Below are 47,305 nucleotides of genomic sequence, written 5' to 3' on the forward strand. Positions count from 1 at the left end.
TTCGCAAGAGATGCGATGGATGTCTGGTGATTTGTAGTCATAAATTTTAGTCCCCACTTGTTTTTAAGTGGGGACTAAATTAAGGCTTATAGGATGAATTCATAAGGTGTGTTCAGCGGACGCTTACTGTTAAGGACTGAATCACGTATGATTTCTTTTTCATTGCCGATCTCAGAATTTAAGCACTCGTCTGATCAATATACCGAATCGCTAAGCCTTCATCTTTAAGGCTTCCAAACAAATGAGGGTAGTGCGCTGATGTACATATTTGATTAGGTCGCCACAGTTTGAAACTGTCATTAAACACATGGCTTCATTTTGATATTGTGCTTATTTTAAAGCTGGAGGATTATTTTTGATAGTTTCAAGACATATTTCCCCATCTTGGTTTTGAATGAGTTTTAATAATCATCCATCTCTTTTGATTCTATACAAACTGTCTGCATAAGAAATTAGATCATAAACACTGCTATTCATGCGTGCTCTAATTTAGATTCCAAACAATATCTAAAAAAACATTTTGTGAGTAATTTGATAAAAATATTTTGTGGTAAGAATCACAAAAATTAAGCGCGACAACTGAAATGCCACAATAATTGGCACCGATAGACCTAATACTTTTGCCATTAAGGACATTTCAGCAATCCCCCCCGGAGACAGTCCAAGTAATAGAACTTTTTCATCCACTGAAGCCCATTGAATGAGTCCAAAAACAAATATAATTGAGAGCATCAATGCCAATAAATTAAAAAGAATCGTGAGCAATAAAAAACGTTTACTGTCTTTTAGAAAGCCAAATGGAAATTTACTGCCCAATGACCAACCGATACAGAGTTGTCCAAATGCAATCAACCAATTAGGCAAACTATGCTGAAGCATACCGATGTAAGACAGCAAACCAATAATTAAAATCGGGCCTAATATCCAAGCATTCAGCACATTGAAATGCTCAAATAATTTTGCGATACCTAAAGCCAATAAAAAAATCAAAATGGTGGAGCCCACATCAAAATACTGCACGGTCATCACTGTTGTATGCCAATCAACTTCCAAATAAAGGCTCATAAAAATGGGTAATAACACAACTAGAATCACAATTCTTAAACTATGTGCGGCCACTACTTTATCGACTTGCGCATGGTAACATTCTGCAATATTGACCATTTCACTGGCGCTACCAATTGCGGAAGAAAACCATGCAGTCGCCCAGCCCACCCTATTGAGCCGATATTGCAAAGTAGCCAGAAGCGTTCCGAGCAGTAAGGACCAGACGATCCCCAACAAGATAAATCCCCAATAAAAGGTAATCGCTTGCATGAGAGCTGGTGTGAAATATAACCCGAGCGCCATTCCAATAATGACTTGTCCAGTCTTACGCCAACAGGGATGACATACCAAAGGATGTCCAACACTGCCCAGCAGCAAGACAGCCAGTAATGGTCCCAACAGCCAAGGCAAGGGAATATGCAGATATTTAGCGATAATTGCCCCGAGCAGGGCAGTCGCCAATCCTTTGGCATTCGATGTTATTGTTTTCATAGATCCAAATAATAATGGCCAGCGAACACTGACCATTATTGAAGCTCCAATCAAGCTTTTTGTTTTTTAATGAACAAATATTTACGTACAATCGGCAAGATCAGTAATAAAGCTGACATAACCCAAAGACCAATGCTGATACCACTACTCCACAAGATACTGAGTTCACCTTGAGAAATCGATAATGCACGACGCAAATTCGATTCCATCAATTCACCCAATACGAAACCTAAGATGAGTGGTGCAAGTGGGAAATCAAACTTACGTAAGATATAACCAATGATCCCTAGACCCATGCACAGCAATAAGTCAAAGATCGTGCTATGAATCGCATACACACCAACAAAACTCACCGTTGCGATGATTGGAATCAAAATATAGCTTGGAATACTGAGTAATCTTGCAAAAAAGCCCACCAATGGCAAGTTCAATACCAATAGAATGATGTTACCCACCATCAGTGATGCAATCAGTGCCCAAACCAATGTTGGCTGTTCAGCAAACAGTTGTGGTCCTGGTGTAATGTTATACATGGTTAAGGCACCCATCATGACAGCAGTCGTACCCGAACCTGGAACTCCAAGGGTTAACATTGGCACAAAAGAACCACACGCTGCAGCATTGTTAGCGCTTTCTGGGGCTGCCAATCCACGTAGGTCGCCTTTACCAAATTTGCTACCATCTTTTGCCATTTTACGTTCAGTGGTATACGCCATTGCACTCGCAACACTCGCACCTGCACCTGGTAAAATTCCTGAAAAGAAGCCCAAGAGTGAGCCACGGATCATCGTCGCAAGAGTACTTAAGAATTCTTTGAGGTTGAATAAAGACCGTTTACCTTGTTCTAAAACCACTTTGCCTAAAGTCGTACGCTCAAGTAACAGTAAGATTTCACTAATACTAAATAAACCGATCACGACTGTAGTAAAGGCAATACCATCACTTAAACCCACGCTATCGAAGGTAAAGCGATAAACCCCAGTAATCGCATCCATACCTACAGTTGAAAGCGCTAATCCCATCAAAGCCATAATCAGGGTTTTAAACGGTTGCGTACTGACTAGCCCTGTAAGACACACAATCGCAAAGACCATTAACGCAAAGTATTCTGCAGGACCAAATGACACTGCCCAACGTGCAAGGATGGGTGCAAATAATACGATCCCAATAAATGCGATGGTACTTCCGATAAAGGAACTGATTGAGGATAAGGAGAGTGCAATACCCGCTTTACCTTGTTGTGCCAACGGATAACCATCTAAAGTGGTCATAATTGCACCTGCGTCTCCAGGTACATTCAGCAAAATTGCGGAGATACGACCACCATACTCGCAGCCTAAATATACTGCAGCCAATAATATCAATGCACTATCTACAGGTAAACCTAAGGCATAAGCAAATGGTAACAGGATAGCAACACCATTAATTGGACCTAGACCTGGTAAAAGACCGACCACCGTTCCAATAAACGCACCAATAAAGGCAATTAATAAGTTTTGGGGTTGTAGTGCAACCTCAAAACCCATCATGAGAAAATTTAATACATCCATGTGTTGTTATCCTTAACCGAAGAATCCAAGTGGTAATGGAACATCAAGTACGCGATCAAAGAGATAATAAGTATTTGTACTCAGAACTACCCCTGTGATCACTGTTGGAAGTGTTTTCCCGCCAAATAATTTACCCAGCGCAATGGTCATGAGCAGTGTTGCAATGACAAAACCAAAGAACTCAAAAATCATCGCGTAAATGGTGAGTGCGACAGCACATAGTACTAATTTACCGAGCAAATGTTTGGTCCAGCCCAGCTCTACAGGCTCAAACATAATGGCTGGACGAACGGTTAGATAAACAGCACTAAAAGTGATCAAACCCATTAAAAGGATTGGAAAGGCTTTCGGCCCAACAGGATCATAAGAAATCGGTGCTTCAAAATTGCAGGCGTAGATCAATAATCCCAATCCAAAAACTGAAATGATGGCTGTAAGAATGCGTTCAGATTTCATCATCTTCCCTCTAAACAAAAACCGAGTTAGAACCTATGACCTAACTCAGTTTGCTTGTTATTTTGATAATTTGTATTCTTCCGATAATTGACGCATTTCATCTGTTTGTTTATAGACATAGGCTTGGATTTCCTCGCCTGTCATTTCAAATGGGAGTAAATCTTGGTTTTCACGTACGGCATCGAATTTCTGATCTGCCATCATCTTGTCAAATGCCTTTTTCCACCAACCATAGGCTTCATCACTGACTTTAGGTCCCATATAGAAACCGCGGATCACAGGCCACTCCAAATCATAACCTTGCTCAATAGCCGTAGGTAGGTGTGCAAATTTCCCTTCTAGACGATCTTTCGCAAAGACTGCCAGTACACGAATCGAGCCTGCTTGTAAGTGTGAACCAACTTCACTGACGTTGCCCACACCCACCTGAATATGTTGCCCTAGTAAAGAGGTTAAAACTTCTCCGCCCCCTTCAAGTGCCACAAAACTCATATCGGCAGCATTAATACCTGCCTGTTTTGCTAGAATTGCCGTTTGCATCCAATCTTGACCGCCAACACTGCCTGCTCCACCGAAACTCAATTTCTTGGGATTTTCACGCAGTGCTTTCATCAAATCATCAAGATTTTTCAAAGGTGAATCTTTATGAACTGCCACTAAACCATAATCAACGGCAACCCCTGAGAGCCACTTCACGTCTTTTTCTGTGAAATTACCAAACTTTCCTTGGGCTAAGTTCAACAGCGACCCCGTAGAAAATGCTACAACAGCATTGTTATTTGCAGGATCGTTGTTGACGATTTTGTTATATGCCACTGCACCTACACCGCCTGGCATATAAGTCACTCGCATTGGGTCAGTCATTACCCCAGTTTCTTTAAAACCAGATTGTATTAATTTACAGGTCATATCGAATCCACCCCCCGGCTTAGCGGGTGCAATACATTCTGCACGCTTAGGCTGACCCGGTTCTTTGGAAGCATTTCCTGTACCACAGCCCACTAACACAGCGCCCGTACACGCCAATGCTAACCATTTCATTTTTTTCATAGCAAAATATCCTTATTGCTGAATTATTAATTGATACATGTCCATCTCTACCTACCACCAGCGCTGACCATATAAGTCATCTTCTGGCTTGGGGTTTTACTTCGCTTTTGATTTATGTTTAGCAATTCGCTCCTCGACTGCAAATTTCAACAAGGCCGCACTACGGTAAAAACCATGCGCAAACTTGCCAAAAGGAATGGTCAGGAAGAAAGTCATGACTGTTGCAAGATGAATAATCAAGAGCAATGCCATTGCTGAGGTATCACGGAAGGCCAAGAGCAATAAGCCCGTAACACTGATAAGTAAAAGTAAGAAGATAAAGCCACGATCCATTGGCTTTTGTTTCACATCGCCATGTAAAGGGTGACGTTTAATGTTGAGATATAACAATCCTACTGGGCCAATGATTAAGCCAATCCCACCCAACGTACCTAAAATTACGGGTAAACTGCTGTAGGCATATGGTGCTTGAAGACCAAGAAAATAGTGATAGAACGTTGCAACGCTTGTTGCTGCAAAACAGAGTAAAAAGCCATACATCGTGAAGTGATGATAAACACGACGGATTTGTGTATATCGATCATCTTCTTCATTACAACCTTTGCCATGCCCACCATCTAAATATTTGAGCGTCAGAACATTTTTAGATGCTTGTAGAATATCTGGCTGCGCCACGCCTTCAGGAATAATTTTAGAGGTTTGCTTCCAGAATTTTGCAATGCCTAAACCCAATAGCACAAACGCTAAAATAAACACTGAACCAAACAGCACTGCTAAGAAATTGTGAGGAAAAATGGCGTAGAAATCACCTTGGTAGCGACCAAATAGATCGGTGCCATTCATCCAAACACCTGCCAACATTAGTAAGAAAAATAGTACTGACATTGCAGAAACCAGTGGAATGCCTGTTTTTTGATAGATTGATCCAAATGCAGTTGGGACTGCAAATTCTTGATAAGTCTCTAATCTAACTTGTGCCATGGCTTGCGGAATATTGACGCCAAATTCATGCGGTGGCGCATATTGGCAAGCATGTAAACACGCGCCACAGTTATGACAAAGATTAGCCATATAGTGGATATCCGCCTGCGTAAACTCAAGACGTTTGGTCATGGCAGGGAAAACCGCACAAAATGTTTCACAGTAACGACAAGCATTACAAATCTGTAAGGCTTGTTTGACTTGCTCCTCGTTCTGACTCAACTGCACGACAGGAATTAAATTTTTTGCATTGGCATTCATAATCAAACTCCCAACTTCAGTGCAGCTTTGGCCGCATTTTTTCCTGCGATACGACCAAATGTCGTTCCAATCGACATTCCCACTCCTGCGGTATAACCCTGACCTAACACGTTGCCAGCCATCATTTCACCTGCAACGAATAAATTTGGGCTTGGGCAATTATTGAAACGAACGGCCGCATCATCCTCCACTTTTAAACCTAGATAAGTAAAAGTGATGCCCGGACGCAGTGCGTATGCATAAAAAGGGGGTTGATTCAGCGGAACAGCCCAATGGGTTTTTGCAGGGCTTAAATTTTCAGTATGACAATTATCAAGCACAGTATGATTAAACTCACCAACAACACAGGCTTGGTTAAACTCATTCACCGTTTTCGAGAGGGTCGCTACATCTAAATTGAGCTTTGTTGCTAACTCTTCGATGCTGTCTGCTTTAGTGCCTTCAAATACGGGTGGCATGAAGCGTCCAACTGATTTTGAATCAATAATCGAATACGCAATTTGATTCGGTTGCTTGGCAACTAAACGCCCCCAAATCGCATAGCGTTTAGGCCAGAAATCTTCACCTTCATCATAAAAACGCTCTGCATCTTTGTTGACGACAATCCCTAAAGATACACAGTCAATACGGGTACAAATTCCACCATCATATAAAGGAGCACGTGCATCGACAGCGACACAATGCGATTGAGATGGATCGCCAATGATATCGGCTCCTTGATCCATCATAAATTTAAGCAAGTTGCCTTGGTTAAAACGTGTACCACGAATAATAAAATTATCTGCTGGCCACTCACCATTTTCGTTTTGTCCCCAAGCTTCTTTGAGCCATGCGATGTTAGATTCAAAACCACCTGCAGCAAGAACACAAGCTGCTCCTTCAAAGCGTGTACCATCTTCAGCAATAGCAGCTTTGAAAGTATTATCTTCTATGTCTAAGTCAACAATTTTAGTGTTATAGCGAACCTCGACACCTAAATCTTGTGCACTTCTAAAATAGGCATTAACTAAAGCTTTTCCACCGCCCATAAAAAAAGCATTGGTACGTGCGACATGCAGTGCCCCTGACAGCGGTGGTTGAAAATTTACCCCATGCTTACGCATCCAATCTCGACAAGTTGCTGTACTTCGAATCACCAAGCGTGCCAAATGTTCATTGGTCTTACCCGCGGTGACTTTTAATAAATCCTGCCAGTACTCTTCCTCAGGATAAGCGTCCACCAAAACATCTTGTGGTGCGTCATGCATACAACGTAAATTACGAGTGTGTTGAGAGTTCCCCCCACGCCACTCTTTGGGTGCAGCTTCCAATAATAAGACAGATGCGCCTTGTTCTCTTGCTGTCAGTGCAGCACACAATGCGGCATTCCCACCGCCAATCACAATTACATCATGCATTCGATGTCTTCCCTCTCGAATTTGATGTAATTTAAGACTAAAAGTGCGAATTAACGTGATAGGCAGAATTTAAATAGGTGTTTAATAAAATTAAATAGGTTAAAAGTCTAATAACTCAGCACTTGGCCATAGTCCTTTCTGAATCAAGCTTTTAACTGTGCTTTTAATCGCCACTTTAGTTGCTAGGCTCGCGGGTGAAAGCTCTTCTTCAGCCAAACTAATTAAATAATTAATTCGATCAAGTTCTGGTTCAACCACTTTTAATAAACAAATATCCGACTTTAGATAATCAAAATGTGCACTGACAGGTTGAATGGTTGCCATGTTTAAATTGCAAACACAATTCATCAGAAGATGTAGACCATCTACTTCATAGTCAACATCTAATAATTCAACTTTTTGATCAAGAAATTTACGCAAACCATGTCTCTGACTTGGCAATACAAGTGGTAAGCGATTCACTTTTTCTAAATCAATTTTTCCTTCTAAAATACATTGTTCATAGCCATGCTCTTTTAACAAAGCACAATTGGCCATCATGAACATTTGCTCTTTCAATAAAGGTTGAACAGCCCAATTACTATCCACATCTTGGGTAAATATAATCGCAATATCTAACTGCCTTGCATTGACCAAATTGGTGAGATTACCAGATAGGCTCTCGACTAAATGAATTTTTATATCGGGATAACGCTCCGACATTAGTTGCATGAAGGGAATGCCGAGTACTGATGCAATACTGGGTGAAAATCCCACACTCACATGACCTGTCAAGCGTGACGAATGCGCCGCTTCTATTGCATATTGCGCATGACGAAGTGAAAGTTGTGCCTGTTTTAAAAACGCTAAACCTGCAGGTGTTGGGGTCACACCTGTTGAGTTACGTTGCAATAACCGTGTACACAACTCATCTTCTAACTTTGCAATTTGCTGGCTAAGTGCTGATGTGCCCACATCTAACTTCTGCGCAGCTTTACCTAAACTTCCGGACTCAACAATCGTAATAAAGTATCTAAGTTGCTTCAGTTCCATATGCCTCCCCCTACCCATACGAATATTAAATAAGCATCGTACTTTTTCGTTTTATCAGTTTTAATTAGCAATAAAAAAGCCACTTAAAATAAGTGGCTTTTTTATTGCAAGAATTTTGGTGGAGATGGCGGGAGTCGAACCCGCGTCCGCAAGCACTACACTCGAGATTACTACATGCTTAGATATCGTCTATTGTTTTAACCCTCAAAGACCCGACGAACAGGGTTAAGAGAGCGATCCTTTAAGTTTAGTACAACACCCCAAGGCTTGATGTTATACGGACTTGTGTGCGTGCGCTTCAGTCGGGATCTCTAACCACAAGTATTCAGAGATGCGGACAAGCTGCCCTTAGGCAGCTAGAGCGTAAGATTCGTCGTTTGCGACTATTTAAAATGCAAATTTTATTTACGAGAGAAAATGCGCTCTCGGCATGCATCTATGAGTTTCATCACCAGCGTCGAAGCCAGGAACATCCCCAAAGTACAACGCAATCATAGCATAAAAGTTTGAAAATACGACCTCTAATTTCACAACAATTAAACATACACATGCGCTTATTCCAATAATTGAGATAAAATCTCTTTTTTCAAGTTCAAAATTGCATATTTTATGAGTTATTTACTTGCACTAGATCAAGGGACGACGTCAAGTCGTGCGATCATTTTTGATGAACATGGAAACGTTCATGCAACAGCTCAAAGAGAAACTAAAATACGAACACCAAAGTCAGGCTGGGTAGAGCAAAATGCACAAGAGATTTGGAGTTCACAAATCGCAGTAGTGCAGCAAGCAATTGCTGATGCGCGATTACTGCCTAAAGATATCAAAGCTTTAGGCCTAACCAATCAACGCGAAACGACAGTGATTTGGGATAAAAAAACTGGTGAACCTCTAGCCCCTGCAATTATTTGGCAAGATCGCAGAGCAAGTGATTGGTGTAATTCCCTCATTCACCAAGACTTACAAACCAAGATAAATTACACCACAGGACTCCGCATTGATCCTTATTTCAGTGCTGGAAAATTAGTGTGGTTACTTGAAAATATTGTTGGTTTAAGAGCTCATGCGGAACAAGGCGAAGTGGCTTTTGGCACCATTGATAGCTGGTTAGTTTGGAATCTCACTCAAGGTGCTGAACACGTAATTGAGGTCTCTAATGCTTCAAGAACCATGTTAATGAATTTGCATACCCAGCAATGGGACGACGAGTTACTCGCACTATTTAACATCCCAAAAGCAATATTACCCAAAATCGTGGCTTCTGATTGCCATATTGCCAATACAGCAAAAGGTCTCTTAGGTGCAGAAATTCCAATTACAGGGATTCTAGGTGATCAACAATCAGCGTTATTTGGTCAATCATGTTTTGACGTAGGCTCAGCTAAAAACACCTATGGTACTGGCTGCTTTATGTTATTCAATACAGGTGATCAAATTCAACTGAGTCAAAATCAACTCCTCTCCACTTTAGCTTGGCAATGCAAAGAACACACCTCGTATGCGCTTGAAGGTAGTGTTTTTATGGCTGGTGCAATTGTGCAATGGTTACGTGATGGGCTTGGAATTATTCAAAGTAGCCAAGAAGTTGAACAATTGGCGTGTCAAGTTAATAGTACCGATGGTGTCGTACTTGTTCCTGCCTTTACAGGCTTAGGAGCACCTCATTGGGATACGGATGCCCGCGCATTATTATGTGGTATGTCTAGAGGGACAAATAAAGCACATATTGCGCGAGCAGCTCTCGAAGCAATCGCATTTCAAGTCGTTGACGTATTAAATGCCATGCAATCTGATATTCAAAATCCTTTAAAAGAATTACGTGTAGATGGTGGTGCGAGTCAAAATGATATGTTGATGCAGTTTCAAGCCGACTTACTGAATGTTCCTGTGTTAAGACCGCAACTTTTGGAGTCAACGGCTTGGGGAGCTGCGGCAATGGCGGGTTTAACTGCAGGTGTATTTAAAAATCCGTCTGATATTGCAGCATCATGGAAATTGGAAAGAGCTTTTGAGCCAACAATGTCTGAAGATCAACGTCAATTCCATTTACATCAATGGAATAGTGCTTTAAAACGTTCAAGATCAGATATTTAGTATAAAAAACCGCCTACAAGGGCGGTTTTTTTATAAGAGATACATAGATTTTTCAATATGCGTATGAAGCAATACCTGTTGCAATTGCTTTACCTTCATCATTCACCATATTCATACGCATCGTACAACCTTTGCGACCCATGCGTAGCACTTCAGCAGTGGCAATAAAATACTTTCCGCGCCCTGGTGATAAATAATCCACTCGCATATCTACTGTTGCTAAACGTGAAACTTTCTTTAAAGTTTCAGGCAACATATCAGGTTCTGCACGCTTGTAAAGCTCCCCCATTGCAACAATCCCGCCAATACTATCGAGTAATGTTGCTGCTACACCACCATGCAAAATTTGGAAAGAAATATTACCAATGAGATTAGGTTTCATCTCAATATAACCTTGGATTTCACCTTCTACGACACGCATTTGCATTTCGTTGTAAGCGAAATAAGGAGAGGTATTAAATACTTGAGTGAGTTGATTTAATACCACTTCAAGATCAGGTTTAGCACCTAAATGGAGGTTACCCATCCATTTTTTTTGGGAATCGTTCATACAAAACTCAAATTAACATCATGAGAAAAAACCATCAGCATTTTCCCAAAAACCGCCTTAAGGGGGCTACAATTAGACCCAAGTAAAATACCAAACATCGAGATTGTGATGACTTATACGTTTAATCGCCCTGCTTTTCCTGCAACACGCATGCGCCGTATTCGAAAAAATGACAAACTCAGAGCGATGGTGAGAGAAACACATCTTTCTGCTGAACATCTCATTTATCCAGTATTTGTTCTACCAGGTCAAAATCAAACCCAAGAAATACCTAGTATGCCAAATATTCACCGTCTTTCAGCTGATTTGTTGTTAAACAAAGCTGAAAAACTTTTAGAATTAGGTGTATCTAAATTAGCTTTATTCCCAGTTACCCCACAAGAAGACAAAAGTTTAACTGCTGAAGCAGCATGGAGAGATGATGGTTTAGTTCAAAGCACTGTCCGTCTTCTAAAAAAAGAATTACCAGAAATGGTACTCATCACTGATGGCGCTTTAGACCCTTATACAACACATGGTCAGGATGGCATCATCGATGAAACAGGTTATGTACTGAATGATGAAACTGTTGAGTGTCTGATTAAACAAGGTTTAAGCCATGCAGAAGCAGGAGCCGATGTTTTCGCACCGAGTGATATGATGGATGGTCGTATTGCTGCGATTCGTCAAGCATTTGAAGCAAATGGTCATATTTATACCAATATCATGGCTTATTCTGCCAAATATGCATCAAGCTTCTATGGTCCTTTCCGTGATGCAGTGGGTTCAGCGTCTAATTTAAAAGGTGGTAATAAGTATAACTACCAAATGGATGTAGGAAACCGAGCTGAAGCTCTTCACGAAATTGCACTAGATATTCAAGAAGGTGCAGACATGGTAATCGTAAAACCAGGGATGCCATATCTAGATATTGTACGTGAAGTTAAAGACACATTTGGCATTCCAACATTTGTTTATCAAGTGAGTGGTGAATATGCCATGTTGGCAGCAGCAATCCAAAACGGCTGGCTTTCTGAAAGTGTGATTTTAGAATCATTGATGAGCTGTCGTCGTGCTGGTGCAGATGGAATTTGGACCTATTTTGCTGAAGATGCTGCAAAAATGCTTAAAGATCTGTAATACACTATTGAATCAAAAGCGCTTTTCCATAAAGCGCTTTTTTTCTACTAAAATCATCATCATTGTATTCGAGACCCAACTTTTAACTCACTCATTTAACATCTTACATCTCATCGATCTCTTTACATCATTGAGATTATTTGCACGATTAGAGCTTGAATATGGTCTAATACACCCCGTCATTTTGAAGGTGGATAAAAATGCACGTTGCCATCATTGGATGTGGAATTAGCGGCTTACTAACAGCGCTTGAATTACTCGAACAAGGTTGTGAAATTACCCTCATTGATCAAAAACAAGCAGCTAAAGCTGCATCTTGGGCAGGTGGTGGTATTTTGTCACCTATGTATCCTTGGCGTTATCCCAAAGCAGTCAATCAATTGGCACAACATGGTAAATCGTTATATCAATCTTGGAATCAAAAAATTCAACCATTGAGTGGCATTGATTTCGAAATTCACGATTCAGGCATGTTAATTTTTGATGAAGATGATTTTGAGATTGGACTCAGTTATAAAGCGCAGTATAACGAGCCGATGCAGCATTGCGATTTACTCGACGAGACTCAATTAAGAAATCTGAATCCACGAGTTTCTAATACTTTCAAGCAGGCTTTGCATTTTCCACAATTATCTAATGTTCGTAATCCTCGTCTTTTAAAGTCTATTCTGACTTATCTTAAATCACATTCAAAAGTAAAGATTATCGAGCATAAGTGGGTAGAAAAATTACTGATTCAAAATCAGCAAGTTCAATCCATTGTTCTGCATGATCAACATCAAATTAAAGCTGATCAGTATGTTATCGCTACTGGAGCTTGGTCGGCACATTGGGCATCACAACTCGATTTCAATATCCCTGTTCAACCTGTTCAGGGGCAGATGATCCTATTCAAAACCCCTGAAAACTGGCTACCCACGATGTGTATGTACAAGGTCATGTATATGATTCCACGTCGAGATGGCCATATCGTCTGTGGTTCCAGTATGGCGGAATTAGGTTTTGAACATCGCCCAAATTTGAAAACACAACAATCCATTTACCAAGCATGCATTCAACTCATACCTGAACTTAAAAATTTCCCGATTGTGCAACAATGGGCAGGCTTGAGACCTAGCTCACCTGATGGAATTCCATATATTGGTTTAATGCCTGAAATGAAAAACTTATGGGCGAATTTTGGTCATTTTAGAAATGGTTTATGCATGGGGCCAGCTGCAGCGCAGTTACTACGACAACTCATGCTGAATCAGACCACCCTCGTTGATCCTAGACCCTATGACCCATCTTTGAGGTTTCAAGTTTAATGTGATGGAAGTAGTTGCTCCAACGCCATTTTGAGTTCTGGATACTGAAATGTATAACCTGCTTGAATAAGTGCTTCTGGTATAACGTATTGTCCATTTAAAACCAATTGAGACTGCTCACCCAACATGATTTTAAACAATGAATCAGGCAGACTTAAAAGCGGTTTCTTGTTTAAAATTTTTGCTGCGGTGCGAACAAAATACACCTGATTCGTTTGTTCAGGAGCAACGAAATTAAAAACTTCGTTTGGAGTGTCATTCAACATCAGAAATTCAATCGCCTGAATCACATCCTGAATATGAATCCATGCTAAGGGCTGCTGACCTGAACCAATTTTACCTACCAGATTAAATCGAATCGGTAAGAGTAATTGTTGTAAAATTCCTCCGCCATGCCCAAACACCACGCCTAAACGAATGACCTTAATATCAAACTGATTTTTGTGTTGGAGAGCCGACCTCTCCCACTCTTGGCAAAGTTCGGACATAAAGATCGGTTGAGATGATCCCTGCTCATTGTTTTTTTCTAACCATCCTTGATCAGGATCAATACCATAATATCCTACAGCAGAACCAGAAATAATTCGCTTGGGATGTTGCTGATGGGTCAGCAGATAATGTAATAATGCATCGGTCGTATTCACTCGGCTGTCGATGAGTTTTTGTTTTCGCCTTTGCGTCCAGCGACCATCACCAATACTTTCACCCGCTAAGTTAATAACATAGTCAATTTGAGCGTGTTGGATATCATCGAAAGATTGAACCCATGTCAAACGTGGATGCTTCATTTTTGGATTGGACTGTCGGCTTAAACCAATCACTTGATAATCTTGATCTAGCAAATATGCAACCAAATAAGATCCAATAAAACCTGTTGCACCAGTAACCAAAACGCAAGGATGATACATAGAAATACTCTTATGATCTGATCCCTCTATCATGGTGAAAGATGCCTTTGAGCTCAATTCATGATTACTTATTTACCACCAATTTATTCGCCATGCGCTTCGCTTGTGGACCATAAAACCAAAAGGTAATTAAATATAATGGGATCGCCAGCATCAAAATCATAATTGCACTGAGACTTAAGAAACTGGAATTTTGGACATAGAGTAAAAAGTTCTGCCAAATTTCAGGGTCTTTTCTCGAGAAAAATAAAATACTTAAAAAAACACCAAGAAAGTTATAGCACCAAAAAATCAATGTAAAGCCTAATGTGAATTTTTTACGTTCTTGATCCGAAGGTGCACGTTGTTGTTGATAAATAAATTTATATAAAACAACAATCATCGCTATTAAATATGGAAGTGCAGTGACTATTCCTGCAATTGCCGAAGGCAATAACGCTGCCAATATACCTGCAACCAGCGTTAATCCTAAGCAAAGTAAAAAGAACCATAAAAAATATTTTCTTAAAGAAACCATAACTCTCAGACGCAATAAATTCCTGTCACAAAGCATAACCGAAAATAAATCAAATATTTTTAATTTTCTTGTCAACCGAATCACAACCTTATGCGTTATATAAGGTACAAGGTCAGTAGCAACCGCGTAGTCATTGCACCGGCATCCGCAATGATACACGGTGACCTTATACCCCAATGAGACCTATAAATCATGCTTCTTGCAGAAAAATTTAGTTTAGCAGCCTAAATTTGAATGACTGAAGTATTTTGGCCGACGATTTCACATCACTCGAATCGTCGGCTTTATTTTTGAACTTAATAAATTTTCTAAATATACTTTTATCCATAAAGATGAGATAACAATCAGAATAAATCCTAGTCGCAATGTATAAAGAAAAAATTAAACATAAAATTAGTCTAAAAAAACGTCTAAATTTTAAATCAGACTTTTGGGATGTATTGAATTATCCATTCACTCGCTTTCTTATCAGTATCGTATTAGTTTGCTATTGCTTTGTTTTTATTAAAGCATTTATTAATCATCAATTTCACATACCGCTTACAATCATCAGTTTACTCTGTGGTGTTTTTTATCAAAGTTATCAAATCATTAGAAACAAAGAAAAAATCTTAATTTATTCAATTTTAAGTCTATTTCTGAGTGCACTTTCATTTATTTCTATACAGAGTTCTAGCTCGAATCCATTAATAATTTGGGTCTATTTCTATCTTGGTGCTTACTTAATGATTTTTTCTGTAGAGCATCATCAGAGTTTAACCACACCTTTTGGTGAAGGGCTTAGTTTTTTATTCGCACTTGGAATTTGCTATTGGTTTTTCGAAAAACAGATGCTTGGTGTTGATACAGTATTATCGACATTCATCACAATAATCTTGTTAATATTTTTACTCTATTCGATTGTACATGCCTTTTTTGAAATTAAGCATCATCATTTAAGCCGTTTTCTACTGAGTTTCTTTACTTGTTGTTCAATTTTAATTTTGTCTATTGATCAAATTATAGAACTTTATTCACAGGGCGATATTACATCTGAGCATCGTTGGGTTGAGCGTTTAATTTTATTATTTCGATATTTTTTACTCGGTTTATCGTCTTTATATCTTTTTCAAAACTTAATGCTGCTTCTCAGCTATTTTCCCAATAAATACACGCGTTCTTATTTTTCAGATGTCAAACAAAATACGCTGATCCATATCAAACGTTTTTCAGAAGATCAAATTTCTAAAACAGAAGCTTGGTTTGCACTCATTTTTACGGTTTCAGTCTATTCTTTAAATTATATCTATCAAATAATTCCCATCAATATGAGTATTTGGCTAAGCATTCTATTGGTACCCTTAGTCATCCAGTCTTTTTTTCATCATAAAATAGATCAATCGTTAACAGTAGCTAAACTGCATGCATCCTCTTCTCATAAGCAAATCTCGATCAACTCGAGAATCAAAAATAGAAACAAGAGAAAAAGACGAAAAAAGAGTAATTCGAATAAAAAATAGCGATTAAAAGCTGTCTTATAGAGATGTTAAAAATTTCGATGTTTTAAAGTCCGATATTGGATAAGATGACAATTGAGATGTTTTGGGGTTCAGTAATGGCGGTTCGTTTTTTTCACACTTCAGATTGGCATTTGGGACAATTCTTTCACAATCATGATCGCGATTATGAACACACGCAATTTTTAACGTGGTTACTCGAACAAATCAAACAAAAACAACCGCATGCCCTTCTGATCGCTGGTGATATTTTTGATGTCATTAACCCAGCTTCTTCCGCTCAAAAACAGTTATATCAATTTTTAACAGATGCACATGCAATCGCACCGCACATGCAAACACTGATGATTGCGGGTAATCATGATTCAGGCTATCGCGTTGAACAAGTTGAGCCTTTATTAGAAAAATATAATGCCAAAGCTGTGGGGGTCATTGCTTGGAATGAAGATAAAACCCTCAATATTGAGCGTTTATTACAGCCGATTTATAACGAAGACAAAAACATTGTTGCTTGGTGCTTGACCTTACCCTTTTTACGTTCAGCAGAAATTACTGGATTCAATGACCAAACGACCAATAGTCAAAATGCGATTGCCTATTTGCATCAAAAACTTATTGCCGAAGCCAAATCACGAAAACAACCTGACCAAGCCCTTATTTTAATGTCACATGCACATCTGCAAGGTGGAGAAACGTCTGATTCTGAACGTCCCATCATCATTGGCAATGAAGAAGCGCTTTCAACGTCTTTATATGATGATGTGATCGATTACGTGGCTTTAGGTCATTTACATAAACCACAAAAAGTAGGACAACCCCATATTCGTTATAGTGGCTCACCTATTCCATTATCTTTTAGTGAAATTCGCTACAAACATCAAGTGGTTGAAGTTGAAATCAACCCAAATTCTAGCGATGAAAATCGTTTTAAATTTCAAGCTTTAGAAATACCACGTAGTGTACAACTTCATAAAATATCAGGTGAATTACAACATGTGTTTGAACAATTAAAAGCATTGCCATCTGGTGAAATTGAAGCCATTAATCAACGTGAATATGTCGATATTGAATATCATACTCAAACGCCACCCCAGCCTAATTTACGCCAACAATTTGAAGATGCTTTACCCCCTCATCGTTATCGTTTAGTCCGCATTTCACGTAAATATTTAAATCAACAAGGTGATCATGATCCTCAAAATAAAATCAGCCTAGAACCACCTACTCCTGAAAAGCTCTTTCAACAAATATGGGAGAAACAAGGGTATCACTCAGATGATGCCGTGTTTAAAGATTTTTTAAGCTTGGTCGATGAAGCTCAAAAATCACTTGAAGATGACCTCAGCGCTTAAGGATATGCCATGAAAATTTTATCGATTCATATGAAAAACTTGGCATCTTTAGCGGGTGAACATTTAATTGATTTTGAAAGTGAGCCTTTAGCCAGTGCGGGCTTAGTGGCAATCGTTGGCAGAACAGGTGCAGGGAAATCTACCATTTTAGATGCCATGTGTTTGGCACTGTTTAATCGTGTTCCCCGCTTAAAAGATAGCGATGGCAAATTGATTGATGTTGATGGCTCAGAGCTTTTAACCAACTCACCTCAAACGATTTTAAGACGTGGTACGGGTCATGGATTTGCAGAACTTAAATTTATCGCACAAGATCAAAAAGTATATTTAGCACGTTGGGAGATTAAACGTGCCCGTGAAAATCCAAATGGTAAATTACAAAGTGTTCAACGCTCGTTAAAAAGCTTAACCGATGGCAACGTTGTCGCTGATAAAACCAAAGCAGTTGACGACAGTATTAAAAGAATTACACAACTGAGCTTTGAACAATTTACTCGTGCAGTTTTACTGGCACAGTCAGAAGTTACCGCTTTCTTAAAAGCACGAGATAATGAGCGTGGTGAACTTTTAGAATATTTAACAAACTCAAGTATTTTTGGAAAAATTGGTCAATTGGCATATGAAAAAACCAAGCAATTTTCTATCCAACGAAAGACCTTAGAAGAACGTTTAGGAGATATAGATATATTATCTCCACAGGAACTTGCTGAGACACAACTTTGTTTACATCAAACCGAAAATGAATTTGCTCAATTTGAGTCTGAAAAACAACACCTTTTAAAACAACAGCAATGGTTTGAACAAAAGCAAAAACTCGAAGCAGATGTACAAACACGTCAACAATATTTACAAGTCCAACAACAAAAATTAGAAGCTCTAGCTGCACAGAAACATCAACTCCAACAGCTAGAAACATTTGCAACAATTCGACCAGACGTCAATCATCAAAACGCGTTAACTGTTGAACTTTCACAGTTGCAACCTCAGCTTGACCGCGCTGAACAACAATTCACGGCGATTGAACAGCAATTTAATGCAGAAAAAATCACCTTTGAAAAAATCGATAATGAACTTCAACAACAACAAAAATTTGAAATTGAACATCAAGTACAGATCGATGTGGTACGCAGCCGCATTGCAGATCGACGCGTTTTAGGTCAGCAACTGATACAAAGCAAAGAAGAACTGAAAACACTTCAGGCTCAACAACAGCCTTTACTAAATGATGCACAACACGCGAAACATGAAGTTGAACAACTCAAGCAAAACATTACCCAGTGTACAGATCAACTAAATGAGTCAGCACAATTTACGGCTTTAGATGATGGACTCTCTGCTCATCTCAATCAATTACAACGCTTTATTCAAAGCTACACACAGTTTGAACAGCATTATGGCGATGTACATACAGCCCATGAACAAGTCACACTGAAACAACAACAGCTTGAGCAACTCACTCAACAGTATGGACAAGATGAAGCTTTAAATCAGAATATCTCATCGTTGCGTCAAAACCGTGAACAACTTCTGCATCAGCTGAATCAGCTCAATATTTTAGAAACACAATGGCGTAGTTTCCAAAGTATCTATTCGGAAAATATCCAATTAAGTACCGTACAAAACAGCTTAAAACAGCACATTGAAGACAGCCAAGCTCAATTAAAAAGCGCTGAACAAGCATACCAAACGCAGAAAAATTTACGTGAACAATTGCAACTCTTGTTGCAACAACAACGTCTATTACATACTGAGAACATAGAAAATTTAAGAGCAAATTTAATTGAAGGTGAAGCCTGTTTAGTTTGTGGAAGTACACACCACCCTTATGTTGAAAATAAAGAGTCTCTTTCGAAGGAGTTAATCAAACTTCAAGAGCAGCAAGAACGACAAGAACTTGAAAAAGAACAGCAGGCTTTCAGTACTTGGCAGCATGTGCAAAATACACATACTCAACATGTCGCGGCTTTAGAAGCAAATCGTAAACAGCTTGAAAATGTGACAACACAACGTCAACACGCTCAGGCTCAACTTGAACAGCAATTTAATCATTTAAATATCGCAGTCGACTTTTCAATTGATCATGCACAATTAACTCAAGCCATCACTTCTCGAATTGCCGATACTCAGCAAACACAAAAGCAAATTGAAGATTCGCTCAATACATTGGAACAGACACAGAAAACACGCCATGAACTTATACAATTTATTCAACAACGCTCACAGCATTTATCCTTAGTACAACAAGCTGAAGGCAATATTCAGGATATTGTGAGTCTACTTAACCCACAGCAACAACAAGATTGGGCTCAAAACACATTGAACTGCGCTCAAGCCATACTTGTGAAGCTTCAACATCGTCTGAACACGCTCAAACAGTTCAATGACTTGAACAATGTATTGAATAAAAAAGCGCAGTATTTAGAGCAGATCACTCAGTCACTTCAATTTAGTCAGGAAAAAATTAAAACAACAGAAACACGAATCGAAAAATTAGTAAGTGATGGTCAACAAAACAGCGAAATAGCGATTCAAGCAATTTATGAAATGACACATCGTCATGTGGAAAAACCACATGAATGGTTAGCGACATTTGAACAGAATCGTCAAAATTTAAATACTCAATTTAACGAAACTCGCCAGCGTTTTAATGAGATACGTCAAGTCTTCGACACCACCCAAATATCATTCAACCAATTAAAAACTCAATACCATCAACTTGAATCACAGATCGTGACTTTAAAAAGCAAAATTCAAGATTGGCTTAGTCAACACACTGACTTCGACGAAGCCCAACTTCAACAACTTTCACAGATTTCCCATCAGCAAGAACAGCATATCAAGCTCACTTTGCAAACGGCTGAACAACTTGTTGCCGATGCAAAATCAGCAACTAAAACCGTGCAAGAGCAACTCGAACAGCATTTAGTTCATTTGCCTGAAATTGAATTTGAAACACTTAAAGAACACTTATCGACCCTTAGCCATCAAATAGAAAAAATCACTGAACAACGTGATGACGTGAAGCTAAAACTCGAAGTTCATCAACGCAATCAGGCGAAGCAACAGCAATTTGCAGAGCAAATCCAAAAAATCCAGACAGAGGAACATCGTTGGAATAAAATATCGAGCTTAATGGGAGATGCGACTGGTAAAAAATTCCGTGATTATGCTCAGCAGTATAATTTGGATATTTTGATTGAATACGCCAATCAGCAACTGAGTATGCTCTCGCAACGTTATACCTTAAAACGCTTGGAAAACTCACTCAGCCTTGCCATTGTCGATCATGATATGGATGGAGAAACACGATCCGTTTCCTCACTTTCTGGCGGAGAATCCTTCTTAACAGCCCTGGCTTTATCTTTAGCCATTGCCAATATGGCTTCAGGCTCAATGAAAATTGAGTCACTGTTTATTGATGAAGGTTTTGGTACTTTAGATGCATCCTCATTGCATATGGTAATGAATGCCTTAGACCAATTACAAAGCCAAGGTCGCAAAGTGGTGCTGATTTCGCACATTCAAGAAATGCACGAGCGAATTCCTGTACAAATTCAAGTCAAGCCTTTAGGCTCTGGCGCAAGTACCATCAACATTGTCGGTTAATGGTTAATGATTAAAAATTAAAGCCGTCAAATGACGGCTTTAATCTAAGCTAGTTTTCTTAAAGTTAAAATTTGCTCAGCTCGTCCAAAAGGTCCGTTCAGATCATGAAGAATAGATGAAGTTAACCCGATACCGTCATCACCATATTGTTGTACTGTTTCCAGACCTAGCCACTTACCTATTGGCATACGATAGAGATGTATCTGTAAATCTAAATTTGGAAAAGTATAGTTAAACGGCCAACCTTGTCGTGTCACAATTCCATTCGCTGTATCGACCATTCCCATCAACTTCACAAAGTCTGAATGTGTTTGTCCTTCAACCATGTCATAAGGATTGGTTAACCATACAACGCCCTTTCCTGCACGTCGATCTAGACGGCGTGCCTCAAGTGATTGAATATAGCCTCCAGGCCAATTTCTAATTTCTTCCCATAAGATCCCCTCGTCAGGATCAGCAACTTTTTGATCTTCTAATCCTGCGACTGCCTGAGTATCACTCATCATCATTCGCCAAGTACGTGCCTGAATGCAGCTTTTACCATGTGCAGACATGGTCGACTCGATCAACTCAATGGTTTTTCCAGGTCGAATAATTCGAGTTTCAATTTGAAACTCCCCAGCGGGTATCAGGCCCAAAATATCCAAACTTATACGTCCAATCCTTAGGTCAGACCGAGCGGAAAAGTGATCCAACTCTGCACAAATAATCCCTGTTGCGGGCGCCATATGCTGTTCGTGCGCATTCCATGCACCTTGAGCATGTATAGTCGACTTATACTTAGCCAGTACTGATCCATCATCACACAATTTTCGTTCTAAAAGCTGATAATACGAACTCATCCAATTCTTCCCTGTTTTATGATTATGTGAAATATATTGGTTTATTTTTATACATAAAAAGTTGTATTTACAATAACAGTCACTGAACCCGAAAGTTCAGTGCAGACTGAATCCAATCATTTTGAGTAATCTCGCGCCCCAAATAAGGCCGTCCCTATGCGAACCATAGTCGATCCAGCGCTAATCGCATCTTGTAAATCACCCGACATTCCCATACTCAAGGTATCCCAATCAGAAGGATGTGCATGATGCTCTTTCATCTGATCAAAAAGTGTCTTGGCATCATAGAGTGCATCTACATTGCCAGGCGCTGGAATGACCATTAATCCTCGTAATCGAAGTCGAGGTAATATGCTCATTTGAGCAACCAGATCTTTGACCTCTGAAACTGCACAACCATCTTTGCTTTCTTGAGCATCAATATTCACTTGAAGACAAATATTGATAGGCTCCTGTTCGATTGTGCGTTGATTAGAGAGTCGCTCTGCGATAATAAAGCGATCAACCCCATGCACCCATGCAAATTGTTCAGCCAACTGTTTGGTTTTATTGCGTTGTACATGACCAATAAAATGCCATTCGATATCTAAATCATTCAGCGCTTTGATTTTATCTAATGCTTCTTGCAGGTAATTCTCACCAAATGCTCGTTGACCAGTCTGATACATTTCTCTCAAAATATCCGCTGGATGCGTTTTGGAAACAGCAAGGAGTTTAACGTCGTTAGATTGTCGTTGAGCAACTTCACAGGCTTGTTCAATTTGTTGAATGACACTATTTCTCGCTTGCTCTAGACTCATCATGTATAGCTATCTCAGTTAATTTATCTTTTTTTACTTTCTTGCACGCTAACTGTTGGTTAAGCTGTAGGAAAGCCTTATTATTCTATCAAAATAATTACGATTTTAATGCGTTCGGGGAATTTATGGATATTACAGAATTACTGGCATTTTCAGTGAAAAACGGGGCGTCTGACTTGCACCTTTCTGCAGGAATGCCACCGATGATTCGTGTTGATGGTGAAGTTCGTCGTATTAACTTACCAGCCTTAGAACACAAAGAAGTACATCGCTTAATCTACGACATCATGAATGATAAACAACGTCGCGATTATGAAGAAAAATTAGAAACCGATTTCTCATTTGAAGTACCCGGTGTAGCACGCTTCCGTGTCAACGCATTCAACCAAAATCGTGGTGCTGGCGCGGTATTCCGTACCATTCCTTCTCAAGTGATTTCTATGGAAGACTTGGGCATGGGGCAAATCTTTAAAGACATTTGTGCCTATCCACGAGGAATTGTTTTGGTCACAGGACCAACCGGTTCAGGTAAATCGACTACGCTTGCGGCGATGATGGATTACATTAACGACAACCGTTATGACCATATTTTAACCGTCGAAGACCCGATTGAATTTGTGCACCAATCCAAAAAGTGTTTGATTAACCAGCGAGAAGTGCATCGTGACACACATGGTTTTAATGAAGCGCTACGCTCTGCACTGCGTGAAGATCCAGATATTATTCTCGTCGGTGAAATGCGTGACCTCGAAACCATTCGACTTGCACTCACTGCTGCGGAAACTGGTCACTTGGTGTTTGGAACACTGCATACCACATCTGCCGCAAAAACAATTGACCGTATTATCGACGTGTTTCCTGCCGATGAGAAAGACATGGTTCGTGCCATGCTTTCTGAATCGCTTCAAGCCGTCATCTCTCAAACACTTTTGAAGAAAACAGGTGGCGGTCGGGTAGCTGCTCACGAAATTATGATTGGAATTCCAGCGATTCGAAATCTCATCCGTGAGAACAAAGTTGCACAAATGTATTCTGCAATACAAACCGGTGCAAATTATGGCATGACCACTCTCGATCAAAGTCTCAAAAATCTTGTCGCGAAAGGCATTATTACCCCGCAAGTTGCACGTACTGCGGCTAAACAACCAGAATCATTTTTATAAAAAAGTGAACGTCATTTGATTTAGGGGAATCAAAATGGATTTTAATGACCTGCTCGACATGATGATTGCGCGCAAGGCTTCAGATTTATTTATCAGTGCAGATATTGAACCATCAATGAAAATTAATGGTGAAATTGTGCCTGTAGTTAAAACAAAACTCACTGGTGAAATCATAGGTCAATTGATTCACTCGATTATGAGTGAAAGACAACGAATCGAATTTGCTGCAACACACGAATGTAATTTTGCTATTGCCAATCGCGATAAAACTGCACGTTTTCGTGTGAGTGCTTTTCAGCAACGTGATCAACCTGGCATGGTCTTACGTCGGATTGAAACTGTCATTCCAAGTATTGAAGAGCTGAAACTACCGCCCGTACTTAAAGATCTGGCAATGACTAAGCGCGGGATAATCTTATTTGTAGGTGCTACTGGTACAGGTAAATCAACTTCGCTTGCAGCAATGATCGGTCATCGTAATCAAAATTCTAAAGGTCATATCATTACCATTGAAGACCCAATCGAATTTATTCATCAACATCAGGGCTGTATTATTACTCAACGTGAAGTTGGCATTGATACAGACTCCTTTGAAATTGCACTGAAAAACACACTCCGTCAAGCACCTGATGTTATTCTTATTGGTGAGATCCGCTCTCGTGAAACCATGAACTATGCGATTAGTTTTGCTGAAACAGGTCATTTAGTATTTGCGACCTTACATGCCAATAATGCCAACCAAGCCTTAGATCGTATTATTCATTTCTTTGAGACGGATCGTCACAGCCAACTGTTTATGGACCTCTCACTGAATTTGAAGGCGATCATTGCACAACAGTTAATTGCGACTCCTGATAAAAAATCACGTCATCCTGCAATTGAAATCTTAATCAATTCTCCACTGATTTCAGACTTAGTGCGTAAAGGAGAAGTTCATGAAATTAAGGAAGTCATGAAGCGTTCCCGTGAAATTGGAATGCAGACGTTTGATCAAGCCCTATTTGACTTATATAAAGCTGAGAAAATTACTTATGACGAAGCATTACGTCATGCTGACTCTGCCAACGATTTACGCTTACAAATCAAACTCTCTGAAGAAGATCCAAACTATCTGTTGAATTCTGGCCCCCGCCTCACTTTTGATGGTCAAGATGATTAATCAATAGTGAATAAAAAAGGAGCTATCATTGCTCCTTTTTTACTTTAATCAAGATTTATTTTTTACGGTATGCCTCTTGGCATTCAGGCGCATCGCAATAACCATATAAATTCAAAGAGTGACCTGTTAAAACAAAACCAAGTTGTTCAGCAACATTATGTTGTTCTTGTTCAATCAAATCATTGTGGAATTCAACAACTTTGTTGCAGTTCTGGCAGACCATATGATCGTGGTGATCATCTTGCATGATTTCGAATACAGAGTGATTATTCTCGAAATGATGACGTTGGATAATACCAGCAGCTTCAAACTGAGTTAACACACGATATACAGTTGCTAGACCGACATCTTCGCCTTGCTCAAGTAAGGTCTTATAGATATCTTCCGCGCTCAAATGATGCTGTCTTGAATTTTCTAATAATTCCAAAATCTTGATTCGTGGAAGGGTAACTTTAAGTCCAGCTTTGCGTAAATCTTGATTTGAAATAGGCATATAAAAAGGTCTCTCAACAAATTTTAAGTTGGAATATGCAACAGAGTTGAGATGCAGTATGATCTATCCTTGGATCAATTGCATCATAATTAATTTGGGATAGTGTAGCAAAATGCAAAAAATCATGCTGACGTTATTCGTCGCTTCTTTACTGGGTGGTTGTTCTGTCTTTGGTGTATACAAAGTTGATATTCCTCAAGGAACACCATTAACCCAAGCGCAAGCTTCAAAAATTCAAGTCGGGATGACTTACCAACAAGTTCGTTTTTTACTTGGTAGCCCAACCATTTCAGATCCTTTGAATCCTTTACGTTGGGATTACATCTACAATTATACCCCAGGTACATATGCTAAAAAAGCAAATATTCCTGCAACTCAAGGTCAGCATCTAAAAGTATATTTCGATGGTTCTGGCGTCGTGAATAAAATCGAAGGTTTAGAAACTATCCCAGAAACTCAACCTGGTTTACCAGGTTCGAAAGATGCGATTTTGAACGCGCCACCACTATAAAGAATTAGACATAAAAGAAAACCCCTCAAAGAGGGGTTTTTCATATCATTTCAATTGTTTAAAGCGATTGCCACGACAATAGCGCCCAACTGGATTCGCTGCCGCTCGCTTACGGCGTATATCTTTTGGATTAATCGTTAATGCCCGATAGATTTCCACCCGATCACCTGCTTGCAGAACATGCGATTGATCTTGTACCTTCGTCCCAAAAATTCCAACAGCATACTCGTCTGGCAACTGCGTACACGACGCGATACCACTTTGTGTAATAGCATCCGCAACAGACATGCCTTCCACAAATTCAAGTTCAATGTGAAACTGCTGGTCTACAGCAGCATAAGCAACCCAAACTTTTGCATTTTGGATCATGGTAACAATTGACCTAAGTAAGAAATCATTGCAACCACAATTGCTAAAGGTGTCACAATACGCACAGCCACACGCCAGATATTATAAAAAGCTTCATTACTAAAATTCAGCGCTTTACGTAAATGACTAATTTTCATGATCCAACCCACGAAAATTGCATAGATTAAACAAATGCTTAATCCCCAAAGCATTAAAATCGGAGTTAAAAATAGATCGGCTGCAGGGAATACCCAAATTAAAAGTGGTGCAAGCAATAAAATATATTGCACCGCTTGTGCTAATCCACGATGTGCGAGTTGTTCCTTACCAAGTTGCAGGAGTAAAGCTACTGCAAATATTGTCGCGATTAAAACGATATATGCTGGAATTGCAGCACTAATTGCAAAATATCCAAATCCAGCCACAGCCACCAGTTGCGCTAGCCAAATCGGTAAAGTTTTTGGCGTTGCAGCATCTTGTTTCTCTTGATTAAGATTTGTCTGCCAATACAATCCAAGCCCGAGACCAGAAGCCACTAAAGCGAGAATAGTTGCATTGCCCCACTCTTTAAACTCAACAGGAGTCAGCTGCCAATCATTGACTTGGACACCAAAAACTTGAGCCGCGATTAAACTTGCAATCGTTGCAATCGCAGTAAGTACAACCAATACAGAACGTTGAAGAAATGATAAACCAAATGCAATGAATGCTGCGATACCCATCAAAATATTTGAACCAATACCAAAATCATTTTGTTGTGCTACAGCATTAGAAGTATTAAGTAATATACCGCCCGCTAAGAATGGAATAAAAATAACAGCAAGCCAACCAACCACTCTCCAACGTTGGTGCGCATCGGCTTCACGGGTCAATTTTGATAATGCGTTCAACGCTGATGTTTGAGCTCGTTTCGCCAATCCAATTTCCAAATAGATAATTGGCAACGCTAAAAACAACATCGTTGCAAACCAAAGTAACCAAAAATCGAGTTGTCGATCAATTTGCAAGCCTAAGCTTGGTGCTAGACCCACAATAATGATAAATGATAAACAAAATGCCATCAGCGGCGATAACCATCGTGACATAGCGGTGTCCTGCATGAGGTATTCCATTAAAAAGTTTTACGCTATTTTGCCTAGCTCAATCATTAAAATCAAAGTCTGGCGTTAAAAAAGTAAGTGTAGATCTTAGACACTTCACATTAAATTTTTAATACTGATCCGCGCGAGTAACACGCTTCAAGCTTGGGTCACGGGCTTCTCTGACCAATCGCTCAACGTGAGTTATGGTACGTAGTGTTGGCTTACCATCCTGAAATAAAATCATTTCGCCGGGCGTATATGCAAACCAAGCTTCATTATCTGTTAATGGTTCTGTCGTGATCACAGCCACACGATCTTCAGGTGTCGTGACCTGACTAAAATCGACCTCAACATCGATATCAATTAATCGTGCAGGTTGAAATGGATATTCGCGAACAATCCAGTGTAATTTTGTGGTCGCATAACTATACAAAGCCTGTCCATTTGATAAACAAAAATTGAATGTCCCATGCTCTGCTATTGTTGGTGAAATTTCTTCTAATGCATGAAATACGTCTTGGACACTTGGCTCTACATAACCAAACTTTTGTACGAGATGTTCTAATAAATAGCAAAATGCAAGCTCACTATCCGTATTACCTACTGGTGTGAACTGTCCCGACAACATTGGATGAAAATCATGCAGATCACCATTATGCGCGAAAATCCATTGTCTCCCCCACAATTCACGAATAAACGGATGAGAATTTTCTAAAGTAATTTTTCCCTGTGTTGCTTTACGAATATGGGCAATAACATTACGCGATTTAATCGGATAATTACGAACGAATTCTGCAATTGGAGACTCGACTGCAGATTGGTTATCAACAAATAAGCGACATGCCTTATCCTCAAAGAAAGCGATGCCAAAACCATCTGAGTGATCTGACGTTATTCCAGCGCGCTGAGAAAAACCACGAAAAGAAAACGTAATATCCGTAGGGGTGGCACAATTCATTCCAAGTAGTTGGCACATAATCTTTCATTTTGCTTTAGTTATCAGTTTTATTGTGCATCAGCCTTATAGATGTTGCAAATATGAATATGGCAATTGAATATGTTTTATACGGGATATATGGGACATAAAACGATTATTCTTATCAAACAAAAAAAGCCACCGAAGTGACTTTTTATTATGTGATTATGAATTAGTGCGCCGACTTAGAACGATTGGTAATCAGTGTTCCAACACCGTGATCAGTAAAAATTTCCAACAAAGTCGCATGTGGAACACGCCCATCCACAATATGCGCGCTCACTACACCACCTTTCACCGCATCAAGCGCACACCCCACTTTCGGAATCATACCGCCGTAGATCACACCTGTATCGATCAAGCGATCAACTTCTTGTGTTGTTAGTCCAGTGAGTAGGTTTTTATTCTCATCCAATACACCACTGATATTCGTAAGAAGAATTAACTTTTCTGCACCCAAAGCTTCAGCAACTTTACCAGCAACTAAATCTGCATTGATATTGTAAGTATTACCTTCCTCATCAACACCGAGTGGCGCAATCACTGGAATGAAATCACTTTGAGTGAACATTTCCAGAACGTCAGTTTTTACACCTACCACTTCACCCACTAACCCAAGATCAATTTGTTGAACAGATCCATCCTCTTGAGTTTTTTCCATCAACAACTTTTGAGCACGAATTAAATTACCATCTTTACCTGTTAAACCAATTGCGCGACCACCATGTTGATTGATCAAATTCACAATAGACTTATTTACACTTCCGCCCAACACCATTTCTACAACTTCCATGGTTGCAGGATCAGTTACACGCATTCCATCAATACGGTCTGATTCACGCCCCAGTTGTTTCAAAAATGAATCGACTTGAGGACCACCGCCATGAACCACAATCGGATTAAGACCAACTGTTTTCAATAGCACGATATCACGGGCAAACGAACTTTCTAATGCAGGATCAGTCATTGCATTGCCGCCATATTTCACTACAAGTGTTTTACCTGTAAATCTTTGGATGTATGGCAAAGCTTCTGTCAAAATTTGAGCTTTGTCGATGCCAGTTTGTTGGTGTGGCATTCGCCTCTCCTTCATTCCTACATTAGTGTGCATTCAAAATACTTTGAGCAAGCACAGGATATTTTTCATTTAAAATTTTTACAAAATGCTGGCGAATTTCATAAAGTTTCGATGGGCTATCTGCATCAAACCGCACCGTGAAGTATTCACCAGTATTTGATGCTCGCATAATGCCAAATCCGTAGTCAAAATCAAGGCGAATGCCATCGATTTTACTCATTTTAGCCCCAGTACTTTTACAATTCTGCTCTATCAAGGCTAGGACGTCTTGCGGATTTGCATCTTGAGTTTCAATATAGGTATCTTCAGTACCAAAGCGATCTGGGAATTGAGCGAGATATTCAGATAGCGTGATATTAAGTTGACTCAATGCCTCCATGACCCGTAATGCTGCATAGATACCATCATCGTAACCAAAACCACGACCATCATTAAAGACATAATGACCCGCATATTCTCCCCCAAAAACAGCTCGACCTTTGGATTGGGAAATATAACGGCGCATGAAACTGCTGCCAGTACGAATCATTTTTGCGATGCCTTGTAATTGTTCAATGGTTTTTGACACCATCGTTGAACATTTTACGTCATAAACAATTTCATGATGTGGATGCTGAGTTAAACACAATGATGCGAATAATGCTAACAAGCGATCAGCAGACACAATGTGAGCATTTTCGTCCAAAATGACGGCACGATCACCATCGCCATCGAGAGCAATCCCTAAATCTGCCTGATGCAACAAAATTTTTTCTTTTAGCTGCGTCAAATGCTTCGCTTGTGAAGGGTCGGGAGGATGATCTGGAAACTCTCCATTTTCACAACAACGTATTGAAATGACTTCGCATCCCATTTTTTGTAGTACTAAATCAGCACAACGCCCAGCGGCACCATGCATACCATCTAATACAACCTTGAGTGGACGCTTTAATTGAATATCCTTGAGCAAAGCATGCTGATAAGTCAAGCAATACTCTGATTTAATCTGATGTGTCAGTTGAGGTGGCGTTGGAAAGTGATCATGTTGAAAATAGAAACCTTCCGCATATTCCCCGACATTTTGAATCATGTCTGGACAAGGCGGTTCGTATTCAATAATCCATTTAATCCCATTATCATGTTTAGGATTATGGCTGGCGGTCACCATGATGCCATTGCCATTTTTATGTCGAGCAGCAAAATACATTTGTGGGGTTGAACAACATCCAATGTTCTCGACATTCATCCCTTGTTTTTTGAAGACTGATTCAATAATCCAAGCAAAAGTAGGTCCAGTCAATCGAGCATCGTAACCTAGCACGATACTTTTCTGACCACGTGATTGATACTGAGCAGCGAGCCCATGCGCAATCGCATAAATTGTTCTTGTATCCAATTGACTGACTTTTCCGCGAATATCATAAGCACGGAAAATTTGTCTTGGAAAAATAAGTGGTTGGGTATTCATTCTTAATTAACACCGTTGACTGCTGAGTCAGAACAGCGTGCTGAGAGTTGATCCAAATAAATTTTGAATATATTGAGTATTAAAAAATATCGTTATTCTTTATATAACGTGTACCAATTTCAATTTATATAATCTTTGTTAATATTTTGCAACATATAAATAAAAGCCTGATTTTACAGGCTTTTATTGAAAATACTATTGTTTTCCAGTGTGTCCAAATCCACCATCTCCTCGCTCACTGGCCTTGAATTCGTCAACTAAGTCAAATTCAGCTTGTAAAACAGGAACCAATACGTATTGAGCTAATCGCTCACCCGGCTCTAATGTAAATGCATTTTGACTGCGGTTCCAAACTGAAACCATTAATTCACCTTGATAATCTGAATCAATTAGACCGACGAGATTTCCTAATACAATCCCGTGTTTATGACCTAAGCCAGAACGAGGCAAAATCAAACCCGCATAACTTGGGTCTTCGATATAAATTGCCATACCTGTTTTAACTAAAACAGTCTGACCAGGCTCAATAGTGATCGCTTCATCTACACATGCACGTAAATCTAAACCTGCCGATCCTGTTGTTGCATAAGTAGGTAATGGCCATTCTTGACCGAGTCGTTGGTCGAGTACTTTCACTTGAACTTTCATATTCAATCCTGTTTTAAAATGTAATTAACGTTTGAGTAAAGCTTTCAGATTTTGCAGATAATGCTGTGCCTGTAATTTTGGATCGATATTTTCAGCCAATTTCTTTTTTCGACCTAGCCAATCGACTTCATCTTGTGGCAATTCATCCAAGAAGCGACTTGGTGTCATTTGTTTCATCTGACCGCCATTTTTACGCTGTTCTGCAAGCGTCAAAGTCAGACCTTGTTTGGCACGGGTAATACCAACGTACATCAGTCGACGTTCTTCTTCGATGGTGTCAGCCACAATTGAATTCTTGTGCGGAAGCAACTCTTCCTCAAGCCCCATAATATAAACAAATGGGAATTCCAAGCCTTTAGAAGCATGCAATGTCAGTAAGTTTACTTTATCGATATCTTCATCTTCTTGCTGTTGCTCCAACATATCCAGCAACACCATCTTACGAATGACACTTTCGATATTTTTTTCATCGACATCTTCAGCACGATTGATCAAACTTTGAATACTGCTATAAAGCACTTCAATATTGTCAATTTTAGTTTTTTCTTGTGCTGGTGTCGCTGCCGTTTCTTTGATGTAGTCGATATATCCTGCCTCAACCATCATTTGGCGGACTTTAGGTACAGGTTCATCATCATCTAACAGTTCACGCGTAAAACCTTCGATAAAATCAGCAAACTCAGCCAATTGAGATGTCGCCTTCTTCGGTAATACCATGCTTAGACGCTGATCATTCGCAGCACCTAGTAGAGAAAGATTATTCTCTTGCGCAAATAAACCTAGTTTTTCTAAAGTCACAGGTCCTATGGCACGTTTAGGCGTGTTGATAATGCGTAAGAAAGCACTGTCATCTTCAGGATTAATAATGAGACGTAGATAGCTCATAATATCCTTGATTTCAGCACGTCCAAAGAACGATTGACCACCAGAAAGTTTGTAGGGAATCTGCATCTGACGAAGTTGTGTTTCTAGAACACGTGCTTGGAAATTTCCACGGTATAACACGGCGTAATCTTTCCAATTTTTACCATTCATCAATTTATGAGTCAGCAAATCTTTAACAACACGTTCCGCTTCATCATCATCATTACGACAAGTAATAATACGGATCACCTCACCATGTCCTTTATCACTCCACAATTTTTTATCAAAAATGTGTGGGTTATTCTCAATCACATGGTTTGCAGCTTTTAAAATTCGACTAGTTGAACGATAGTTTTGCTCAAGCTTAATGACTTTTAAATTGGGGAAATCTTCCTTCAATAATGCCATATTTTCTGGCTTTGCCCCCCGCCAAGCATAAATTGATTGGTCATCATCCCCTACTGCCGTAAATTGTCCCATGACACCGACAAGTAGTTTGACCAAGATATATTGGGCGGTATTGGTATCTTGATATTCATCAACCAATAAATAACGTACACGGTTTTGCCATTTATCACGGACTTCAGCATTTTCTTGAAGAAGGCGTGTCGGCATTACGATTAAATCGTCAAAATCGACCGCATTATAGGCACGTAAATTACGCTCATAAAGTTGATAGAGATGTGCAAATTGAACATCTTCAGCCGTTTCACAAGTCGTATGTGCTTGCTCAGGCAAAATTAGATCGTTTTTCCAATCTGAGATCATCTTCATCGCTTTTGCGATCAGCTCTTTACTTTCTGCACCAGACAAATTATCTCGGTGCATTAAATCCATTAAAATACGCTTACAGTCATCAGCATCTAAAATGGAAAAGTTTGCTTTAAGTGGCGTATGTTTTAATTCTAGTCTTAATAAATTCAAACCAAAAGTGTGAAAGGTAGAAACAGATAAACCCTTTCCATCCTCTTTACCAAGCAATTTACCTACACGCTCTTTCATCTCTCGTGCAGCTTTGTTGGTAAATGTCATCGCAGTAATACGATGTGCTGGTATACCGCATTTTTTGACTAAATATGCAATTTTCTGCGTGATTACAGAGGTTTTACCTGAGCCTGCCCCAGCAAGTACTAACAAGGGTCCTTGAGTGTATTTCATGGCTTCAAGTTGCTTGTCGTTCAAATGACTGGCTGATGACATATTCTTTCCTCTTTTCCTTCAGCGCTCGATTATAGTCATCTGCTTCGAATATGACTAACGTTAAATTTAATGAAGGTATATTTGTATAAATTTCAGACATAAAAAAACCACCCGAAGGTGGCTCTTTTTTGATCATGTATTATTGAACTGCGTAAACTGCAATCTCTACACGACGGTTTTGTTCTTTACCTGCTGCAGTTGTGTTATCAGCAATTGGATTTGAAGAACCTAAACCTTGAGCATTAATACGTGCTGTAGAAACACCCTTAGATGCTAAATAGCTAGCAACAGATTGAGCACGTGCTTGTGACAATGGGATGTTAATCGCATCATTACCTGAACTATCAGTATAACCAGTTACAAGGATACCGCTCTTGTTGTCTTCAGTTAAAACTTGTGCAACACGGTTTAAAGTGTCATAGAAGTTTGGCTTGATATTTGATTTATTTGTATCAAACGTAATAGCACCTGGCATTACTAAGTTAATAGAGCCATCTGGATTACGGTTTACATCAATACCTGTACCAGCAGTTGCTTGGCGTAATTTTTTCTCTTTATTGTCGAGATATACACCTGCAGCACCACCTAATACAGCACCAATCGCTGCTGCACGGTTATTTTGACGGCTAGTGTTCGCATTACCTTTAGAAACACCGTAACCAGCTGCTGCACCAATTAAAGCACCCAATGCAGTTTTGTCATACTCGACGCCACCAATATTGTTACCAGTTGTTTGACAACCAGAAAGTACCATTGCCCCAACCACTGCAGCTGAAATAGCTAATGCACGCATGGGATGACTCCTTTTATATGTTTTTGTATGTGATGAATAATGATTTGTTAGAAACAATTTAACCATTACTATTTTGTTAATAATAAACAGTTTATTAACAATATGTAATCTTTTGTAGCATCTTTCGTTAATGCTTCATCATATTTTATACATAGTTAAGAAAACGGGCTTTGTGATTTGAGCGACTCGATTTATAGTGTTTTAAAAATTTCAATCACATGCAATCACTTTTTAGGACTGTGCAATGGCAGCAGAGAAGCAGAAACAACCTATTTTAAAAAAAATTTCTAAGGGTTTAACCGTAGGTTCTGTGATCACAGGAAGTACATTTTTTCGTGGCCCACCTATTCTTGCATTAGGTTTGACTAAACTCGTAAAAAAATCATCAAAAATCGATGAAACCAATATCAATATCGCCAATGGTTGGATTGGTACGAATAACTGGCTCATTGAAAAAGTTCTCCCTGAGCTTAAATGGCACATCACGATTGATGAAGATCTAGATCTCAATCTACAAGGTCGTTACATCATGACCTGTAATCACCAAAGCTGGGTGGATACAACTGTTACTCAATATTTTGGTCTTAAACGTATGCCGCTCACACGTTTTTTTACGAAATGGGAACTCATTTTTATTCCTTTTGTTGGGCAAGCATTCAAGATCCTTGGTTTTCCTATGATGAAACGTCATACCAAAGCGCAAATCGAAAAAAATCCTGCCCTGAAATATCGTGATATGGAAGAAGCGCGTAAATCGTGTGAACAACTGCTCAGCCAACCTTTTACCTTATTAAATTATTTAGAAGGTACGCGCTATACGCCCGAAAAACATGCTCAACAAAAATCTCCGTATAAAAATTTACTCAAGCCTAAAGCGGGTGGTCTAGCACTTGCCCTAAATATTCTAGGAAGTGAAATTGATGCACTAGTCGATATGACCATTGTCTATCCAGATGGTGTGCCAGGTTATGGAGATTTTTGGTTAGGAGAAGTTTCTCAAATTGCCGTGAATTTAAGAAAAATTGAAATTCCTGCTTGGGTTCATGGCGGCAATTATGAGGATGATGCCGACTATCGCGCTCGTTTCCAAAAATGGGTTGATGAGCTTTGGACAGAAAAAGATCAGTTAATTACACAGTTAAAACAACAGCTTCAAGCTGAATCTGTAAATTAAGCTGTCCTCAGAATGTATTGCATATGACAGAACGCATGACTAATTCTCGAAAAACTTTCCGTCCACAGCGTCATGACACGTTATTTTGGAAGATGTTCCTAATTTATGACATCTTTATGATGCTCATTATTTTAGTCAATTTGTTTTGTCTATGTGCCAATGCATTTTTAATGAGTAATTTTGGCACATGGGTATTTGACACGGTTCAATTACCTCAAATTCTGGAGTTTTATAAATCCGAACTTCACCCATGGGTCATCATTACCGAAAGTTGGTTTATCACATTTTTAATTGTTGAACTCGCTGTAAGATGGCTGATTGCAATCGTCAATAAACATCATCAGCGTTGGTTTTTCTTTCCCTTCATTCATTGGTATGAAATATTAGCCATTATCCCTTACCTTCGCTTTTTACGTTTAATTCGCGTCGGAGTGATTGCCTATAGACTGCATGAGCTAGGCTATAAAGTCATACCTAATAAATGGTTCAGACGTCTTAATTTTTACTATAACGTGATCATGGAAGAGCTCTCTGATCGTGTGGTGATTACTGTCATTGATAGTGTAAAAAAAGAGTTAGACACTAGCTCGACCCATAAAAAAATCATTCATGATCTGGTGAATCACCATCGAGACATGTTTGCCACGACATTGGCGCAAGTCTTACAAGAATCTTTAGCAACCGAATTAAAACTTCAAAAAGATAATATCTCACAAGGCGTTGGTCACATTGTCATTAAAGCAATTGAAGACACACCAGAGCTAACACAGCTTTTAAAACTGATTCCATTGGTGGGTGGTCGTATAGAACAGCAAATCCACAACATTGGTCAACGATTAGGTGAAAATATTACCGACGGTTTAGTTGAACCTTTTATTTCTGGAACCATTGATAAACCGAATGCGCATTATCAACTCATTGCTGAAAAAATCAGCCAACTCAATATTGATAATCATGCATTAGAACAACTCGTTGAATCTGTCGTTTATGAAAGTCTTGAGTCTTTAAGAAAACAGGTGGCAGTAAAACAATGGCAAATAGAGTTATCAAAAAACAATCAAGTCAAGGAATGATCATTTCTCTATTAATTTAATATATCCGCTAGAGAATTCTTGAGAATTGAACTAGCATTTGCACAATTAACAATTTTTACTTCGATTATAAAGCGCGAAGCAAGCAAGGAATGAATATGGCAGATATTCGGATTACCGGTAGAATGGTGAATTTTACCCGAATTACCTTTGACACCAATGATCATAATGTTATCCGCCAACAATTAAGTGCCATGATGAGTGAAACCTCTTATGAAGGTGCGCTTGTCATTCTAGACACAACCGTTGAACAAGAACTCATTGGACTCATTCAATTGGTCATCAGTTTAGGGTTACAGCCAATGGCTGTCGTTGATGGTTTAATGGGTGATGAAGCACGTGCGATCCAATTCCCAGTTCTTGCGGCTGATCGTCCTTTGCAGCGCATCAAAGCAACAAAAGAACAAGTGGTAGAAGCCCCAGCAAATACCCCTGAAGCTGAGAAGGCTCCAACACACATAGCTCCTGCAACCACACATAAAACTTCATATCACGATGAAGTGCTTAGAACAGGACAATGTCTGGTACAAGATCACGGCGATATTATTTTAACTGCTGGAATTAATAGTGGCTCTGAAATCATCGCTTCAGGAAATATACATATTTATGGTTCTGCTCGTGGTAGAGTCATCGCCGGCGCAGGTGGCAATACAGCAGCACGAATTTTCTGTCATGTTTTAGAGGCTGAATTGGTATCTATCGCAGGAACATATTGTGTTGCAGATGATATTCCACCACATATGCTAAAAAAGTCAGTACATATCTATTTAAATGATGCTCAAGAGCTTGTCTTTGAAGCACTCGAATTTTAATGTATAACTAAACATGAGAACCCCTATAGTATTGGGGATAAACATAACAGGAGTGGATTCGGTGGCGAAAATTGTTGTCGTAACATCAGGTAAAGGTGGCGTAGGTAAAACAACTACCAGTGCATCTTTTGCAACAGGTTTAGCCCTTCGTGGCCACAAAACTGTTGTAATCGATTTTGACGTAGGTTTACGTAACCTCGACCTTATCATGGGTTGTGAACGTCGTGTTGTTTATGATTTTGTGAATGTATTAAATAACGAAGCGAGATTACAACAAGCACTTATTCGCGATAAAGAAATCGAAAATCTATATATTTTACCTGCATCACAAACTCGTGATAAAGATGCGTTGACCGATGAAGGTGTTGCACGTGTAATGGACGAACTTTCTCAAGAGTTCGACTACATCATTTGTGACTCTCCTGCAGGTATTGAACGTGGTGCGATTCTAGCAATGTACCATGCTGATGAAGCAATCATTGTAACGAACCCAGAAATTTCATCTGTCCGAGATTCCGATCGTATTATTGGTATGTTAGACAGTAAAACGAAGAAAGTAGAAAACAACGAAGGTCGTATTCGTAAGCATCTTTGTATCACACGCTTCAACCCTGAACGTGCTGACAAGCAAGAAATGTTAACAGTCGATGATATTTCTAAAGATATCCTTCGCGTGCCAACGCTCGGTGTAATTCCTGAATGTAAAAGCGTGTTACAAGCTTCGAATGAAGGTAAACCTGTTATTCTTTATACTGAAGAAGCAGCTGGACAAGCTTATGACGATCTTGTTGCACGCTTCCTTGGTGAAGAACGTCCATATCGTCACATCACTGTGAAGCCGAAAGGCTGGTTAGCACGTTTATTTGGAGCATAAAGATGGCAGGATTTTGGAGTAAACTTTTTAGTAGTGATGACAAACCATCAAGTGCACAAACGGCTAAAGATCGCTTAAAAGTTATCGTGGCATCTGAAAATGGCCTCGGTAAACGTTTGAGCCAAGATAAAATTGATTTAATGAAAAAAGAAATCATGCAAGTTGTGAATCGTTACGTGCGTGGTGTAGATGAACAACATATTCAAATGTCGGTTCGCTCAGAAGCAAACATTGAAATGCTAGAAATGAATATCAATTTGCCTGAAGAACGTTAATCTGATTTTTGATTAGTCAAGCAAATTGAATCAGGGCAAAATATGAGAGTGGCAGAAATAGGCTTTTAGCTATATTCCGCCCACTTGAAGCAGAGCTTCAAGTCTTGCGACTAGGCAAAGCATTGCTTTGCTCATCTAGTCTCATATTTTGCCCTTTTTTATTGATTAAAAAATACCAAGGAGATTGTGATGGCATTATCACAGCCAGCCACGTTCAATGAAGAATGGTCAGACGAGCGTGTTTTTGCCTATTTAAATCAGTTACCTCCTGAAGGTGTAAACGCTGATTTTCATGTTCTCTATCATGCTTTTAAACATATGCGTGCTAATGACTATGAGCGTTTACTCACTAAATTTGTAGCAGATGGTCGTGATCTTAATGCTCAAAATCCTGAAGGCAAACGTATTCATGATGTGATCGCAGAATTCCCACGCCAAAGTGCAGAATTCCTTGCTGTTTTAGCAAAATTTGCCTAAAAAACGGATAAAAAAGCCTGCTTGAGCAGGCTTTTTTATTAACAGATTCTCTTCAAATCTTATATTAAGATTTCACGTTTACCGTTAGCTCCCATAGCACTCACGATACCGTTTTCTTCCATTTGATCAATAATACGTGCGGCACGATTATAACCAAGACTAAACTTACGCTGTAAAGATGAAGTGGATGCTTTGCGGGTTTCTAAAACAAAGGCAACACATTGATCATAAAGTGCGTCACGGTCTGAAGCACCATCACCATCCTCAAAGCCACGTGATGCTGGCTCTTCATCAAATGGGGTGAGAATTTCATCCACATAGTTTGGTGCACCACGCTCACGCCATGCATCACAAATACGGTTCACCTCATCATCGGCAATAAATGCACCATGTACACGCTCAGGCTCAATTTTACCTGGTCCTAAGAACAACATATCACCATGTCCAAGCAAATCTTCTGCACCACCCGCATCCAAAATCGTACGCGAGTCAATTTTAGAGTTTACACGTAGCGCAACACGCGTCGGTATATTCGCCTTAATTAAGCCCGTGATTACATCGACGGATGGACGCTGTGTCGCAAGTAATAAATGAATGCCTGCAGCACGTGATTTTTGAGCTAAACGAGTGATCATCTCTTCCGCTTTCTTACCCACCTGCATGATCATATCTGCGAATTCATCTGCAACAATCACAATCGAAGGCAATGGTGTAAGTCTAGGTGCACGTTCTCCAGCAACTGACTCACTGGCTTTCCAAGTTGGATCAAATAGATCTTCACCATTGGCAATTGCTTCTTCAACTTTACGGTTATAGTCACTCAATTTACGTATTTTTAAGAACGACATTAGCTTATAACGACGCTCCATCTCATTCACACACCAATTTAAAGCACTGACTGCATCTTTCATGTCAGTCACAACAGGCGTGAGTAAATGCGGAATATCGTTATAGTTCGCTAATTCAAGTTGTTTAGGATCAATCAAAATAAGGCGCAATTGATCTGGCGTATATTTTAAAAGCATCGATAGAATCATCGAGTTTACAGCAACAGATTTACCTGAACCTGTGGTACCCGCAACCAACATATGGGGTGCTTTGCCCAACTCAGTAATGACTGGGTTACCAGAAATATCTTTACCCATTGCCATGGATAGGATTCCATCTGGATCCTTAAATTTTGGAATTTGTACCAATTCAATCAGGCGCACCATCTCACGTGTGCTATTCGGAACTTCAATTCCAATGTAAGGTTTTCCAGGGATTACCTCAACCACACGTACTGATGCCATCGACATTGATCGTGCTAAGTCACGAGAAATATTCGTTACTTTTGAAGCTTTCACACCAGGCGCAAGATCTAGTTCAAATCTGGTCACGACTGGACCCGGTTGAGCTTCAATCACTTTCGCTTTGACATTAAATTCTTGTAATTTAATTTCTAACAGTTCTGATAATCTTGATAATTGTTCTGCAGTGAAGTTTACTTTTTTGTTTGGGTCTACTTCATCAAGTAAATCTAAACCAGGAAGTGGTGATAAATCTTTACGGCGCTCCGCAACTTGCATTGCACGAGACATTGGACGACCAGCAGCATCTGTTAATGGCGCATCGAAATCAAACTCATCCTCTTCAACTTCAGGCTTACCTACCGTTTCTTGCCAAGCTTCTCTAAAAGCATCTTTATCTGAAGATATACGTTGTTTTTCCTCATCACTCACTTTAGTAACAGGAATTGATGATCCCTCTTGCTCAACAATGTTTTGTGGTGATGGGGCAATAGTGTCTTGCTCTGATTCATATTCCGCGACTGTATCTGACTTAGGTGAAGTCATAAATTTAATATTTGGCGTCACCAAATTTGGACGCTTGACCTCTGGATTAGACAAAGCTTCTGCTTCATCCGCAAGTGATGCAAGACCATCAAGCTCAGAAGCTAACAAATCTGCTTTAGTGATCGCTTCCGCAGCTGCGCTCGATTGACTTGCGTATAGAGCACTTGCACCAATAGCTGAGGTATTTTGGATTAGGGATGCTGTATTTTGATCATCAGCAGATTGACCTGAAGGATTTGTTTGATGATGAAAAGGAGTATGAATATCTTTGGCATGCAGTCCTTGTGGAACAACTTCAAGCAATTCATCAAAGATTTGATCATCATTCCAGTCCAAAGCAGTATCTTGAACAATTGAGCGCTGCTCTACTCGAACGTTTTTACTTAAATCATTAATTTCTGAAGTACGTTGATCAACCTGATCCTCCTCTGCTGCGCGCAAAAGCTCATCAATTTCTCTTTTATGATCTTCATCGCTATGCAAGGCTTTCCAAACTTCACCCGTTGGAACAATACGTTGACTCTCACGCTCTAACTCATGCGCTTTCGCGATGGTACGCTCGAGCTCTGCCTCATCATCTTCATCAAAACGATGATTTTGTTGAGACTCTTGGAAACGCATATCTTCAAATAGTTTTTCAGCAGTACGTTCATGACGCGCTTGTAATTGATCTTTCTCTTCTAAATGATCGACATTATTGAGCTCAGCTTGATGAGGGACTTGAGCTGAACCTTTTAGATTAGGTTCAATTTCTTTTTTCGCTTTTGGCTGAGTCGTCAAATCATAAGCTGATTCAGTCTCAGGTACATTTTTATAGAACAAATCTTGCAAATAAGCGGGTGTCGCCTTCAGAGTAGACCATGTCTTGTTCCACTGAATACCAAAAGCCAGTGTGATTAGAACGATACTAAGTACGATCAGAAAAAAAACGGCGCCATAAATCGTCAAAAGCTGTTTTAAACTCTCACCCAATTCGTAACCAATGATTCCACCTGAAGCATTAGCAAGCGTATCTGCAGGCACTGACCAAAGTAAATAAAACAAACTCGCGACGGTAAGTAAAATGAAAAATTGAGCAGCAAAACGAAATGGACGACTCAAAAAACTTCTTGGCCACCACACTTGAATCGCTTCAATGAATAAATAAATTGGAATCAGTAAACTTGCCCAGCCCAGAAATCCAAATAAGAGATCTGCAATCCAAGCACCTGCGACACCACTTGCATTTGAAACTTGTTGAGTATCACTCGAAATATGCATCCAACCCGGATCAAATGGCGTATAAGTCACTGTTGCTAAAAACAGATAAATACCAAATGATATTAAGAAGAATGTTAAAACTAAGCGCTGTGCATATACACTCGACACCGCAGTCATATACTGTCCTGTAAACGATTATTCATTAATGTTCTAATGTTGAAATGGAACAATTTCTTCATTATAGAAAACTTACTATTATGCACCTGTTCATTAAAAAAAGGTGCAGCTTTCTAAGGTTTCCTTGTTAACACTTTTAACTATATAGCTCAATTCGATTTAGTTGATCAATATAATCCACATTCATTCCACACAACTGTAGTGAAGTTTCACGTATAATTTTCAGTAAGTCGATATATCAAATTAAAAGGATGCTTATACATGAGCGCTCGTCACTCAAGATTGATTATTTTAGGTTCTGGTCCTGCAGGTTATAGCGCAGCTGTATATGCTGCACGAGCAAATTTAAAACCAACTTTGATCGCTGGTATGCAATTGGGTGGTCAGCTCACCACAACTACAGAAGTTGATAACTGGCCAGGTGATCCTGAAGGCTTAACAGGTCCTGCTTTAATGGAGCGTATGCAAGCTCACGCAGAACGTTTTGGTACTGAATTGGTTTACGATCACATTAACGAAGTTGACTTAAATGTACGTCCATTCGTTTTAAAAGGTGATATGGAAGAATACACGTGTGATGCTTTGATCATTGCAACAGGCGCTACGGCTCAATACTTAGGATTAGAATCCGAAGCTGCTTATATGGGTCAAGGTGTGAGTGCGTGTGCAACTTGTGATGGTTTCTTCTATAAAAATCAAAAAGTCATGGTTGTCGGTGGTGGTAACACTGCGGTTGAAGAAGCGCTTTATTTATCAAACATTGCTTCACATGTAACACTTGTACATCGTCGCGATAAATTACGTTCTGAAAAAATCCTTCAAGATCATCTTTTTGCAAAAGAGAAAGAAGGCAAAATCAGCATCATCTGGAACCATGAAGTTGAAGAAGTACTTGGTAACCCTCAAGATGGCGTTACTAGTGTTCGTTTGAAATCTACAACTGATACTACAACTCAAAACGTTGAAGTGACTGGATTGTTCGTCGCTATAGGTCACAAACCTAATACTGCAATGTTTGAAGGTCAGCTTGATCTACGTGATGGTTATATCCAAGTTCAAAGTGGTACACGTGGTAATGCAACTGCGACTTCTGTCGAAGGCGTATTTGCTGCAGGTGATGTTGCAGACAATATCTACCGCCAAGCAATTACATCAGCAGGTTCAGGTTGTATGGCTGCTTTGGACGCTGAGAAATATTTAGACAACTAATATTTATTTAAAAACCCAAAAAACCACCTTCGGGTGGTTTTTTTATTCTTTCAACTTGGCATAATCATTTTAAACGTTTTTATCTTCGGTTTTTCATTATTATTTTTAGAACTTAATCCCTATGCTCCCTCCTTCTGAATTTATTTTCCCTAATCCAATTGAATCCGATCCCGAAGGTCAAGGACTAATCTGTATAGGTGCTGACCTCTCCCCTTCTACATTATTTGAAGCTTATACACATGGTTTATTTCCTTGGTTTTCCGAAGGTGAGCCGATCTGCTGGTGGAGTCCAGAACCTCGCTGCATTATCTACCCTTCGTCATACCATCCAAGTAAATCACTCATTCGTAACATGAAAAAACATGATTATACGATTACCATTAACCATGATTTTGAACATGTGATACGTTCCTGCTCATTACCACGAAGTTATGCCAATGAAACATGGATTAATGAAGATATCATTCAGGGTTACTGTTCATTATTTGAGTCAGGCTATGCATATAGTGTCGAAGTACGCAGAGAAAATTCGATTGTCGGCGGGCTGTATGGTGTCTCGATAGGTCAGGGTATTTTTGGTGAATCCATGTTTAGTCGAGAGACTGATGTTTCAAAAATGGCTTTTTATACCCTCATGTTGATCAGCCTTGAAAATCAGGTACCTTGGGTTGACTGTCAATTGGTGAATGATCATCTTATAAGCTTAGGTGCTTGCACAATTTCTCGCCAAGACTACCTTAATTCGTTACAAGATGTGATAAAACAGCCTCAGATTGATTGGCAAAAGTATAAAGACGGTGTATTTTCAAGTAAAACAATAGCATTTGATCAACGACTCATGGATTGAGAAATAGGAGGGACAACATGAATTCTTATCACCCCCAGTCCCTATTAAATGAATTGCAGTATTACATTACACCACCGCATGACTGCAGTTATCTTCCCGAGAAATCAGCACGGATGGTCTTTTTAGATCCTGTTCATAAAATCGACGTTGTAACTTTATCAGAATTGTCTCGTGTAGGATTTCGAAGAAGCGGAGATTTTGTCTATCGACCTGAATGTCATTTGTGTCGACAATGCCTCTCATGTCGTGTACCTGTTGATGTTTTTAAAATGAACAGTCAACAAAAGAAAGCTTGGAAACGTAATCAAGACTTAGAAGTTAGAATAACCCAAACTCAAGATGCTACTGATTTACACTATCAACTCTATGAACGTTATATCAATGAGCGTCATTCAGATGGGGATATGTTCCCCCCTAGCTATGATCAATTCGAGAAGTTTTTGATTCACAGTTGTAGCAATAGTTTCTTTATAGAACTTTGGAAAGATAATCGACTCATTAGTGTCTCAACCTGCGATGTATTAGATGATGGAGTATCCGCCGTCTATACATTTTTTGATCCAGATGAATCCAAACGCTCTTTAGGCGTTTTTGCAGTCCTTAAGCAAATTGAATATGTAAAGCAGCACAATCAAGATTTTGTATATTTAGGATATTGGGTACCCCATTCATTCAAGATGAACTATAAGTCCCAATATGCACCTTTTGAATTATTACTGGATGGTCAATGGCGACGTGTGAATAAAATGCTCAGCAACGAAGAAATCGATCAATTAGGTCATATGCTGATGACGACACTTCCCTCTGAATGGAATAACTTTATTATAAAGTAAGGTATTGAATTTTGTCACTTGAATAAATCTGCAAAATTATCACTGCATGCCTTTACCATAATGATGGCATGCTCTTTTCCACCATCTAATGTTGGATAATAGTTTTTACGCATATCAATTTGATGAAATCCGGATTTCTCATATAGTGCAATCGCAGCCTTATTACTTTCTCGGACCTCTAAAAAGATTTGTACAGGATCATTATTGAGTTGAGCCATTGAAGCTTCAAGCAATTGATATCCCATCCCTTTTCCGCGCATTTTCGGATGAACTGCCATCAATAGCAAATTCGCTTCATCCAATACAGGCTGTAAAATACAAAAACCAACAACACGATTCTGGTATTCAATCACTGTAGATTGATATGAATCAACCGCTTCTGAAAATTGTTTTTTTGTCCAAGGATGCGTCTGCCCCAAACTTTCAATTTCATATACCACCTCAACATCTGATGTCAGCATCGGTCGAATCATAATCATTACATTGCATTTTTTAAGTCAGTACATTATAGAAAGTTCGAAAATAAATGAAATAAAAAAAGGCAGCTTACGCTGCCCGAATGCACAAAAGTAAATACTTAAAAACCAAGTTTTGCTTTCCATGTCGCCAATAAACCCACGGTATCCAAATCATTCGGATGGAAGCCTGGTTTAAAATAAGCCAACATTTCCTTACCCATACCAGAAATAATGCCCTTAGATGGACTATATCCATAGGTATAAATATCTTTCAAAGATGCAATATTTAACTGTTTATCGTCTTTCAATAAACGCGCTACAAAATAAGTCTGCACCATGAATAGAACAACCATTGCTGCTACTAAAGAAGATGTTCGAGCAAGATAAGATTTGATTCCTTTACCGAACACACCTTCAAATACATCATATGCGACAGCCTTATGCTCATTTTCTTCAATGGCATGCCAAGCCCACATTGTCGCCATTGTTTCATCAGTCATTAATGCTTGAATATGTTCGTTACGCAATAATTCTGACGCAATGGTTGCTGTAAAATGTTCTAGCGCAGTCGTTCCCATCAGATCGATCATTTCTTGTGAAATACCAAATGGTTTCATAACGGTGCTAGCTGACTTACGAAAAGTTTGAATGACCGTATCTGTGGCTTTTTCAAGTGCAGCAACATCATGACCAAATTTTTGTGCTGATGCATTAAAGCCAGCATGCTCATGTGTATGCATTGCTTCCTGACCAATAAATGCTGAAATCTCTTTTTGGAGATCTTCATTATCTTTAATGGCTGGATGTTGGCGAACTGCACGCACCGAATCGATAAAGAATTTTTCACCTGCAGGAAATAATGCAGATAACGCTGTCATGAAATGAGTTAATCCAGCTGAACCATTCATCCAATATTCTGGTACGTGATCAAAATCAAATTGCATACGACGTACTGGAAATGATGCACCGGCACGATTTGTAATATTTACTTTAGCATTCATTGCTGGACTCCTATTCGGGATCTATCCAAATCTAGTTTTATGATTGTTTTCATTACTTCATCTTAGTGATTTATTATTTTTATGATAAATGCCTTATAGGTCACATCATTATCAGTTAAGGACAGCTTACAATTCTTATTGTCTAACAATTTATAGATTACATAAAAAACGCCCCAATGGGGCGTTTCTTTCACACAATCAATACTTATGCAGTTACTTTAGCAACAACACCAGCACCAACTGTACGACCACCTTCACGGATCGCAAAACGTAGACCTGGGTCCATTGCGATTGGATGGATTAATTCTACTGACATTTCTACGTTGTCACCAGGCATAACCATTTCAACGCCTTCTTTTAATTGAATCGCGCCAGTTACGTCAGTTGTACGGAAGTAGAACTGTGGACGGTAACCGTTAAGGA

The 47,305-nt window shown here is 39.4% G+C and carries 42 protein-coding genes, 1 other RNA gene and 1 pseudogene; 18 read left to right on the top strand and 26 right to left on the bottom strand.

The genetic code is table 11. From position 1 onward, the window contains the following. Positions 1 to 507: 507 nt before the first annotated feature. From FTV17_RS13240 to ssrA, 8 genes are all read right to left on the bottom strand, one after another. The gene (locus tag FTV17_RS13240; protein ID WP_180000287.1) at positions 508 to 1,539 is read right to left on the bottom strand and encodes an AbrB family transcriptional regulator; all 1,032 of its coding nucleotides are present in this window, start codon (positions 1,537 to 1,539) and stop codon (positions 508 to 510) included. Positions 1,540 to 1,589: 50 nt separating this feature from the next. Continuing rightward, positions 1,590 to 3,089: a tripartite tricarboxylate transporter permease gene (locus FTV17_RS13245; protein ID WP_180000208.1), complete on the bottom strand. Its 1,500-nt coding sequence runs from the start codon at positions 3,087 to 3,089 to the stop codon at positions 1,590 to 1,592. Positions 3,090 to 3,101: 12 nt separating this feature from the next. Further along, on the bottom strand, positions 3,102 to 3,548 hold the full coding sequence (locus tag FTV17_RS13250) for a tripartite tricarboxylate transporter TctB family protein (protein ID WP_180000210.1): 447 nt from the start codon (positions 3,546 to 3,548) through the stop codon (positions 3,102 to 3,104). A 54-nt stretch (positions 3,549 to 3,602) separates the two neighbouring features. After that, complete coding sequence (locus FTV17_RS13255; protein WP_180000212.1) at positions 3,603 to 4,595, bottom strand: tripartite tricarboxylate transporter substrate binding protein; 993 nt, start codon at positions 4,593 to 4,595, stop codon at positions 3,603 to 3,605. Positions 4,596 to 4,691: 96 nt separating this feature from the next. Continuing rightward, positions 4,692 to 5,837, bottom strand: coding sequence for a tricarballylate utilization 4Fe-4S protein TcuB (gene tcuB, locus FTV17_RS13260; RefSeq protein WP_180000214.1), 1,146 nt, complete (start codon positions 5,835 to 5,837; stop codon positions 4,692 to 4,694). Positions 5,838 to 5,839: 2 nt separating this feature from the next. Beyond that, a complete protein-coding gene (gene tcuA, locus FTV17_RS13265; protein WP_180000216.1) occupies positions 5,840 to 7,234 on the bottom strand; it encodes an FAD-dependent tricarballylate dehydrogenase TcuA in 1,395 nt (464 codons plus the stop codon). Between the two features lie 99 nt (positions 7,235 to 7,333). Next, positions 7,334 to 8,266, bottom strand: a complete 933-nt coding sequence (locus tag FTV17_RS13270; protein WP_180000230.1) for a LysR family transcriptional regulator — start codon at positions 8,264 to 8,266, stop codon at positions 7,334 to 7,336. 116 nt (positions 8,267 to 8,382) lie between these two features. Continuing rightward, positions 8,383 to 8,743: a transfer-messenger RNA gene (ssrA, locus tag FTV17_RS13275) on the bottom strand. A gap of 132 nt (positions 8,744 to 8,875) precedes the next feature. Between ssrA and glpK the strand changes: the two genes are divergently transcribed. Continuing rightward, positions 8,876 to 10,360, top strand: coding sequence for a glycerol kinase GlpK (glpK, locus tag FTV17_RS13280; RefSeq protein ID WP_180000232.1), 1,485 nt, complete (start codon positions 8,876 to 8,878; stop codon positions 10,358 to 10,360). Positions 10,361 to 10,412: 52 nt separating this feature from the next. Here the strand turns inward: glpK and FTV17_RS13285 are convergent, their stop codons facing one another. Then, positions 10,413 to 10,910 carry a thioesterase family protein gene (locus FTV17_RS13285; protein WP_035266285.1) on the bottom strand — a complete coding sequence of 166 codons (498 nt, stop codon included), beginning with the start codon at positions 10,908 to 10,910 and terminating at the stop codon, positions 10,413 to 10,415. A 108-nt stretch (positions 10,911 to 11,018) separates the two neighbouring features. Between FTV17_RS13285 and hemB the strand changes: the two genes are divergently transcribed. Together hemB and thiO are read left to right on the top strand one after the other, a co-directional pair. Beyond that, positions 11,019 to 12,029, top strand: coding sequence for a porphobilinogen synthase (hemB, locus tag FTV17_RS13290; protein ID WP_180000234.1), 1,011 nt, complete (start codon positions 11,019 to 11,021; stop codon positions 12,027 to 12,029). Positions 12,030 to 12,229: 200 nt separating this feature from the next. Further along, the gene (gene thiO / locus FTV17_RS13295; protein WP_180000236.1) at positions 12,230 to 13,336 is read left to right on the top strand and encodes a glycine oxidase ThiO; all 1,107 of its coding nucleotides are present in this window, start codon (positions 12,230 to 12,232) and stop codon (positions 13,334 to 13,336) included. Here thiO and FTV17_RS13300 read toward each other — a convergent pair. Both FTV17_RS13300 and FTV17_RS13305 read right to left on the bottom strand, forming a co-directional pair. Continuing rightward, positions 13,333 to 14,244 (bottom strand): TIGR01777 family oxidoreductase, encoded by a 912-nt coding sequence (locus FTV17_RS13300; RefSeq protein WP_180000238.1) that lies wholly within the window; start codon positions 14,242 to 14,244, stop codon positions 13,333 to 13,335. The two genes, thiO and FTV17_RS13300, sit on opposite strands and share 4 nt — an antisense overlap. 64 nt (positions 14,245 to 14,308) lie before the next feature. Then, positions 14,309 to 14,761: an ABZJ_00895 family protein gene (locus FTV17_RS13305; RefSeq protein WP_180000289.1), complete on the bottom strand. Its 453-nt coding sequence runs from the start codon at positions 14,759 to 14,761 to the stop codon at positions 14,309 to 14,311. Between the two features lie 365 nt (positions 14,762 to 15,126). Here FTV17_RS13305 and FTV17_RS13310 point away from each other — a divergent pair, with 365 nt between their 5' ends. The 3 genes from FTV17_RS13310 (at position 15,127) to FTV17_RS13320 (ending at position 21,215) form a co-directional block, all read left to right on the top strand. Next, complete coding sequence (locus FTV17_RS13310; RefSeq protein ID WP_180000240.1) at positions 15,127 to 16,260, top strand: hypothetical protein; 1,134 nt, start codon at positions 15,127 to 15,129, stop codon at positions 16,258 to 16,260. A gap of 95 nt (positions 16,261 to 16,355) precedes the next feature. Next, positions 16,356 to 17,609, top strand: coding sequence for an exonuclease SbcCD subunit D (locus tag FTV17_RS13315; protein ID WP_180000242.1), 1,254 nt, complete (start codon positions 16,356 to 16,358; stop codon positions 17,607 to 17,609). A gap of 9 nt (positions 17,610 to 17,618) precedes the next feature. Then, positions 17,619 to 21,215, top strand: coding sequence for an AAA family ATPase (locus tag FTV17_RS13320; RefSeq protein WP_180000244.1), 3,597 nt, complete (start codon positions 17,619 to 17,621; stop codon positions 21,213 to 21,215). A gap of 44 nt (positions 21,216 to 21,259) precedes the next feature. Here FTV17_RS13320 and FTV17_RS13325 read toward each other — a convergent pair whose 3' ends face one another. Together FTV17_RS13325 and FTV17_RS13330 are read right to left on the bottom strand one after the other, a co-directional pair. Beyond that, positions 21,260 to 22,057: a thioesterase family protein gene (locus tag FTV17_RS13325; protein ID WP_180000246.1), complete on the bottom strand. Its 798-nt coding sequence runs from the start codon at positions 22,055 to 22,057 to the stop codon at positions 21,260 to 21,262. 116 nt (positions 22,058 to 22,173) lie between these two features. Then, positions 22,174 to 22,860 (bottom strand): YggS family pyridoxal phosphate-dependent enzyme, encoded by a 687-nt coding sequence (locus FTV17_RS13330; RefSeq protein WP_180000248.1) that lies wholly within the window; start codon positions 22,858 to 22,860, stop codon positions 22,174 to 22,176. Between the two features lie 122 nt (positions 22,861 to 22,982). Here FTV17_RS13330 and FTV17_RS13335 point away from each other — a divergent pair, with 122 nt between their 5' ends. Both FTV17_RS13335 and FTV17_RS13340 read left to right on the top strand, forming a co-directional pair. Continuing rightward, positions 22,983 to 24,020, top strand: coding sequence for a type IV pilus twitching motility protein PilT (locus FTV17_RS13335; protein WP_092768204.1), 1,038 nt, complete (start codon positions 22,983 to 22,985; stop codon positions 24,018 to 24,020). A gap of 34 nt (positions 24,021 to 24,054) precedes the next feature. Further along, complete coding sequence (locus FTV17_RS13340) at positions 24,055 to 25,179, top strand: PilT/PilU family type 4a pilus ATPase (protein ID WP_180000250.1); 1,125 nt, start codon at positions 24,055 to 24,057, stop codon at positions 25,177 to 25,179. Positions 25,180 to 25,234: 55 nt separating this feature from the next. On the opposite strand, the gene fur is transcribed toward FTV17_RS13340, so the two are convergent. After that, positions 25,235 to 25,672: a ferric iron uptake transcriptional regulator gene (gene fur, locus FTV17_RS13345; protein ID WP_035267453.1), complete on the bottom strand. Its 438-nt coding sequence runs from the start codon at positions 25,670 to 25,672 to the stop codon at positions 25,235 to 25,237. A gap of 112 nt (positions 25,673 to 25,784) precedes the next feature. Between fur and FTV17_RS13350 the strand changes: the two genes are divergently transcribed. Further along, the gene (locus tag FTV17_RS13350; RefSeq protein WP_092768200.1) at positions 25,785 to 26,183 is read left to right on the top strand and encodes an outer membrane protein assembly factor BamE; all 399 of its coding nucleotides are present in this window, start codon (positions 25,785 to 25,787) and stop codon (positions 26,181 to 26,183) included. Between the two features lie 45 nt (positions 26,184 to 26,228). Here FTV17_RS13350 and FTV17_RS13355 read toward each other — a convergent pair whose 3' ends face one another. The 8 genes from FTV17_RS13355 to FTV17_RS13390 form a co-directional block, all read right to left on the bottom strand. Then, complete coding sequence (locus FTV17_RS13355) at positions 26,229 to 26,552, bottom strand: RnfH family protein (protein WP_092768198.1); 324 nt, start codon at positions 26,550 to 26,552, stop codon at positions 26,229 to 26,231. Beyond that, positions 26,549 to 27,631, bottom strand: coding sequence for a hypothetical protein (locus FTV17_RS13360; protein WP_180000252.1), 1,083 nt, complete (start codon positions 27,629 to 27,631; stop codon positions 26,549 to 26,551). Before FTV17_RS13360 ends, FTV17_RS13355 begins: the two co-directional genes overlap by 4 nt. A gap of 109 nt (positions 27,632 to 27,740) precedes the next feature. Then, positions 27,741 to 28,589 (bottom strand): class II glutamine amidotransferase, encoded by an 849-nt coding sequence (locus FTV17_RS13365; protein WP_180000254.1) that lies wholly within the window; start codon positions 28,587 to 28,589, stop codon positions 27,741 to 27,743. A gap of 172 nt (positions 28,590 to 28,761) precedes the next feature. Next, a complete protein-coding gene (gene argB, locus FTV17_RS13370; protein WP_035267425.1) occupies positions 28,762 to 29,667 on the bottom strand; it encodes an acetylglutamate kinase in 906 nt (301 codons plus the stop codon). Between the two features lie 22 nt (positions 29,668 to 29,689). After that, positions 29,690 to 31,114 carry a phosphomannomutase/phosphoglucomutase gene (locus FTV17_RS13375; RefSeq protein WP_180000255.1) on the bottom strand — a complete coding sequence of 475 codons (1,425 nt, stop codon included), beginning with the start codon at positions 31,112 to 31,114 and terminating at the stop codon, positions 29,690 to 29,692. A gap of 195 nt (positions 31,115 to 31,309) precedes the next feature. Then, positions 31,310 to 31,762: a dUTP diphosphatase gene (gene dut / locus FTV17_RS13380; RefSeq protein ID WP_180000257.1), complete on the bottom strand. Its 453-nt coding sequence runs from the start codon at positions 31,760 to 31,762 to the stop codon at positions 31,310 to 31,312. A 24-nt stretch (positions 31,763 to 31,786) separates the two neighbouring features. Next, positions 31,787 to 33,826: a UvrD-helicase domain-containing protein gene (locus FTV17_RS13385; protein ID WP_035267404.1), complete on the bottom strand. Its 2,040-nt coding sequence runs from the start codon at positions 33,824 to 33,826 to the stop codon at positions 31,787 to 31,789. A 139-nt stretch (positions 33,827 to 33,965) separates the two neighbouring features. After that, complete coding sequence (locus FTV17_RS13390) at positions 33,966 to 34,619, bottom strand: OmpA family protein (RefSeq protein ID WP_092768184.1); 654 nt, start codon at positions 34,617 to 34,619, stop codon at positions 33,966 to 33,968. 244 nt (positions 34,620 to 34,863) lie between these two features. Between FTV17_RS13390 and FTV17_RS13395 the strand changes: the two genes are divergently transcribed. From FTV17_RS13395 to FTV17_RS13420, 6 genes are all read left to right on the top strand, one after another. Next, the gene (locus FTV17_RS13395) at positions 34,864 to 35,793 is read left to right on the top strand and encodes an acyltransferase (protein WP_180000261.1); all 930 of its coding nucleotides are present in this window, start codon (positions 34,864 to 34,866) and stop codon (positions 35,791 to 35,793) included. Positions 35,794 to 35,828: 35 nt separating this feature from the next. Then, positions 35,829 to 36,866: a preprotein translocase subunit SecA gene (locus FTV17_RS13400; RefSeq protein WP_373687211.1), complete on the top strand. Its 1,038-nt coding sequence runs from the start codon at positions 35,829 to 35,831 to the stop codon at positions 36,864 to 36,866. 116 nt (positions 36,867 to 36,982) lie between these two features. After that, positions 36,983 to 37,696, top strand: coding sequence for a septum site-determining protein MinC (gene minC / locus FTV17_RS13405; protein ID WP_180000266.1), 714 nt, complete (start codon positions 36,983 to 36,985; stop codon positions 37,694 to 37,696). 61 nt (positions 37,697 to 37,757) lie between these two features. Continuing rightward, complete coding sequence (minD, locus tag FTV17_RS13410; RefSeq protein ID WP_180000269.1) at positions 37,758 to 38,570, top strand: septum site-determining protein MinD; 813 nt, start codon at positions 37,758 to 37,760, stop codon at positions 38,568 to 38,570. Between the two features lie 2 nt (positions 38,571 to 38,572). Further along, the gene (gene minE, locus FTV17_RS13415; protein ID WP_035267388.1) at positions 38,573 to 38,845 is read left to right on the top strand and encodes a cell division topological specificity factor MinE; all 273 of its coding nucleotides are present in this window, start codon (positions 38,573 to 38,575) and stop codon (positions 38,843 to 38,845) included. A gap of 189 nt (positions 38,846 to 39,034) precedes the next feature. Then, on the top strand, positions 39,035 to 39,322 hold the full coding sequence (locus FTV17_RS13420; RefSeq protein ID WP_180000271.1) for a PA4642 family protein: 288 nt from the start codon (positions 39,035 to 39,037) through the stop codon (positions 39,320 to 39,322). Between the two features lie 59 nt (positions 39,323 to 39,381). Here FTV17_RS13420 and FTV17_RS13425 read toward each other — a convergent pair whose 3' ends face one another. Continuing rightward, complete coding sequence (locus tag FTV17_RS13425; protein ID WP_180000280.1) at positions 39,382 to 42,534, bottom strand: DNA translocase FtsK 4TM domain-containing protein; 3,153 nt, start codon at positions 42,532 to 42,534, stop codon at positions 39,382 to 39,384. 261 nt (positions 42,535 to 42,795) lie between these two features. Between FTV17_RS13425 and trxB the strand changes: the two genes are divergently transcribed. The 3 genes from trxB (at position 42,796) to FTV17_RS13440 (ending at position 45,423) form a co-directional block, all read left to right on the top strand. Continuing rightward, positions 42,796 to 43,743, top strand: coding sequence for a thioredoxin-disulfide reductase (gene trxB, locus FTV17_RS13430; RefSeq protein WP_180000282.1), 948 nt, complete (start codon positions 42,796 to 42,798; stop codon positions 43,741 to 43,743). Between the two features lie 115 nt (positions 43,744 to 43,858). Then, positions 43,859 to 44,590 carry a leucyl/phenylalanyl-tRNA--protein transferase gene (gene aat / locus FTV17_RS13435; protein ID WP_180000291.1) on the top strand — a complete coding sequence of 244 codons (732 nt, stop codon included), beginning with the start codon at positions 43,859 to 43,861 and terminating at the stop codon, positions 44,588 to 44,590. Between the two features lie 17 nt (positions 44,591 to 44,607). Next, positions 44,608 to 45,423: an arginyltransferase gene (locus tag FTV17_RS13440; protein WP_180000284.1), complete on the top strand. Its 816-nt coding sequence runs from the start codon at positions 44,608 to 44,610 to the stop codon at positions 45,421 to 45,423. 14 nt (positions 45,424 to 45,437) lie between these two features. Here the strand turns inward: FTV17_RS13440 and rimI are convergent, their stop codons facing one another. The 3 genes and pseudogenes from rimI to FTV17_RS13455 form a co-directional block, all read right to left on the bottom strand. Further along, positions 45,438 to 45,896: a ribosomal protein S18-alanine N-acetyltransferase gene (gene rimI, locus FTV17_RS13445; protein WP_092768276.1), complete on the bottom strand. Its 459-nt coding sequence runs from the start codon at positions 45,894 to 45,896 to the stop codon at positions 45,438 to 45,440. Between the two features lie 104 nt (positions 45,897 to 46,000). Further along, positions 46,001 to 46,882, bottom strand: a complete 882-nt coding sequence (locus tag FTV17_RS13450; protein WP_035267371.1) for a metal-dependent hydrolase — start codon at positions 46,880 to 46,882, stop codon at positions 46,001 to 46,003. A 205-nt stretch (positions 46,883 to 47,087) separates the two neighbouring features. Continuing rightward, positions 47,088 to 47,305, bottom strand: a pseudogene (locus FTV17_RS13455) (elongation factor Tu); the annotation flags it as partial.

It is taken from the genome of Acinetobacter sp. YH12239 (assembly GCF_013417635.1).
In the GTDB taxonomy this organism is placed as follows: domain Bacteria; phylum Pseudomonadota; class Gammaproteobacteria; order Pseudomonadales; family Moraxellaceae; genus Acinetobacter.

Coding starts and splice junctions, on each gene's coding strand:
- FTV17_RS13240 (WP_180000287.1), bottom strand. CDS start 1,539: ATGAAAACAATAACATCGAATGCCAAAGGATTGGCGACTGCCCTGCTC.
- FTV17_RS13245 (WP_180000208.1), bottom strand. CDS start 3,089: ATGGATGTATTAAATTTTCTCATGATGGGTTTTGAGGTTGCACTACAA.
- FTV17_RS13250 (WP_180000210.1), bottom strand. CDS start 3,548: ATGATGAAATCTGAACGCATTCTTACAGCCATCATTTCAGTTTTTGGA.
- FTV17_RS13255 (WP_180000212.1), bottom strand. CDS start 4,595: ATGAAAAAAATGAAATGGTTAGCATTGGCGTGTACGGGCGCTGTGTTA.
- tcuB (WP_180000214.1), bottom strand. CDS start 5,837: ATGAATGCCAATGCAAAAAATTTAATTCCTGTCGTGCAGTTGAGTCAG.
- tcuA (WP_180000216.1), bottom strand. CDS start 7,234: ATGCATGATGTAATTGTGATTGGCGGTGGGAATGCCGCATTGTGTGCT.
- FTV17_RS13270 (WP_180000230.1), bottom strand. CDS start 8,266: ATGGAACTGAAGCAACTTAGATACTTTATTACGATTGTTGAGTCCGGA.
- glpK (WP_180000232.1), top strand. CDS start 8,876: ATGAGTTATTTACTTGCACTAGATCAAGGGACGACGTCAAGTCGTGCG.
- FTV17_RS13285 (WP_035266285.1), bottom strand. CDS start 10,910: ATGAACGATTCCCAAAAAAAATGGATGGGTAACCTCCATTTAGGTGCT.
- hemB (WP_180000234.1), top strand. CDS start 11,019: ATGACTTATACGTTTAATCGCCCTGCTTTTCCTGCAACACGCATGCGC.
- thiO (WP_180000236.1), top strand. CDS start 12,230: ATGCACGTTGCCATCATTGGATGTGGAATTAGCGGCTTACTAACAGCG.
- FTV17_RS13300 (WP_180000238.1), bottom strand. CDS start 14,244: ATGTATCATCCTTGCGTTTTGGTTACTGGTGCAACAGGTTTTATTGGA.
- FTV17_RS13305 (WP_180000289.1), bottom strand. CDS start 14,761: ATGGTTTCTTTAAGAAAATATTTTTTATGGTTCTTTTTACTTTGCTTA.
- FTV17_RS13310 (WP_180000240.1), top strand. CDS start 15,127: ATGTATAAAGAAAAAATTAAACATAAAATTAGTCTAAAAAAACGTCTA.
- FTV17_RS13315 (WP_180000242.1), top strand. CDS start 16,356: ATGGCGGTTCGTTTTTTTCACACTTCAGATTGGCATTTGGGACAATTC.
- FTV17_RS13320 (WP_180000244.1), top strand. CDS start 17,619: ATGAAAATTTTATCGATTCATATGAAAAACTTGGCATCTTTAGCGGGT.
- FTV17_RS13325 (WP_180000246.1), bottom strand. CDS start 22,057: ATGAGTTCGTATTATCAGCTTTTAGAACGAAAATTGTGTGATGATGGA.
- FTV17_RS13330 (WP_180000248.1), bottom strand. CDS start 22,860: ATGATGAGTCTAGAGCAAGCGAGAAATAGTGTCATTCAACAAATTGAA.
- FTV17_RS13335 (WP_092768204.1), top strand. CDS start 22,983: ATGGATATTACAGAATTACTGGCATTTTCAGTGAAAAACGGGGCGTCT.
- FTV17_RS13340 (WP_180000250.1), top strand. CDS start 24,055: ATGGATTTTAATGACCTGCTCGACATGATGATTGCGCGCAAGGCTTCA.
- fur (WP_035267453.1), bottom strand. CDS start 25,672: ATGCCTATTTCAAATCAAGATTTACGCAAAGCTGGACTTAAAGTTACC.
- FTV17_RS13350 (WP_092768200.1), top strand. CDS start 25,785: ATGCAAAAAATCATGCTGACGTTATTCGTCGCTTCTTTACTGGGTGGT.
- FTV17_RS13355 (WP_092768198.1), bottom strand. CDS start 26,552: ATGATCCAAAATGCAAAAGTTTGGGTTGCTTATGCTGCTGTAGACCAG.
- FTV17_RS13360 (WP_180000252.1), bottom strand. CDS start 27,631: ATGCAGGACACCGCTATGTCACGATGGTTATCGCCGCTGATGGCATTT.
- FTV17_RS13365 (WP_180000254.1), bottom strand. CDS start 28,589: ATGTGCCAACTACTTGGAATGAATTGTGCCACCCCTACGGATATTACG.
- argB (WP_035267425.1), bottom strand. CDS start 29,667: ATGCCACACCAACAAACTGGCATCGACAAAGCTCAAATTTTGACAGAA.
- FTV17_RS13375 (WP_180000255.1), bottom strand. CDS start 31,114: ATGAATACCCAACCACTTATTTTTCCAAGACAAATTTTCCGTGCTTAT.
- dut (WP_180000257.1), bottom strand. CDS start 31,762: ATGAAAGTTCAAGTGAAAGTACTCGACCAACGACTCGGTCAAGAATGG.
- FTV17_RS13385 (WP_035267404.1), bottom strand. CDS start 33,826: ATGTCATCAGCCAGTCATTTGAACGACAAGCAACTTGAAGCCATGAAA.
- FTV17_RS13390 (WP_092768184.1), bottom strand. CDS start 34,619: ATGCGTGCATTAGCTATTTCAGCTGCAGTGGTTGGGGCAATGGTACTT.
- FTV17_RS13395 (WP_180000261.1), top strand. CDS start 34,864: ATGGCAGCAGAGAAGCAGAAACAACCTATTTTAAAAAAAATTTCTAAG.
- FTV17_RS13400 (WP_373687211.1), top strand. CDS start 35,829: ATGACTAATTCTCGAAAAACTTTCCGTCCACAGCGTCATGACACGTTA.
- minC (WP_180000266.1), top strand. CDS start 36,983: ATGGCAGATATTCGGATTACCGGTAGAATGGTGAATTTTACCCGAATT.
- minE (WP_035267388.1), top strand. CDS start 38,573: ATGGCAGGATTTTGGAGTAAACTTTTTAGTAGTGATGACAAACCATCA.
- FTV17_RS13420 (WP_180000271.1), top strand. CDS start 39,035: ATGGCATTATCACAGCCAGCCACGTTCAATGAAGAATGGTCAGACGAG.
- FTV17_RS13425 (WP_180000280.1), bottom strand. CDS start 42,534: ATGACTGCGGTGTCGAGTGTATATGCACAGCGCTTAGTTTTAACATTC.
- trxB (WP_180000282.1), top strand. CDS start 42,796: ATGAGCGCTCGTCACTCAAGATTGATTATTTTAGGTTCTGGTCCTGCA.
- FTV17_RS13440 (WP_180000284.1), top strand. CDS start 44,608: ATGAATTCTTATCACCCCCAGTCCCTATTAAATGAATTGCAGTATTAC.
- rimI (WP_092768276.1), bottom strand. CDS start 45,896: ATGATTCGACCGATGCTGACATCAGATGTTGAGGTGGTATATGAAATT.
- FTV17_RS13450 (WP_035267371.1), bottom strand. CDS start 46,882: ATGAATGCTAAAGTAAATATTACAAATCGTGCCGGTGCATCATTTCCA.